The organism is Arthrobacter sp. K410C (genome assembly GCF_059090105.1).
The window spans coordinates 110,300-166,309 of record NZ_JBNHFJ010000008.1; the positions used below are offsets into that span (position 1 = coordinate 110,300).

Below are 56,010 nucleotides of genomic sequence, written 5' to 3' on the forward strand. Positions count from 1 at the left end.
AAGGTGGACGGCGTTGGCCCCTTCAACGTCGAACTGTTTGCGGGAAGCCCTGACGACAACAACGCCAACTTCTTCTGGACTGGCGCCATGGACACCCTGAAGCCGTTCCTTGACGCAGGAACGCTCAAGGTTCCCAGCGGCCAGACCAAATTCGAGCAGGCCGCCATCCTGCGCTGGCAGGCCCCTGTGGCCCAGAAGCGGATGGAGGACATCCTCACTGCGGCCTACAGCTCAGGGCAGAAGCTCGACGGCGTCCTGTCCCCGTACGACGGGCTTTCCATCGGCATCATCTCTGCTCTCACGAGCACCGGTGGGTATTCCGGAGGGAACCTTCCGGTCGTGACCGGCCAGGATGCGGAGAAGGGGTCAGTCAAGTCCATTACCGCCGAGGAACAGTACTCGACGATCTTCAAGGACACCCGGGAGCTTGGCAAGCAGGCCGTCAAGATGGTGGACGCCGTCCTCAAGAACGAGGAACCGGAAACCAACGACACCACCACCTACGACAACAAAGTCAAGGTTGTTCCGGCCTACCTGCTGGAGTCCGTGATCATCACCAAGGACAACTACAAGCAGGAACTGATCGACTCCGGCTACTACACAGAAGCTGACGTCAAGTAGGAGCCGGTGAGGTTGCGGCCGGGCTTTCCCGGCCGCAGCCTCGCAGCCCCTGCATGCAGGAGCCAGGCTTCCGCCAGTCAGCGGGAAATGACCATGAACGTACCCATTCTGCAAATGCGGGGAATCACCAAGACGTTCCCCGGCGTGAAGGCCCTCCAGGACGTGACCCTGGACGTGAACCGCGGTGAGGTGCATGCCATCTGCGGCGAAAACGGCGCAGGTAAGTCCACTTTGATGAAGGTGTTGTCCGGGGTTTACCCGCATAACACGTTCGAGGGGGACATACTGTTCGAGAACGAGCCCTGTGACTTTGCGAGCATCAGCGACAGTGAGAAACGCGGCATTGTCATCATCCATCAGGAACTCGCCCTCAGCCCCTACCTGTCGATCGCCGAGAATATTTTCCTGGGGAACGAACTGTCGACGCGGGGTTGGGTGGACTGGCGCAAGACGAACCTGGAGGCGGCCAAGCTGCTGGCCCGCGTCGGCTTGAATGAAAACCCCGTTACCCCCATCCAGCACATCAGTGTTGGAAAGCAGCAACTCGTCGAGATCGCCAAAGCACTCTCCAAGGAAGTCAAGCTGCTCATCCTCGACGAGCCCACGGCTGCGTTGAACGACGAGGACTCCAATCATCTGCTGGATTTGATCCTGCACCTGAAGGGCCAAGGTGTCACCAGCATCATCATCAGCCACAAACTCAACGAAATCCGGAAGGTGGCCGACGCCGTCACGATCATCCGGGACGGCAAGACGATCGAGACGCTGCGCCTGAACGAAGGGGAGATAACCCAGGAAAGGATCATCCGCGGAATGGTCGGCCGGGACCTGGAAAGCCTCTACCCGGAGCGGACTCCGGTCATTGGTGAGGAGGTCCTGCGCATAGAGGACTGGTCCGTGCAACACCCCCAGGACCATACGCGCACGGTAGTCCAGAACGCGAGCCTGCACGTGCGGAAAGGCGAGGTGGTTGGTTTGGCCGGGCTCATGGGAGCCGGCCGCACGGAACTGGCCATGAGCGTCTTCGGGCGTACCTACGGCCGGGCCGTCTCGGGGAGGGTGCTCAAGTACGGCAAGGAGATCAATACCTCCACGGTTTCCGAGGCCATCCGCCAGGGGCTTGCTTATGCCACGGAGGACCGCAAGCACTACGGGCTGAACCTCATTGAGGACATCAAGCGCAACATCTCCATGGCGAGCCTGGGCAAACTCGCCAACAGGGGCTGGGTGGACAAGAACGAAGAAACGGCTGTGGCCAACCGCTACCGAACGAGCATGAACATCAAGGCTCCCACGGTTGCCGCAGTTACCGGGAAGCTTTCGGGAGGAAACCAGCAGAAGGTCGTCCTCAGCAAATGGATGTTTTCGGACCCCGATGTCCTGATCCTTGATGAACCGACCCGGGGTATTGACGTTGGCGCGAAATTCGAGATCTACACGATCATCGCGAACCTTGCTGCCGAGGGGAAAGCCGTCATCGTCATCTCCTCCGAACTCCCTGAGCTCCTGGGCATTTGCGACAGGATCTACACCATGTCGGCGGGCCGCGTCACCGGTGAGATCCCCATTGCCGAGGCGTCCCAGGAGACGCTAATGCATTACATGACCCAAGAAAAGGAATAGCGACCATGTCCGCCTTACGAGAATCACTCGGCTTCCTGACGAGCCGCCTCCGCCAGGTCGGCATCTTTGTCGCCCTGATCCTGATCGTCCTGCTCTTCCAAATACTCACCGACGGCATCCTGCTCCAGCCGCAAAACGTGACAAACCTTGTCGTCCAGAACAGCTACATCCTGATTCTGGCCATTGGCATGGTGATGGTGATCATCGCCGGCCATATCGACCTCTCTGTCGGGTCCATCGCCGGCTTCATTGGTGCGGTGTCGGGGGTGATGATAGTTCACTGGGGCTGGGCCTGGTGGATCGCCATTCCCGCCTGCCTGCTGGTGGGGGCGTTAGTGGGTGCCTGGCAGGGGTATTGGATTGCCTATGTGGGCATCCCTGCCTTCATAGTCACCCTTGCCGGAATGCTGATCTTCCGCGGCCTGACCTTGATCACGCTGAAAAACCAGCAGATCACACCTTTTCCCGAGGAGCTGCGCGCGTTGGGCGGGGGCTTCCTGCCGGACATCACGGGAGGCAACTCGGTAGTCGAAATACTCACCGTTATCCTGGGGGTGGGCGGCACGGCGGCCATCGTGTTCCAAGCCCTCAAGGAGCGCCGCGTCCGCCGAAAATTCGATCTTGAAAACGAGCCCATGGCGTGGTTCGCCATTAAAACCGCCTTCATCGCGCTGCTCATGCTCATCATCACGTTCCTGCTGGCGAGCTACCGCGGCACTCCGATCGTCCTGATCGTGCTGGCAGCTTTGGTCATCATCTACTCGGCGCTCATGAATAACAGCATCTTTGGCCGGCACATCTACGCAATCGGCGGCAACCTCCACGCGGCAGAACTTTCAGGTATCAAGACCAAAGCCGTCACTTTCCGGCTCTTTGTCAACATGGGTGTCCTGGCAGCCCTTGCAGGCCTGGTCTTCACCGCCCGCCTAAACTCTGCCCAGCCTGCAGGCGGTACAGGCTTCGAGCTGGACTCCATTGCAGCGGCCTTTATTGGCGGTGCTGCTGTGCAGGGCGGCGTGGGCACGGTCGCCGGAGCCATGATCGGCGGACTGATCATGGGCGTGCTGAACAACGGGATGTCGATCCTCGGCCTTGGAACCGACTACCAACAGCTGATCAAGGGACTGGTCCTCCTGGTGGCCGTTGCCTTTGACATCTTCAATAAGAATCGCGTCGGGGGAGGACCTGCCATCTCCAGCCGGTTCAAGCTCCGGAGAACACCGCCAGCCACCGAGCAGAAGACGGCAGTCACCGAGCCGGTCGAGCCTGTGGGGACTGCCCGCGGCCAGTGAAGCCGGGAGCATTGGCTCTTTCCCGGGGACGTTGAGGGCCCGAGGTGCCTTGTCCAAGCGGACCATAGCTGGTGCGGCGATACGTTCACAATGTGTCGCCGCACCAGCTTTTGGTGTTCCATGGGTCCTGCGCAGCCCCAAACTTCTGCAACGATGTATGTCAGATACTTGCGGAACCACATAAAGGAGCCATGATGGCGGTCACCATGAACGACGTTGCGCGGGCGGCGGGGGTGTCGCTCAAGACTGTTTCCAACGTGCTGAATGACTACGAGTTCATTCGTCCTGCCACCAAGCAGCGCGTCCAGGACGCCATCGCGGAACTGGGCTATGAGGCGAACCTGACAGCGCGGAGCCTGCGGTCAGGGAAAACCAAAATGCTGGGCCTTGTCCTGTCCGATCTTTCGGCACCCTATTATGCGGAGCTTGCTTCCCGGTTGATGAAGGCTGCGTCCCGGCGGGGCTACCGGGTGCTGGTGGAACAGTCGGACGCTGTGGGGGACGTGGAACTGAACGCCCTCCAGGGCCCTTTCCGGCAGCTCACCGACGGGCTGCTGTTCACGCCGCTGAAGGTCGACGCCGATGCCATCGCCGCCGGCCTGGGCAAGAAGCCGATGGTGTTGCTGGGCGAACACATCCTGGATCCCCGCTTCGACCTGGTGACCATGAAAAATGAGGAAGCCGCTGCTGCCCTGACCGCCCACCTGCTGTCGGGCGGCCGCCGTCGCGTTGCCGTGCTCGGTGCCCACCCCGGTGAATCCGCTGGCAGTGCAGGGCTGCGGCTCAACGGCTACCGGAAGGCGCTTGGCCAGGCGGGGGTTCCGTTCGATCCCGCGTTGGTTGCCCAGTGCGAGTGGCGGCGGGACAGCGGGGCCGGCGCCGTGGCCGGTCTCCTGGACAAGGGTGTGGAGTTTGACGCCGTTTTCGGCCTGAACGATGTCATGGCCCTGGGCGCCATGCACGAGCTCCTGATCCGCGGCGTCCGGGTTCCCCAGGAGGTGGCCGTGGCAGGCTTCGACGATATCGACGAGGCCCGGTTTGCCTCACCTTCCCTGACCACGGTCTCGCCGGGAATGGAGGAGATCGCAGAGCGCTCGATCGGCCTGCTGGTCGATCGGATCGAGGGGCGGGAAACAACTGGTGAAGGCGTGCACGTGGAAGCCGAATTCCGCCTGCAGGTCCGCCAATCCGCACCCTAGGTTTCGTCCGTCGATCACGGGGTACTTTCCCGGCAGAGTCCAACGAGGGAAAGGCGCCGCATGATTGCACTTCTTGTCATCGATATGCAGAACGCGTTCTTTGAGGCGCCGGAACTGGGCGCGCAGCAGGAGCGGCTGGTCGCTTCGTGCAACACGTTGTTGGAGGCTTTCGAGGCGAGCGGCCACAAGGCACTGCTGGTGGGCACGGAGCACGAGCGGGATAAGTCCACCTGGACGCTCAATATGCTCGACGACGACCAGGGCTTCATTTTCCGCGGCAGCAAGCAGGCGGAAGCTGTTCCTGGGCTTGCAATAGACGGGCTGCCGCAGCTGAACAAAACGCGGGACAGCGCCTTCGTGGGCACCAACTTGCTGTCGCGGCTGCGCAACTGGGGCGCCGACGAGGTGGTGCTGGCCGGGGTGTCCACCCACAACTGCATCGCCCAGACGGGAGCAGACGCCTTCGCCCACAACATCCGCGTCACCTATGCGAAGGACGCGATCGCCTCCGAGGACAACCAGGACGCCGCTGACATGCTGCGGATCCTTTCCACGAGCTACCGCCAGCCGGTCCAGTCCAGCGAAGAGATCCTCGCCCGCCTGAACCGCTGAGTCTCCCCTCCTTTAGGGACGGACGACGGCGTGTCCCGGCAGCCCGCCGTCGTCCCCGTTGGGCAGGGGGTGCCAACCTGGCGGAATTCAGCGGCCTTCGAAGGCGACGCGCTTGTGAGAGCCAGGCATTACAAACCTGAAACGTGGCGGAAACGTCCGCAACCTACTGTGGGTCCCACGCTGCCGCACCAGCGGCCCGTTGAAGGGAACCCTATGCATCTGATGCCGCGTGAGCAGGAAAAGCTTCTGATCGTGGTGGCGGCCGACCTCGCCAGGCGGCGGCAGGCGCGGGGGCTCAAGCTGAACTACCCGGAGGCGGTGGCCATCATCAGCTATGAGCTGATCGAGGGGGCACGGGACGGGCGCAGCGTGGCTGAACTCATGAGCTACGGGACCACCCTTCTCACCCGCGACGACGTGATGGAAGGCGTTCCCGAGATGATCCATGACGTCCAGATCGAGGCGACGTTTCCGGACGGCACCAAGCTCGTTACCGTCCACGACCCGATCCGCTAGGGGCGCCACATGATTCCCGGAGAGTACATCCTGCGGCCCGAGCCGCTGACGGCCAACGCGGGGCGCGAGGCTATCGACGTCGAGGTGACGAATACCGGCGACCGGCCGGTCCAGGTGGGCTCGCACTTCCACTTCGCCGAAGCAAACCCCGCCCTGGCCTTTGACCGGCAGGCAGCCTACGGCCGCCGGCTGGACATCCCGGCCGGAACCGCGGCCCGGTTTGAACCCGGCGACTCGCGCAGCGTGCGGCTGATCGAACTCGCCGGGACCCGCGAAGTGCACGGGCTCAGCAACGCGGTCAACGGAAAGCTCGACGGCGGCACGCACCTTGGAAACCCGGCCTGGCCGGGTGCCGCAGCGGAAGGGGACCAGCAGTGAGCTTCGAGATGCCACGCCGGCAGTACGCCGACCTGTACGGTCCGACGGCGGGCGACGCCATCCGCCTGGCGGACACGGAGCTGTTCCTCGAGATCGAGAAGGACCTCACCGTGTACGGCGAGGAGGTGGTGTTCGGCGGCGGCAAGGTGATCCGGGACGGCATGGGCCAGAACGGCCAGGCGGTCCGCGATGAAGGCGTTCCGGACACCGTCATCACCAACGCCGTGATCCTGGACTACACCGGCATCTACAAAGCGGACGTGGCGCTCAAAGACGGCCACATCTTCAAGATCGGCAAGGCCGGCAACCCCCAGATCACGGACGGCGTGGATATCGTGATCGGTGCCAGTACGGAGATCATCGCCGGGGAACGCAAGATCCTCACCGCCGGGGGAGTGGACACCCACATCCACTTCATCTCCCCGGACCAGGTTGCCACCGCACTCACCAGCGGCGTGACTACCATGATCGGCGGTGGAACCGGCCCGGCCGAAGGAACCAAGGCCACCACCGTTACCCCCGGGAAGTGGCACATCCAGCGGATGCTGCAGGCGGCCGAAGGCTTCCCCATGAACATCGGCTTGCTCGGCAAGGGCCACGCATCCGCCGTCGAACCCCTCGCCGAACAGATCCGCGCCGGTGCCATCGGGCTGAAAGTCCACGAGGACTGGGGTTCCACGCATTCGTCCATCGATACCTCCCTGAAGGTGGCGGACGAGTACGACGTCCAGGTGGCCATCCACACGGACACCCTCAACGAGTGCGGCTTTGTGGAGGACACCATCCGGGCCATCGGCGGCCGCGTCATCCACACCTTCCACACCGAAGGTGCCGGCGGCGGCCACGCACCGGACATCATCAAGATCGCCGGCATGCCCAACGTCCTGCCCGCGTCCACCAACCCCACGCTGCCCTACACGCGCAACACCATCGAAGAGCATTTGGACATGCTGATGGTCTGCCACCACCTCAATCCGGACATTCCCGAGGACGTTGCCTTCGCCGATTCGCGCATCCGGGCCGAGACCATCGCGGCCGAGGACGTCCTGCAGGACCTGGGCATCTTCTCCATCACTTCCTCCGATTCCCAGGCCATGGGACGCGTGGGTGAGGTGGTCACCCGCACCTGGCAGGTGGCGGACAAGATGAAGAAGCAGCGCGGTGTGCTGGAAGACCCAAACGGTACGGCTGACAACGCTGCGGGCGCTCACGGCTCCACGGGCAGCGACAACTTCCGGCTCAAGCGCTACGTGGCCAAGTACACCATCAATCCGGCAATCGCCCAGGGCATCGCAGACGCGGTGGGCTCCGTTGAGGAGGGCAAGTTCGCGGACCTGGTCCTCTGGGACCCGGCATTCTTCGGCGTTAAACCGGAGCTGGTTATCAAGGGCGGGCAGATCGCGTATGCCCTGATGGGCGACGCCAACGCGTCCATCCCCACTCCGCAGCCGCGGACCATGCGGCCCATGTTCGGGGCCTACGGGAAGGCGGTGCAGCAATGCTCCATTACGTTCCTTTCACAGGCGGCCATCGACGCCGGGGTGCCGGAGGAGCTGGGGCTGGAGAAGGTCATCCGTCCCGTGTCCGGGACCCGCACCCTCACCAAGGTCGACCTGAAGTACAACGACGCGACGCCGGACATCCAGGTTGACCCGGAGACCTACCAGGTAAGGGTCGACGGCGAGGACGTCACCTGTGAACCCGCCAACGTCCTGCCCATGGCCCAGCGCTACTTCCTCTTCTAGCCCTTCGGAGAATCACGTGATTATCGACAAAGTCCTCGGCAATCTGCACGAGCTGCCCGAAACGGACCTCGCAGCCTATGCCGGCCTGCACCGGGAGAAGGTGGTGCTGCCCAGCGCCCAGCTGGTCAAGCGCATCCAGCGCGCCACCACGGACCACGGCAAGGAAATCGGCATCCGCCTTCCCACCGGCTCCGGCGACCTCCGCGACGGCGACATCCTGCTTGTTGAAGACTCAAACATGATCGTGGTGTCCGTGCTGCCCACCGACGTCCTGGTCATCGCACCGCGGTCCATCCACGAGATGGGTGTCGTTGCCCACTCGCTTGGCAACCGGCACCTGCAGGCACAGTTCTTTGACTCGGCTTCGGAATATGAGGCCGAGGTCATGGTGTGCGCCTACGACCACACCGTCGAGGACTACCTCAAACACGCCGGAGTGCCCTACTCCCGGCAGGAACGCGTCATGCCCGTACCTTTCCGCCATGCCGAGCACTCGCACTAGGTCTCCCCGCGTTTCCCCGGCTCGGGACGCCGCGAGGGATATGGGGCCGTGCCCGTCCCCAGGCGCTCCCAACCCTCGCAAGCTCGGGTCGGGGCCCTCGCGCCAGTGGGCCCCCCGCGCGGCCCGCCACGCCGCGGCCCCATATCCCTCGCGTCGCTTGCGTTCCTCACCCTGGGTGCGGCTTTCGTGAGCGGCTATCAGCTGGCGCTCGCTCAGCTCACTGACTCTGCGCTTCCTGTTGGGGCTTTTGCCCACTCTTTTGGGTTTGAAACGTACCTCGATCGGGGGCTCGTCTTTGATGAGGCTTCTTTTGGGCGGTGGTTGTCCGTCTTTATTGCGCAGCCGCTGACTTATTCGGATGGGCTTGCCATCCGGTTTCTCTATGAGGGGTGGGAGGTGCCGGAACTTGATGCCCTTTTGTCGGCGTCTTTGTTGCCGCGGCAGGTCCGGGAGGCCAGCACCAAAATGGGGCTCCGGTTGCTGGAGATCGGCGGGGAGGTGTTCCCCTCCGCTGCGCTGGAACTGTACAGGGACCTGGTGACCACTGGCAGGGCCGCCGGACACCAGCCACTGGCGTTCGCCGTCGTCGCACGTTCACTGGGAGTGCCGCAGCAGGAGGCGCTCGCCGCCTACCTTTTCGCCACCGCCACGTCCCTGACGCAAAACGCCGTCCGCGCCATCCCGCTCGGCCAGAACGCCGGGCAGCGGGTGCTGCGGAAGGCGCACGACGACGTCGCTGCCGCCATCGAGCGGGTCGCCCACCTGGCGCCGGACGACTTCGGGGCCGTCATCCCCGGACTGGAAATTTCACAAATGCGGCACGAACGCCAGCGTGCCCGGATGTTCATGAGCTGACTGTGCTTGTGGATGCAAAGGAGGACACCATGACTGAACCCATCAAGATCGGCATCGGCGGGCCCGTGGGCGCCGGCAAAACCCAGCTCGTGGAACGGCTCACCCGGCACATGAGCGGCGAAATCTCCATGGCCGCCATCACCAACGACATCTACACCATTGAGGACGCCAAAATCCTCGCCGCCAACGGCATCCTGCCCATAGACCGCATCATCGGCGTCGAAACCGGCGGCTGTCCGCACACCGCCATCCGCGAAGACACCTCGATGAACACCGCGGCCATCGAGGAACTCAAGGCCCGGCACCCCGACCTGCAGGTGATCTTCGTCGAATCCGGCGGCGACAACCTCTCCGCCACCTTCAGCCCCGAACTCGTCGACTTCTCCATCTACATCATCGACGTGGCCCAAGGCGAGAAAATCCCCCGCAAAGCCGGCCAGGGCATGATCAAGTCCGACCTCTTCATCATCAACAAAACCGACCTCGCCCCCCACGTCGGCGCGGATCTGTCCGTCATGGAACGGGATTCCCGCGAATTCCGTGGCAACAAACCGTTCTGCTTCACCAACCTCAAAACCGACGAAGGGCTCGGCAAGGTCATCCACTGGATCCGGCGCGACGTCCTGATGCTTGACCTGGCATGACGTCCAGCAGTTCCGTCGTCGAATCACCTTGGGCGGCGCCCGCGGATGAAGGGGGCCGTGCCCGTCCCCTGGCGCTCCCAATCCTCGCAAGCTCGGATCGGGGCCCTCGCGCCCGTGGGCCCCTCACGAGTGCCGCCACGCCGCGGCCCCCTTCATCCGCGACCGCTGATCGCCTAGTTCGAGGGCGATTGGAGCTGGGCATCACAGTGCGCGGCGATAGGTCCATCGCTTCCAGCCAGTTCCACGAAGGCGCTCTCAGGGTTTTGCGGCCCCATTATCTGGATGATTCCGGGCAGGTTTGCTATGTCGTGGTGAATCCTGGCGGGGCTTACCTTGGGGCTGATCTTTTCCTGCTTGATGTTGAAGTTGGGGATGGGGCAGACCTCCTTTTGACTACGCAATCCGCGACGAAGGTGTACCGGACTCCGGGGTCCATTGCCGAGCAGCGGATGAACCTGCGGCTTGGGGACGGGGCGCGGCTGGAGCTGATGCCGGACCAGCTCATCGCCTACCGCGAGGCCAGCTACCGGCAACGGACCTGCGTGACTGTCCGTCCGTCGTCGTCGCTGGTGATGGCGGAAGTGGTGACGCCGGGCTGGTCGCCGGACGGGGCGGGCTTCCGGTACGAGGAAATCCGGCTGCGGAACGAGATCCGGATCGAAACGGACGACGGCGCCGAGCTGCTGGTCCTGGACAACCTGCTGATCCGGCCGCCCGCGGGCGACGTGACGGGCCTGGGATTCATGGAGGGCTACAGCCACCTGGGATCGCTGGTGGTGGTGGACGCCCGCGTGGATCAGGCGCTTGCCGACGAACTGAACGAGCTCACAGGCAAACACGACGCCCTGGCTGGGATCTCACTCACCCGCCCTGTCTCTGGGACCACGGGCATGGTGCTGCGTGCCCTGTCCAACAGCACCGGGGAACTGAACCGCCTGCTTGCTGGCTGCACCAACCTCCTGCGGGAACGCTGGCACGGGCAGGGACCGCTCAACCTGAGGAAACACTGATGACGGCTCTGACAACCATCACCGCGCTGTACCGGGAGCGGGAAACGCTGCCGCTGCGGACCCGGATACTGTTCACCTTCGGTGCCGTGGCCGCCCTGCACGCGGCCGCCGTCGTACTCCTGCTCTCCGGAAACGCCGGCGGGGCAGGGACGCAGGCACTCACCTGGGGCCTGATCCTGACCGCCTACCTGGCCGGCGTCAAGCACAGCTACGACTGGGACCACCTCGCGGCCATCGACAACTCGACGCGGAAGTTCGTGGCCCAGGGGCAGGAGCCTGTCAGCGTCGGGTTCGCCTTCAGCCTGGGGCACAGCTCGGTGGTGGCCCTGGCGGGCGTGCTGGTCATCGCGGGGGCGGCAGTGGTGGGTGAATTCATGGCGGACGGGTCCACCGGAAACCTGGTCCTCGGACTGGTGGGCAGCGGGGTGTCCGGCCTGTTCCTGCTGGCGATGGGCCTGTTCAACGGCTCCGCGTTTGCCCGGTCCGCGGAGGCCTACCGCCGGGCACGCACGGGTGCCGCCGTCGATCTCCGCGACCTGGAACCGCGGGGTCTGGTGGCGCGGCTCCTTGCCAAGCCGCTGTCCCGGGTGCGGCGGCCGCGGAACATCTACGTGATAGGTTTCCTGTTCGGGCTCGGCTTCGACACCGCCACCACAATCGGGCTGCTGATGATGACGACGGCGGCATCGCTGGCCGGGGTGCCGGCGTTCACCCTGCTTGCCCTGCCGCTGGCGTTCGCTGCGGCCATGACGCTCTGCGATTCCCTCAACGGCATGGCCATGATGCGCATGTACCGCTCGGCTCTGGACGACCCCCGGCGGCAGCTGGGCTTCAATGCCCTGGTCACGGGCATCTCTGCTTTCTCGGCGCTGTTCATCGCCGTGATCACGCTCGGCGGCTTCCTTGAATTGGCCTTCTCCCTGGAACACCCGGTTACCGGCTGGCTGGGGTCAATCGACCTGGGTGAAGCCGGGCTCTTGCTGGTGGCCCTGCTGCTGGCGGTGTGGGGCGCCGCCGCGCTCAAGGGACGGACGGCCGTCAAAAGTAGTACGGAATGCTGACGGGAGTGTTGGTTGGAGCGCACCGAGGGCGTGGTAACCGCGAAAACGGTGATTATTACGCGAAGAGTTGCTTCTATTGCAACAGCCCTGAGGCGGTCTAACCACGCGGAAATTGGAGGCTTAGATCACATCCTGGCTGCCAGGGAGGCCGATCTGCCGTTGCCTTTCTGGCAGAATACTTACCAACCTCCCCTAGGGGAGTCCGGTGTGACCGCCGGTACTCCTGCCGATCCGTCATCCGGTACATAGACAGGACGAAGATGTTCGAACAGTCCAAAGAACAGCGCTCCGTGCGCCCAAAAACTGCCCGCAGGCTGAGGGCGGAAGACTGCATCGTCGTTGATAAGGGCGATCTGCGGAAGGCACAGGTAGGTGCCGGCGTTGGTAACTTCATCGAGTGGTATGACATCGGCGTCTACGGCTATCTCGCAGTAACCATGACCTCCGTCTTCACGGAGGGTATGGACGAGCGCATGGGGCTGCTTGTCACGCTGCTGGGTTTCGCGGTCTCGTTCATCGTCCGTCCCCTCGGCGGAATGATCCTCGGCCCGCTCGGCGACAGGATCGGCCGCCGCAAGGTGCTCTTTGCCACGATGGCCATCATGGCCGTCGCCACCACCGGAATCGGGCTGCTGCCCACTGCAGGCGAGGTGGGCCTGTGGGTCATCATTCCCCTCTACCTGCTGAAGATGCTCCAAGGGTTCTCCACCGGCGGCGAGTACTCCGGTGCCGCCACGTACATCGCCGAGTTCTCCCCGGACAAGGACCGGGGCATCATGACCTCGCTGTTGAACTCGGGATCCATGCTGGGCTTCGCGGCGGGCGCAAGCATGGTGGCGGTCACCACGGCCGTCACCACGTCCGTCTGGGGCAGTTCCGCCATGCTGGACGGCGGCTGGAGGATCCCGTTCCTGATCGCCCTGCCCCTGGGCATCGTGGCGATCGCCCTCCGTAGCCGCCTGCCCGAATCGCCGAGCTTCGAAGTGGCCCACGTGAAAGCCGGTACCCAGGACGTCGACCCCATTTTCGTCCGGCACAACCTGCCAAACATCATCAAGCACTACTGGCCGCAAATCCTTATCGGCTGTGCCCTGATTGCCGCCGACGGCAGCTCCGGCTACATGCTCACGAGCTACATGCCTACCTACCTGGAAACCCAGGTCGGATCGGATGCCGTGCACACCGCCATCGCCGCGGTAGTCGTGCTGGTCCTCCTGGCCGCCATGATTCCGCTTGTGGCGCGTTTGTCCGACCGCATCGGCCGGCGCCCCATCTATGCCATCGCGACCATCGGCAACCTCGTTCTGCTGGTCCCGGCCTTCGCGCTGATGCAACTGGGGACGCTTTGGTCGATCTACCTGGCCATGTTCCTGGTCGCGCTGCCGTGCGCCTTTTTCCTGGCGCTGACCGCCGCGGTCATGTCCGAGCTGTTCCCCACCGCCTCGAGGTTCGGCTCAGTGGGCGTCACCCACAACCTCTCCATATCCATCTTCGGCGGCACCACGCCCCTGGTCAGCCAGATCCTGGTTGAGACTACGGGCAACCTGTACGCCCCGGCGTTCTATGTGATGTTCTTTTCAGCAGTGGCGCTGGTTGCCCTGCTGAAGATGCGCGAGACGGCAGCACGCCCCCTCCTGGGCTCGGTGCCCGTGGTTACCAGCCATAACGAGGCGGAAAAGCTGGCGGCGGACCAGGACAACGATGAACGGATCGACACCTCCACCATGATGCTGACCCCCGTTCCGGCACTGTCAGAGCCGGCCGCCGTTCGCTAGCGCATCAGGCGGCGATCCTGCCCTTGCTCCTGCGGTGCGGCCGGTGCTTTGCCCGAGTTGCGGCCGGCGTGCGGGCATCAATCAGCACCTGCTCGCCGTCCGCCACGGTGGCGTCCGCTTCAAGGTGGACACCGTGCTCGATCAGCACGCTGGATCCAATGCGTGAGTGGCTGCCAATGTGCACGCGGTTTCCGATGACCGTGCCGCGTCCGATGCGCACGCCATCGCCGATCACCGTCCGGTCGCCGATGGTCGCGTCACGGTCAATCCAGCTGCCGTGCCCGATCCGGCACCCGTGTCCGATCCGTGCGCCGTTCTCGACATAGGTCATGGAGCCGATGCGGGCGCTGTCGCCAACCGTGGCGCCTGGAGCCACCAGGCCGCCACCGTTGACGCGCCGGACGTAACGGGTGACTTTGCCGGCGTCGTCCTCAACTGATTCAAACTTCGCGTTCATGAAATCCCTCAGTACCGTGCGGTAACTTACCGTACAGTCAGTTAACGGTCCGGAACCCAAACAGATTCCCGCGGGACCTGTAAGCGCGCCGGCGCCGGCGCTAATTGCCTGCCGCGTCCGCCTCTGCTTCCGTCAGCAGCAGCGCCGTGCCCTGGAATGCCGGAACTTCCAGGAAGAAGCTGCACAGATCATCCACCTGGCCGATGGCCTCGCCGCTGAACAGGTCCTGCACCGTGGAGCCGGGCACCAGGTGGCTTGACTGGATGCTGCCGGCCACGTCCTGGTCGGAGAAGTTGAGCACTGTGACCTCAAGCGCGCCGCTTCCCAGCCTGATGACCTGGACCAGCAGGCCGCGGTGGGACACATCGGGGACGTCGACAAGTGTGCCCGTGGCGATGCCGTGCTCCTCCCGGACAGTCAGGACACGCTGGAGCCGCCGGGCGAACGAGTTGGAGTCCTGCAGCTGCTCCGGCAGCGCGCCGTACAGGCTGCGTGCCCGCGGCATGCCCGACGACGAAGACTTCGCGTCCGGGCTGGTGCCCATGATGTCGTGGGCGCCCCGGTTGATCCAGCGGGTATCTCCCTGCGCGGTCAGCTCGGCAACGCTCTCCCGGTCAAGGGCGGTGATCCCGGCAATGTCCCAGCCGGACAGCGCAAAGACGCCGGGCTGCAGGGCGTTGTACATCGCCAGCAGGATGTGGGCGTCCCGGACCTTTGCCTCCTGCTCCGGCGTGATCGCCTCCGGATCCCGGATCCCCAGCGCCGCCATGATGAAGCTCACCGTGGTGCAGGCGATGCCGTTGGTGGTGAACACCGCGTTGTACGGGCCGTTCTCCCCGGTCAGGCGCTCGCGCATGGTCTGCTGGACTTTCTCGGCCAGCTCGGCGCCCGTGAGCTCCTCGCCGGCAAGCTCGAACATCTCGTCCCGGTGGCCCGAGGCGAAGTGCATCAGCTCATAGGTGAGTTCGTCATGGTTCTGCAGCGCGTGGACCAGCGACGCTTGGTCCACGCCGATCTCCATGGACAGCCGGAGCGTCAGCCGCAGCAGCTCGGTATCTGCCGTGACCAGCGCGTAGTGGTACGCGGGCCTGGTGATGAAGTCGTAGGACAGGTCAGGGCCGGCTTCGGATGTTGCCTTGATGTCGTCGATGGTCAGGTTCAGCTCCTGGAAGGAGAACCCGCCCACCTTGCGGATCATGGAGCCAATGAGCTGGTTGGCGGCCTCGGACAGCGGGTGTCCCTCGGACCAACCGGGCTGTTCCTCGGCGCTCTTTTCAACGCCCAGGAAACCGTTGGCATCCAGCCGCAGCGCGCCGGTGCCCAAGTCAAGGAGCGAGTGCAGGGCATCGCCGACTACCAGGCGCATCCCGGCGAAGGTGGGGTCCAGCCAGTTGATGGACGGCTGGCCGGCCTTGAAGTAGTGCAGGTAGACCCAGCGGCGGGTCTTGCCCGTGGTGTCCACTACCGGCCGGGTGGCGCTCCAGTTGGTTTCCTTGACCCCGGGCTCGTAGAAGATCACCCGCTGCAGCCGGCCGATGATGTATCCGGCCTTCTGCAGTGCCTGCTCGGATTCCGGGCTGAGGTTGACCGAGTCCTGCCCGTCGGGAACGTCCGGCAGCAGGTGCCAGTCCTCCTCGGGGATGTCCACCATGTGGTAGATCCCGGGGTAGTCCCGGAAGTTCATTTCGGCGAGGCGGAAGTCCGCGCCCTTGCCGGTGTGGCCCGGCACGATGTCGTCAATGATCGTGCCGCCGTGGTCCGAGGCCACCTCGCACATCCGGCGGAATTCCTCCTCCGTCCCAAAGACGGGATCAATGGCCATGCTGATGCGGTCGAAGTGGCCGTCCACGCTGGGCGTCTGGGTCCAGCCGCTGATGCCGCCGGCCAGCTTGACCGGCCCGGTGTGGATGGCCCGGATACCGATCTCGCTGAAGGCGTCCCACATGCTCTTGTCGCCGAGGGCACTGAGGAAAGATTCGCCGGGCCGCGTGATAAAGGACAGCGGATAGGCGGTGAACCACACCGGCGCACGCTCGACGGCGGCACGCGGGTTCGGGTGCGCATAGGAGTTCTGCCACATGCTGGCCTGCCCGGAGAGCTGCCGGGCCAGGGTGTTGGCGTCTCCAAGCATGGCCTGGTTCCGCAGCCACTCCACGTAGGCGGCGTTGCGACCGTCGAACTCGAAGGATGGCCGGGTGGCCAGGTACTGCCTCCGGCGGGCAATCGGCCTAAGCGCCTTGGGCCTGGCAGGGTAGAACTGTTCGTCGTAGGTGATTTCCGGCTCTACTGCCGGTTCGGCCTCGGCCGGAACTGCCTGTTCATCCTCGCCGGCAATGGTGTCCGATTCAAGAAAACCGTCGCTGGCACTGACTTCCCGCATAGATTCCTCCTACAGGTTGTTCCCGTGGTCCCTGGGCATCATTCCAGGTCACCCTGCTCCTGCCAACGTACCCCAGTGGACGTGGAGTATTCGCGCGTATGGAGCCGCCGGCGCCAAAAAAGACGCTGGTACACCAGGCCTGCGCGAGCTAGGAGACGAGGTTTGCGGCGGCCGTGTCCGTGTTGCTCGCGGATGGTGGTTGAGCTCGCGCGCCGGCTCGCCAAAGAGTGGATCGGCTACACCTTCGACCCGGCATCGGCATCCGCCGGCAAGGTCAGGGCAGCCGAGGGTTACGAGGTGTGGATCAGTCCCCGGGAACTGGGCGGGAAACTGCACTACAAGATGGCCGCCGTCCACCTGCCAGTGCCCCTGCCGCGTCCGTAGCCAGCACACATTGAGGGTGTGCTTGCCGCGGGTGCCTTCCTAGACTGGGGTGATGATCACAGTCACCGGAAGCGTGGAAACCAACCTGCCTGCCGAGAAGGCTTTTGCCTTCATGAAGGAGTTCGAAAACACCAGCAAGTGGGACCCCAATACTCCGGTGATGGACAAGCTGACGCCGGGACCGGTGGCGGTGGGCCACCGCTACCACGCGGAGTCCGAGTTCCGCGGGAAGCGGCAGACCCTGGAATACGAGGTCATCGAGCTGACGGACAACCACATCAAGCTCCGCGGCGAGAACAAGAGCGTCACAGCCTTCGACTCCGTGGACGTGAGCCCGTCCGGTTCCGGCTCGATTGTCCAGTACACGGCCGAGTTCAGCATCAAGGGCCCGGCCAAGATCATCCAGCCGCTGCTCAACCCTGCCTTCATGCAGCTCCGCGATCCGGCACTGAACGGGATCCGGGACACCCTCAACGCCCAGGCTGCCGGCTGACCCTGGTTCGCGGCGAAGAACTGCCGGATCTCCTGGCGCGGATCCCGTGCGTGGCAGGCGCCGATTTTCCCGCCCATGGCCGGGCTCCGCCACATGAAGAGATAGGCGAAATTCCGCCCCGTTGACCCCTGCCGCGCCGAGTCCTCCCGGGCAATGCGGGCCGAGTCCTCCGGGGTGCGGAACCGTTCGGCGGTGCCGCTCTGCAGGATGACACGGCGGAAGAGGCCTTCCGACGCCGGCATGCCCAGCCGTGTGCAGTCCAGCACCCCTGGCCAGGAAACAGCGGGAACCCGGGGACGGAACCGCTCCGGTGTCTTCGCGTAAGGAACGCCAAGGAAGCGGTGGATTGCCGTGCCGTTTACCGCCAGGGCGGTGCCGCCTGAGGTGCCGCTGCGGCCGGTGGCGAGTTCATGATTGACACGTTACGGCGTCCGCCCGGGTAGGGTGGAACGTACCGTCTGGCAGTGGGCGGCCATGATGCTGTGGCCTAACTGTGTCCGGAAGGGAGCCGTGCAATGAACAGCGACGTTTATGACTGTACCTTTTTCGCCGATGTTGCAGTGCGCCTGCAGGACCTGATGCTGGGAAACCAGCCTGTACCCCAAATGCTCGAAAACCTGGCAGGGTATGCGGCACAGAGGCTTGGCGCGCCGGGCGTCGAACTTGCGTGCAACATCACCCTGGCCCGCCCCAAGAAGCCGGTGGCGAGGGCAGCCAGCAGTTCCCTGGCCCGGCTAATGAACCAGCTGGAAGGCGCTTACGCCGACAGTCCCGGTGCCACGGCGGCGCGGCTTTCCCAAACGGTGGTGGTTCCGGACCTGCGGCAGGAGGACCGCTGGCCGGAATATGTCCTCGCCGGCCGCAGGCAGGGCGTCCTCTCTGTCGTCAGCATCCCGCTGCTCCTCGACGGTGACGACCATGGACTCCTCACCATCTACTCCTCGCAGCCCGAGGACCCGGGCTCTGGCAGCGCGGCATCTGCTGAGGCCTTTGTTGCGCAGGTCTCGAGGGGGCTGAGGCTTGCCTTGCGGATGGCAAGGCTCCAGGACACCAAGGACGGCCTGAGCGCGGCGATGCAGACACGGACAGTCATAGACCTTGCCACCGGAGCCATCATGGCGCAGAACCGCTGCGGCCAGGCGGCCGCGTTCAAGGTGCTGCGGGAGGCGTCTAACACCCGGAACATCAAGTTGCGGGAGATTGCCTCCGGCGTGATCTCGTCCGTGGCCGGGGGTTCGGACACCTTCACCTATTTCGATGAATAGGGATCCTGCGGCTTGGCATCCAACTGTTCCAGCGGCGAGTCGCTGAACGGCGCCCGCACCTCAAGGCCCGCACCGGCGCAGTGCTCGTTCACAGCCTGGGACAGTGCGTCCCGTTCCTTCTCCGCGAGCGCCGCCGCGCCTGCAGCGTAGTCCCGGATCGTCTGTTCCGAGGCCTCGCCGCCCAGGGCCACGTAGTCCAGCCACAGTTCGCCCAGGTCCAGGCTGTGCCTCTTGATCACAGCGCCGGTCAGGGCCTGCTGGTCCAGCTCATCCATCGTCCCTCCTGCACTTGCGATGGTTTTCCTGACAGGACTTCGTAGCGGGACGGGTTGGGGATGGCTGCAGGTTTGTGAATTTTTCTAACGCGTCATCCTGACCCCGGAGCACGGGGCCGCCGCCCTCGTGATGGAGAATCTGTCCATGACCAATGACGCTCCACGCCCCGTCTACTTCCTCTCGGACAGCACGGGCATCACTGCGGAAACGCTCGGGAACACCCTGCTGACGCAGTTTCCGGGCAGCAACTTCGACCGGATCACCGTCCCCTTTATCACCACGGCCGAGCAGGCGAAGGCCGTGGTGACGACCATTGACAGCGTTGCCGACGCAGGCCTGCGGCCGCTCGTTTTCTCGACGGCGGTCAGCAGCGAGATCCGCTCCATCCTGGAGACGTGCAAAGCCGCGGTGGTGGACCTGATCGGAGCCCACGTCCCGCAACTGGAGGCTGCCCTAGGCACCCCGGCGAGCGGGGAACCCGGGCGCGCGCACGGACTGGGCAATGCCGCCCGCTACCAGTCGCGGATGGCCGCCGTCGAATATGCCATGGAACACGACGACGGGCAGAGCCTGCGTGCCCTCGAAAAGGCCCAGGTGATCCTTGTTGCCCCCTCCCGCTGCGGCAAGACCCCCACCACTATGTACCTGGCCCTGCAGCACGGTATCTTCGCCGCGAACTTTCCGCTGGTGGACGAGGACTTTGAACGGGAAGGCCTGCCCAAGCCGCTAAGGCCGTTTGTGTCGAAGTGTTTCGGCCTGTCTTCCAACCCGTTGCGCCTGAGCCAGATCCGCACCGAGCGGCGCAGTGGCTCGCCCTACGCTTCGCTGCGGCAGTGCGGCTATGAACTGCGCAGCGCCGAGCAACTGTACATGGCGCACAGGATTCCGTTCCTGAATTCGGCCACAGTATCGGTGGAGGAGATGGCGGCAACCATCCTGCAACGGATGAACCTCAAGCACTAGGAAGGGCCGTGCCTCCCGCCATGTGGTGCAAATCATATGGAAAGAGCCGCCAAGACCTGTCACGGTGGACAGGATTTGCGCCCATAAGGCAGCAAAAGCCACACGGCGACGGGTACACCACTGCCATTAACTGCGAAGGAGCAGCGACATGACACAAGACATCCTCTGGTTCTCAGAGCTCGGACTGAAGGACCTCGACCGGGTGGGCGGAAAGAACGCCTCCCTCGGGGAACTGGTCCAGAACCTGAGTTCAGCCGGGGTCCAGGTCCCGGACGGGTTTGCCACCACCGCGGACGCCTACCGCACCTTCCTTGCGGACTCCGGCCTGGACCAGACGATCGCCGACCGGCTGGTTGGGCTGGACACCGACGACGTCACCGCCCTGGCCGCGGCCGGCCACGACATCCGGAAGCTGATCCGCCAGACGCCCTTCCTCCCCGGTTTCGAAGCGCAGGTCCGGGACTTCTACCAGCAGCTGGTGGACAAGCACGGCGGCTCCGACGACCTGTCCTGGGCCGTCCGTTCCAGCGCCACCGCCGAGGACCTTCCGGACGCGTCCTTTGCCGGCCAGCAGGAAACTTTCCTGAACGTCCGCGGCATCGAGAACATCCTGGTGGCCATCAAGGACGTGTTCGCCTCGCTCTACAACGACAGGGCCATCGCCTACCGCGTCCACCACAAGTTCGAGCACGCCGATGTGGCGCTCTCGGCCGGCATCCAGCGCATGGTTCGCTCCGACGTCGGGGCCTCCGGCGTCATGTTCACCATGGATACGGAATCCGGCTTCCGCGACGCCGTCTTCGTCACGTCCTCCTACGGCCTCGGTGAGGCTGTGGTCCAGGGCGCCGTCAACCCCGACGAGTTCTACGTCTTCAAGCCCGCGCTGGAAGCCGGCCGGCCCGCGATCCTGAAGCGGGGCCTGGGCGAAAAGGCCCTCCAGATGACCTACACCACCAGCCGCGAGGTGGGCCGCACGGTGGACTTCGTGCCGGTTGAGGAATCCCTGCGGAACCGGTTCAGCCTCAATGACGACGACGTGGAGCAGCTCGCCCGTTATGCCGTCGCCATCGAGAAGCACTACGGCCGCCCCATGGACATCGAATGGGGCAAGGACGGCGTGGACGGCGGGCTGTACATTTTGCAGGCCCGACCGGAGACCGTGCAGTCCCGCCGCGCCGCCGGCAGCCTCAGCCGCTTCCGCCTCAACGGGACCAGCCGCGTGCTGGCCGAGGGACGCGCCATCGGCCAGCGCATCGGCGCCGGCAACGTCCGCATCCTCACCGGCATTGAGCAGATGGCCGGGTTCAAGACCGGCGACGTGCTGGTGGCGGACATGACCGATCCCGACTGGGAACCGATCATGAAGCGTGCCGCAGCGATCGTGACCAACCGCGGCGGACGCACGTGCCACGCGGCCATCATCGCCCGCGAACTGGGCATCCCTGCGGTGGTGGGCACCGGGAACGCCACGGAAATCCTCGCCGACGTCCCGGCCGTCACCGTGTCCTGTGCGGACGGCGAAACCGGCGTGATCTACGAGGGGATCCTCGACTTCACCGCCGAGGAAACCGAGATTGCGGAACTGCCGGAGGCCCCGGTCAAGGTCATGATGAACGTGGGCACGCCGGAGCAGGCGTTCACGTTCGCGCAGCTGCCCAACCAGGGTGTGGGCCTGGCTCGGCTGGAGTTCATCATCAACCGCCAGATCGGCGTCCACCCCAAGGCGCTGCTGAACCTGGACGAGCAGCCGGCGGACATCAAGGCCGAAATCAGCGAGCGGATCGCCGCGTACGGCAGCCCCCGCGACTACTACATCAAGCGCCTGGCGGAGGGCGTGTCCATCATCGCCGCGGCCTTCGCCCCGGAGCCGGTCATCGTGCGCATGTCCGACTTCAAGTCCAACGAGTACGCCAACCTCATCGGCGGCCCGGCCTACGAGCCGCACGAAGAGAACCCGATGATCGGTTTCCGTGGCGCCTCCCGGTACCTGGACCCGTCATTCCGCGACTGCTTCGACCTGGAGTGCGAGGCCCTGGCCTACGTCCGCAATGAGATGGGGCTGACCAACGTCAAGCTCATGATCCCGTTCGTGCGGACCCTGGACGAGGCCAGCGGCGTCATCGAGCTGCTCGCTGAAAACGGGCTCAAGCGCGGCGAGAACGGCCTGGAAGTGATCATGATGTGCGAGCTGCCGTCCAACGCCCTGCTCGCCGACGAGTTCCTGGACTACTTCGACGGGTTCTCCATCGGATCCAATGACATGACCCAGCTGACCCTGGGCCTGGACCGAGACTCCGGGATCGTGTCCCGCGGCTTCGATGAGCGGGACCCCGCCGTCAAGAAGCTCCTCAGCATGGCCATCAGCGCCTGCAACGCCCGCGGCAAGTACGTGGGCATCTGCGGCCAAGGACCCAGCGATCACGCGGATTTTGCCGAGTGGCTGGTGGGGGAGGGCATCAGCTCTGTCTCCCTGAACCCGGACACCGTGGTGGACACCTGGCTCCGGCTGACAGGAACGACGGCGGCCGAGCTCACCGCAGTGGGCTAACCCGAACTCAAAGGAAGAGTGATCCGCTCGCCGGCGGGCTGACCGGGACCGCAAGGTCCTGGCCAGCCCGTTGCTGTCGGCGGCTGGCAGGACCACGGCCGGCCCCGATGGTTGAACCCAAACCTGGCCGGCCTCCGACCCCTTTTACCCCTCGCACTCCTTGCAGTACTTCTTGCCGTCCTTTTCCCGTGCCAGCTGGCTGCGGTGGTGGACAAGGAAGCAGGACATGCAGGTGAATTCGTCCTGCTGCACAGGGACCACCTGGATCAGCAGCTCCTCGTTGGACAGGTCGGCGCCCGGGAGCTCAAAGCTGTCCGCGAGGTCCGACTCGTCAACGTCGGGGGCAGCCTCCCGCCGTCCCGGCTTCTCAGTCTTCAGCTCCTCCAGGGCGACGTTCGGTTCTTCTTCCGGAGTCACCCGCGGAGCGTCGTAGTCAACTGCCATTGATGCGTTCTCCTGTACGGCTTCTATTGCCCGATTGTTCTGAACAGAGCGGAAACCCTGGCCGGCCCGCAGTTATTCCCGGCCGGGAAATTCCCGGTACGCCATTATGCGGGCAATGCGCACTTCCCGCCACAGGCTCAAGGAGGGACGGGGAACTTCTTTCGACGGTTGCTCAGGCCCATCCCGCCAACCGCGAGCACTCCGCCCAAAGCCGGCGCCGGGCTTCCGGGTCCGAACCCATTCCCGGGGTGGGCAGTTCTTTCCGCTGTGCCCAGAGCTTGCCGGACACTGCGGCTGCCTCCGTTGCCGTCGCCAGCCATAGGGGCGTGTCCGCAGCCTGCTCCGCCGTCTTCCCGAACCTGTTGGTGACCCACCGGAACGGCCCACCCACGTCCTGCAGCAGCCCGGTGTTCCTAACCAGTCCGGGGTGCACCGCGTTGGCCACCACGCCCGTGCCGCGCAGGCGCTCCGCGAGCTCCTGGGTGAGGAGGACACGGGCCAGCATGCTGGGCGGCGTGGAGCGCAGGTAGCTGTATCTGCCTTTGGCGGTCTGCAGGTCATCAAAGGTGAGCTGCGTATTGCCGTACCTGGAGGCCACGTTCACGATCCGCGCCGATCCTGCCACGGCCGCGGCCTTTTTCAGGGGTTCCAGGAGGAGGTTGCTGAACAGGAAGTAGGACATGACGTTGGTGGCAAACGTCAGCTCAAGCCCCTCCGCTGTTACATGGCGTTCCTTCCTGAAGACGCCGGCCGCGTTCACCAGCACATCGAGCTGCCCGTAACGGGCCCGGACCTGGTCCGCCGCCGCCTGGACCGACGATTGCAGGGACACGTCACAGGCAAGGGGCTCCAGCCTGGCCGCCGGGACACGCGCCCGGATATCCGCCACAGCCTCTTCCGCGCGGGCGTAGTTCCGGCCAATCACGACGACGGCGGCGCCTTCCCGGGCGAGGCCCGCGGCAACCGCTTTGGCCAAGCCTCCCGTTGCTCCCGTGACCAGTGCAATCCGGCCATCCATAGATGCCACGGCTACCGCCTCCTGACGCTTCCTACCCCAATCCCAGCACGGATCGCCGGGCGAGGCCATAGCGGGTAAAGGGTCGCATCCGCCTGCGCGCTGCGGTGGTAGGTAGACTGGTCTACCTACCACCGCTTCGAGGAGTGTCCGTGCCTGCACCGCGTGTTTCCGTTCCGCCCCGGCGCCCCGCGCGCCAGCTGCTGCTGGACGCCGCCGCCCGGTTGTTCTATGCCAAAGGGGTGGCCGCCACGGGCATTGACACCATCACCTCGGAAGCGGGGGTGGCGAAGAAAAGCCTCTACAACAACTTCGCCTCCAAGGCCGACCTGGTGGCGGCGTACCTGGAAGCCCGGCACGCGGAATGGCTGGAGCTGTACCGCAGCCGGCTGGAAAACGCCGGGAATCCCCGGGAACGGGTCCTGGCCATCTTCGATGCCTACCTCGACCATGCCAATGCAGCCTATGAGCACGGGTTCCGGGGCTGCGGGCTCCTGAATGCCGCCGCGGAACTCCCGGCCGGGGACGCAGGCCGGGAGGCGGTGCGGCGGCACAAGGAACAGGTCGAGCAACTGCTGGAGGCGCATGTACTCGAGCTGCTGCCCGGAGAGGACGAGCGCGCCGCAGGGCTGGCGCGCCACCTCTCCTTCCTCCTGGAGGGGTCCATGGCGAGGGCGGGGCTCGAAGGCGGGGATGCCCGGCTCAGGGATGCGAGGCTCATTGCTGCCCGGATGCTGGAGGACCTGTGACGGCAAAAGTCGGGTACGCCGACGCACCACTGTGGGGAGCCCTGTTCGTAGCGGCCGCTTCAATCCTCTGGGGCACCACCGGAACCGCCGCCACCTTCGCGCCGTCCGTCAGCCCGCTCGCCATCGGTGCCGTGGCCATGGGGATCGGCGGCCTGCTGCAGGCGCTGTATGCCGCCCGATCCATTGCGGCCCAGCGGGGCGGGCTGGTGCAAAGGTGGCAGCTGGTGCTCGTGGCCGCAGCAGCAGTTGCCGTCTATCCCCTTGCCTTCTACAGTTCCATGCGTCTGGCCGGCGTAGCCATCGGAACTGTCGTTTCCATCGGCTCGGCCCCGGTGGCTGCAGCCCTGGTGGAGCGGTTCGCGGACCGCAAGCCGCTGACCCGGCGGTGGATTGCCGGTGCGCTACTGGGAATGGGCGGCGCGGCCCTGTTGTCCTTCGAAGGCCACGGGCCTGCAGGCCCCGGACCCGGCCTGGAAGGCGCAGCTTCCGGAGCGCCGGCGGCAGGCATCCTCCTGGGCCTGGTAGCAGGCGGCACCTATGCCTTGTATTCCTGGGCCGCGCACCGGCTGATCGGCGGCGGGATCTCCTCCAGGGCGGCAATGGGAGCGGTGTTCGGGCTGGGAGGAGTGCTGCTGATGCCGGTACTGGCCCTGACGGGCGCCCCGCTGCTGCAATCGTGGACCACCTTCTCCGTGGGGGCCTACATGGCGCTGGTTCCGATGTTCGCCGGTTACGTCCTGTTCGGCTGGGGATTGGCCCGGCTTCACGCCAGCACCGCCACCAGCATTTCCCTGCTGGAGACAGTGGTGGCCGCCGTCCTGGCCGTGCTGGTGGTGGGAGAGCGGCTACCGGCACTCGGCTGGCTTGGCGCCGCCGTCGTCCTGGCGAGCCTGTTCATCTTGACGCCGCGCAACCCTCGGCACCAAAGGGAACCCGCCCTAGCCGGTGGGCTGTTCCCGCCGCCGGCCCCTGCCTGGGAAGGGCCGGTCCAGGAACACGAAGGCCCCCGCGCCCAGCAGCAAAAGGCCGAGGACGACGGCGGCGGCCGCCTGGCTGCCGATTCCCACCAGGAGGAGGACAAGGCCGGGCAGGCACGCGACTGAGCCGGCGAAGAGCCTGGCCGGGACGCGGCGGGCGGGATAGCCGGAGAGCAGTTCCATGGCCAGGTGGGGATCGTCAGCGATCAGCCGCAATTCCAGCTCGTGAAGCAGCCTCCGCTCCTCTTCGGACATTGGCATTGCATGCCCCTGGATTCCATGAGACGCGGGTATCGGTACTGACCGTAGGAGCCTTGTCTCACTTAGTCAAGACCTGCCCGGCCGCGTGGCGCTAGGGTGAAGGCATGGCTTTGGGGGAGAACAGCAGTGGCCGGTCCGGCGGACGGAACTGGCGGAGGTTTATGGTGCCGCTGGTCGCGGTGGCCAGCGGCGTGACCGGGACGTTGTTAGTGCGGGCCCCGCGGCAGGACGTGGGCTGGTTTGCCTACGCCCCGCTGGCGAACGAGCCCTTTTCGTCGAACAACCTGGTTTTCATGGACGGCACGGCCAGGCTTGGCTATGCACTGATCCTGGCCGGACTGCTCCTTCTGGCGTTCTGGGCAGGCTACCGGTTCGCCCTGCGCCGCTCCCGGCGGCAAAGGTAGGCGCCGGGACGAAGCCGGCTATCGCCGTCGTAATTCCGCAAACTCGATGGACGGGACAATGGCGCCCGCGTCCCGCTCCACGAAATTGGTGCCGGGCGGGACGATGTCATCGATGGCGTCCAGCACGTCTTCACCCAGCCGGATGCCCGCCGCACGCAGGTAGGCGTACAGGTGCTCCTCGTTGCGCGGGCCAATAATCACGCTGCTGATGGCCGGATGGGCCAGGGCAAAGCCGACGGCGAGGTCCACCAGCGGGAGCTCCAGCTTGTCGGCCAGCCGGGCCAGGGCGTCCGCCGCGAGCAGCTTCCGCTCACTGGCGGGGCCGGAGATGTCGTACCTCCCGGGCAGGGAGTGCACGCGGGTGGCCGGCCGGCCGGATTCCAGGACGAAGCTGCCGGACAGCCAGCCGCCAGCCAGCGGTCCATAGGCAAGGACACCCAGCCCGTACTGCTGCGCGATGGGCAGCACGTCCCGCTCGTTGCCGCGGACCAGCATCGAGTACGGCACCTGGTTCCCCAGCGGCGGGATCAGATGGTTGGTGGTGGCCAGCCACTGCGCCTCCACCAGTTGCGCGGGCGTGAAGACGGAGGTGCCGTAGTAGAGGATCTTGCCCTGCCGGATCAGGTCATTAAGGGTGGTGATGGTTTCCAGGACGTCGGTGTTGTAGTCGGGCCGGTGCGCCTGGTAGAGGTCAATGCGATCCGTCTGCAGCCGGCGCAGGCTGCCTTCCACTGCCTGGGTGATCCAACGGCGGGAGTTGCCGGAGTGGGCGGGGTTGGCGCTCATCTGCCCATGGAACTTGGTGGCGAGGAAAACATCGTCGCGGCGTCCGCGCAGGGCCCGGCCCACCACCTGCTCGGACTCGCCCTGGGAATAGACGTCGGCGGTGTCGATGGCCGTGATACCTGCGTCCAATGCGGCGTGGATGATCCGGATGCTTTCCTCGGCGCCGGTGGGAGCCCCCGATGGCCCGCCGGTCCCTTCACCGAAGTTCATGGTGCCCAGTGTGAGCGCGCTGACGGGGGTTCCCGACCGCCCGAAAACCCGCACTTCGCTGAGGCTCATCCCCGGTCTCCTCCCGTTGCCTTGTTTGCCCTTGGCCCGTCACGAGGCTACCCAGATCCGCCGGCTGCCTGAAGAGTCCTGCCTTAGTCCTTCGCTTTTCGACGCACGAAGTAACGCAGGGGGCCGGATGACGTTTTGTGGCGCGCACCAGCCCGCGATCTCGCTTGCCTTGAGGGCTGGCCACCCCCAGCAAAGCCGAGCAGTTCGTGAAGCTGTGCGACTTGATTTATCGGCAGCACCAATGTGAGCGGCGTCCTCACGGAGCTATCAACGGTGGTGGCCGCGACGCTGAGTGCGTCTGCCGGCACGAACGGCTGCCACAGCGTGCTGGTGCGTCCGCTCGCCCCGGACAAAAACCAGAGCGCCGCATTGAACCTCCTTGCCGACCAGCCCGGCGCAATACGCACTTCGAGCCGTAGGGCCGGGATGCGGGACGTGTGACACCGACTGCATTTCGCCTCTGCCCCGCCCTGCAATAATCTGAACCAACGGTTGTGTACGGGGGTGCGAACGCCCGGTACAACAGGCAGCACTGTAAGTTCGATCCCTTCACACCAGACGAGGCGGACACGCATGACGGCTTCAGACCAGCAGCACGCACCACGGCCAGCGACGCCGGCCGATCCACCGGGCCTCGCTCCGGCTGCCGGGGAATCTGCTGCCGGCAGGTCCGCTACAAGTGAACGCGTGGACCCCCATCTGCTCCAGCAGTTGGCCGATGCCCACGGGGTGGGAACCTCATTCCAGGGCTGGGACGGGCTGCCGCACTCGGTGGCCGAGGGAACACTCATCAAGGTTCTTGCTGCCTTGGGCGTCGAAGCCCACACCAACCAGCACATCCAGGAGGCCCTGGCGGACGCGGAACTGGCGCCGTGGCGGCGGATGCTGCCACCCGCCGTCGTAGTCCAGCAGGGCGAGCCGGCGCAGGTCCAGGTGCATGTGCGGGAAGGAGCGGCTGCCAGCCTGTCCATCACGCTGGAAGGCGGGGCCGGGACGCGGGAGGCGGAGCAGCAGGACGTCCGGGTGGAGCCCCGGGACGTGGACGGAGTGTCGGTGGGCCGGGCAACCTTCGCGCTCCCGCACGACCTGCCGCTGGGCTGGCACACGCTCGTGGCCGAATCTGAAGGCACCACCGCAGCCACCACGCTGGTGGTGGCCCCTGCCCGGCTGGAGACGGCAAAGGAACTGGAGAAGCGCCGCGGCTGGGGCCTGGCAACTCAGCTGTATTCCGTCCGGTCCAAGCGGTCTTGGGGGATCGGCGACTTCTCGGATTTGGCCGACCTTGCCGCGCTGAGCGGTGCCCGCGGCGCCGATTACGTGCTGGTCAACCCGCTGCACGCGGCGGAGCCGGTTCCGCCGGTGCAGCCTTCGCCCTACTCGCCGTCCACCCGGCGGTTCTTCAACCCGCTGTACATCCGCATCGAGGCCGTTCCGGAGCTGGCCTACCTGAAGCCGCGCAGACGTGCCCAGCTGGAAAAACTGCATGAGGAAGTGGCCGGACTCAACAAGGACGGTGAACGGCTGGACCGGAACTCCGTCTACGCCGCCAAGCTGCAAGCACTGGAACTGCTGTACCACACCCGCCGATCGCCGGCCCGGCAGGCAGCGTTCGACGAGTTTTGCCGGATTTCCGGCAGCGGACTCGACGATTTCGCCCTCTGGTCCGCCATCCGCGAGGACCTTGCCCCGGACGACCCGCTCTGGAAGGACCCAACCACCGCCCTGGGCTCGCCGGAAGCGGAAGCCCTCCGGGAGAAGCTGGCTGACCGCATCGGGTTCCACCGCTGGCTGCAGTGGATCTGCGACGAGCAGCTGGAGAATGCCCAGCAGGCCGCGCTGAGGGCAGGCATGCGGCTGGGCGTGGTCCACGACCTGGCCGTCGGAGTGGACCACAGCAGTGCCGACGCCTGGACTCTCCGGAACGTGCTGGCGCCTGCAACCAGCGTGGGCGCGCCACCGGACATGTACAACCAGCAGGGCCAGGATTGGGGCCAGCCGCCATGGCACCCCGTCAGACTTGCCGAAGCCGGCTACCAGCCCTTCCGCAACATGCTCGCCACCGTGCTGCGGCACGCCGGCGGCATCCGCGTGGACCACATCCTCGGCCTGTTCCGGCTCTGGTGGATCCCGGTGGGCAACGCGCCCGGCGACGGCGCCTACGTCCGCTACGACCACGAGGCACTGATCGGCATCCTCGCCCTTGAAGCGCACCGCGCCGGCGCCGTGGTGATCGGCGAGGACCTCGGCACCTTCGAACCCTGGGTGCGGGACTACCTGGCCGCGCGCGGCATCATGGGCACGTCCATCCTTTGGTTTGAGTACGACGGCGACTTGCCCCTTGCGCCGGAAAAGTACCGTACGCAGGCACTTGCCAGCGTGAATACCCACGACCTTCCGCCCACCGCCGGCTACCTTTCCGGCGACCATGTGGCCCTGCGGAGCAGGCTGGGCCTGCTGGAACGCTCCGAAGCCGAAGAACGGGCCGAGCACAACGCGTCCCTGGAAAAGATGCTCGCAATGCTGCGGGAACGGGGCTACCTTCCGGAGGGCGCGGCCGCCGGTTCCGGTGGCACTGTGGCAGGATCATCCGGTTCCGAGGAGCGCACCATCGAGGCGCTGCACCTGCTGCTCACGCAGACTCCGTCCGTCCTGCTGGGCGTGGCTCTTGTGGACGCGGTAGGGGAGCGGCGCGTGCAGAACCAACCCGGAACTACCGAGGCACTCTACCCGAACTGGCAGGTTCCGCTGGGCGGGCCGGACGGCAGTCCTGTTTTCCTTGATGATCTCCCCGCGAACGCGCGGTTCAACAGCCTGCTCGCGGCGGTGGAGGAGGCTCTGCACGGCTGAACAACCCTGAGGAGGGCGCCATGAATCCCCACCCGTTCCCCGACCGCGCAAGCACGGCCAGGGACCCCGACGGTCGTGGGCCCACGCTGGTGGTTGGCGGCACAGGCTTCCTGGGGAGCCAAGTGGCCACTGAGCTGCTGAGGCGGGGGAAACAGGTGCGCGCACTGGTCCGGCCAGGTTCGGATGCGTCCAGGCTGGAGGCAGCCGGCGCTGACATAGCCCGGGGCGACATGATGGACCCGGACTCGCTTGACCGGGCCATGGCCGGCGTGGATGCAGTGGTGACCTCGGCCGCCGGCTACACCAGGCATTCCAAGGGGGATACGCCCGATATCGACACGAGAGGCAACTCCAACCTCGCCGGGGCCGCACGCCGCGCGGGTGTCCGCCGGTTCGTCCTCACCAGTATCCTCACCTGCGACCAGACTCCGGAGGTCCCGCACTTCTGGCACAAGAAGCTCATGGAGGACAGGCTCGAGCAGCTTGGTGTTCCCTTCGTCGCGTTGCGGCCCGGCGCCTTCCTGGACCAGGTCACCCGGTTCGGCGGGGACCCGATCGCCAAGGGCAAGCTCATGTGGATGGGCTCGCCCCGCATCCCCACCACGTTCGTGCTGACCCCGGACCTCGCCGGCTACCTGGCAGAAGCCGTGGACGCTCCCGGCATTGACGGGCAGCGGATCGACATCGGCTGGGACCGTCCGCTCGGCATGCAGGACGTCGCAGAGATCGCGGGGCGGCTGGCAGGCAAACCCATCAAGGTCCGCTCCGTCCCCATGCCGGTCCTGAAGGCGGCGGGATTGGTAGTGGGCCGCTTCAATCCCATGGTGAAGGACCTCGCGGCCATGATCGCCTGGTTCCAGACCGGGCGCTATGTCGCCGACACCAAGCGGCAGGCTGAGGTCTTCGGGCCGCCACCAGCAGCCGAAGACGGCGTCCGCCGGCTCATCGGCATCCTGGGGCACCCCGTCAAGGGCGGACCGGGAACGGGAAGGGCCCCTCGCCCGTCCCAAACTTGGGAACAAGGCAAGGGGCCCTCCTGACTGACGGGCCGCTAACCCGCCGTGATCACGTGGTTGAAGTGGTCATAGCGGAAGGTGACCGGGCCGCCGTCGTGCTCAAAGGCGATGTTGGCCCCAGGGGAGGCGCCGCCCGCCCCGTAGCTGATGTCCCAGGAACGGTTCAGCGCCGCCTTGAACTCGTAGCTTCCGGCGGGCAGGTCCGGAACGCTTAGCTTCCACACCAGGTCTGCCGGGTCCAGCACCAGCTGGGCCTGGTCACAGGCCGGGTCCCAGTCGGCAGCACAGCCAAGCTCGCTGTTCATGCTGCCGGCAGCGGCCACTGCTCCGGGCTGCTGGGAGGCGTAGACCGCGCTGAGGACGTGGGTCCCGTTGTCGTAGCGGAACGTCACCGGCCCGCCGGGATGGTTCAGAACGAGGTTCGGGCCGTTGAACTGGCCGCCGTCACCGTAGTTTTCATCCCAGCCGCCGTTCAACGCCGCCTTGTACTCGTACTTGCCCGCCGGCAAATCCACCGTCAGGCGCCAGATGTTGTCTGCCGGGTCCAGGGTCATCATGGCCTGGCTGCAGGAAGGCTGCCATGCTTCGGCGCAGCCCATCGCCTGGTTCAGCGAGCCGGCAACGGTGACTGAGTCGGGCTGCGGGGCCTCGCCCACAGTGACTGTGCGCACCTCGCTGGCGACAGTGAAGCCGGGGCCGCTCATCGAAGCGCGGTACTTCACCTCGGTGCCGTCCGCCAGGCTGGAGACATCGTCCGTAACGGAGTACACCGGCGAAGAATCATCAGACCCGACGGCCGTCCACTCGCCGCCCGCCACGCTGCGCTCAAACGAGACAGTGTGGCTGGCTTTCTCAGGATCGGCTGTGGCGCTGAGTTCCACCATGCCCTTGACGCTGCTGCCTTCTTCGGGTTTCTGCAGCGTGAGAACGGGTGCCGGGACGCTGGCCGAGAGCGCCTGGCTGGTGGCGGTGTGGCCGCCATTGTCCAGGACGGTGGCGCGGTACTCCACCGCGGTGCCGGCCTCCAAGGCCGCGACGTCATGGAATACCTGGTAGGGAGCAGTGTCATCAGTGCCGATCGGTTCCCAATTGCCGCCCGCTGTCTTCGCTTCGAAGGTGACCTCGTAGAACGAGGAACCGTCGACGTCGGCCGTCACGTTAAGGCGGCCATTGTCACCGGGTGCCGCCGCAGGTTCCTGAAGCACGACGGCGGGCGCGGCCTTCGAGTGCGGGATGCGGCCCGAGGACTGGTAGACCACGGCGGACAACGGCGGGACGGTGACGGTAAGCTTCCCGTCCTCCGACGTCCTGGCTTCGGCTGCCGCATCGCCGTAGATGCGGGTGTAGTTGCGCTTGGCGATATAGGTAGGAACTTCGGCAGTTTGCGGCTGCTCACTGTTGTTCAGCGCCACCACGTATTCCCGCTGGTCTTCAACGTCTGTGCGGGAGAAGGCGTAGATTCCTGCGCCCTCGGACGCGTGGCGGTGCTGGTGAGCGCCGTCGCGGAGGGCGGGGTGCTCTTTGGTCAGTGCCGCCAGTTCGCTGATCTTCGCGTACAGCGGGTGTCCGGTGTTGAAGTTGTCCTCCGCATGGGTGGCATCAGTGCCCAGCAGGTCATCGTCCAGGTATTCCGGCACCTTGCTCGCGAACAGGGTCTGCCGCGCGTCCTGGTCTCCGCCGGGGCCGGTGAAGCCCTGCTCGTCGCCGTAGTAGATCACGGGGTTGCCGCGGGAGAAGTACATCAGCTCGTGGGCAAGCCGGTCGCGGGCGACCTGCTCGGCGTCGCCCGAGCCCGGGTTGTCGGCGGCGATGAAGCTGCCAATGCGGCCCATATCGTGATTCCCCAGGAATGTGGGCAGTTGATAGACGTTGGAGTCGGCGTCCGTGTACCAGTCATCGCCCGCAAAGAACGTCGCCAGGTTCCGGGTGTCCTGGCTCTTGGAGGCGAAGTTGCGGGCTGCGTCCTGGAACGGGAAGTCCAGTACGGCCTGCATCTGGTTCCGGGTGGTGAATTGCGAGGTGTAGCTCTTGGTGGTGTCGAAGACCTCGCCGAACATGAAGAATTCTTCCTTGCCCTGTTTCTTCGCGTAGGTGAGGACGTCCGGGCCGAATTCCTGCCAAAACTCGTTGTTTACGTGCTTCATGGTGTCGATCCGGAAACCGTCCACGCCGAAGTCGCCGATCCACGTTTTGTAGATGTCCTTCATGCCCTCCACCACCGTGGGATGCTCCGTGAAGAGATCATCAAGGCCGAAGAAGTCTCCGTAGTAGGCGTCCTCACCCACGAAGGTGGTGTCGCCGCGGTTGTGGTACAGGGTGGGGTCGTTCAGCCAGGCCGGAACCTTCAGGTCCTTTTCGTCCTCGTCCAGGACGGGCACGTAGGGGAAGGAGGTGGCGGCGTCCAGGTCCGGGAAGTCGCCTGTGCCGGCGTAGTCGCGGTCATCGAATTCCTGGCCGTCCGCCGTCGTGTAAGGGACTGCATCCTTGGAGACGTAGCCCTTGCGCGCACCTTCCTGGTAGCCGATGACGTCCGCAGTGTGGTTGGTGATGATGTCGAAGTAGACCTTCATGCCGCGGGCGTGGGCAGCGTCGATGAGGGCCTTGAGCTCGTCGTTGGTGCCGAGGTGGGGATCGATCTGGGTGAAGTCGGTAATCCAGTAGCCGTGGTAGCCCGCGGACTTGTCTTCGGGCTGGACGGCCTTGTTCTTAAAGCTGGGGGTGAGCCAGATGGACGTGGTGCCGAGTCCCTGGATGTAGTCGATCTTGTTGAGGAGCCCGGCCAGGTCGCCGCCGTTGTAGAACCCCTTCCTGGCCGGATCGAAGCCCGAGACCATGGGATCGGGGCCAAGCCCGCCCTGGTCGTTGGCGGTGCTGCCGTTGCTGAAGCGGTCGGCCATGACGAAATAGAAGTTCTCGTCGGTGACCGGGGCCCGGAGCGAGTGGAGGGCTGATGACGCTCCCGGGTTCTTTGGGCCCTCTTTGGTGCCGGGTGCGGCGGCTGCGGGAAGGATTGCTGCGGATACGGTAATGGCTGCTGCAACCAGTCCCGCCGCCGAGCGGAAGCCCGCCGTCCGGACGGTGGACGGAACCGTTCCTGTTCGTGGTGATCGTTTCTGCCTGGTGGTTCTGGCGCGCGACAAGGCGCTGTTGGGGGTGCGGGATGTCAAGGGGTGAGACCTTCCTGGTGTAGCGGCGCTGCTGTACAGGTTTGCCGGAGGCAGGGCGTGCTGCATGATGCAGGTTCACAAGGCAGCATCATCCTGTGAATCACGTCACAACTGTAAGCGCTTGCACCAAATAACTCCAGCGTTTGGGTAATGCCCGTTGCGGGCCCCGGGAGCTGTGGCTAAAGGTCTCAGCCAGCTAGGATGAGGGCTGTGGGTGAGGGCGTCCGGACGTCATGGAGCAGGGGGCCCGGCAGCCCGGTGACAGGATCCAGGGCGAACGTGGCCACGTTGTCCGACCGTTCATGGGCCACGTGGAGCCAGTTGTCCCTCACCAGGTGGTGCCGCGGCCAGTCGCCGCCGCTCCCCATGTCGTGGACCGGCAGGAGTTCCGTTCCGCTGCCGGCGACCTCCAAAGTGCTGATGATGTTGGTGCCGCGGACACCTACATAGGCGTAGCCGCCGTCCTTTCCCAGGCAGATCTCGGCCGCGGAGTCCCCGGACTGGCTGCCGCCGGATGTAGCCGGTCCGCGGAACACCAGTTCAAAGGTCCCGGCTTCAGGCCGGACGATAAAGACCTCAACGGAGTATTCAGAGACGACGAAGACGTTGCCGCTGGCATGCTGCACCAAGTGGCGGGGACCGCTGCCGAACGCCAGTGCCACCTCATGGTCGGCAACAAGCCCTGTCCCCGGGACGTAGTTCCAGACACGGAGGGTGTCATGGCCAAGGTCGGTGGTCATGATGCGGCCGTCCTGGAGCATCAGGCTGGCGTGCGCCCGGCTTGGCCGGGGCTGGCCCGGGGACAGGCTCGCATGCGGGTCCGCCGATGGCGGGGCCGCAAACCGCCCGGTCATGCCGCCGTCGGAATCCAGTTCATACAGGAGGACCTGGCCGTCACCCCAGCAGGCAGCGGTAACGAAGCGGCCCCGGCGGTCGACGGCCACATGGCAGGTGGCCTCACCGGCGGGCTGCGGCGGGCCGAGCGGCTCCAGGCCAAAAGCGCCGGTCCGGCGGTACGCCTGGACCATCTTGCGCTGCTCAGCCACCGCGTAGACGACCGGAAGGGTCGGGTGCACGGCAATGAACGACGGCGACTGCGCCTGCACGGCCGTGCCCAGCCACTCCAGGCTGCCGTCCTCATGGGCGCGGAGGGCGCCGATGCCCTCGGCCCGGCCGTCTCCGTCCGGTGTGTAGGTGCCGGTCCAGATGATGGTGTCGCTAGTGGCGGAGGTCATGCTTCCATCCTGCCAAGAATTTTGCTTCCCTCCATGGCGACCCGGCCTCAGCTAGCATGGAATTTCCAGTCTCGGCAGGAGGAGGTGGGTCCGATCAACGTGTTACCTGTTTCGGGTTCATCCTGGTGCTGCTGTCCGGGCCGTTTGGCCTGACTTGTGCGTGCAGGGTGACCACCGGCACACCGAAAGGCGTTCCCATGCCACCTGCTGAATGGTTTCCCGCTCCTCCTGAATCACCTCCCGCTTCCCTGACTCTTGCTGGAATTGTCGCCGCCTTGCGGGGCGCCGGCTGCGTTTTTGCTGAGGAGGAGGCCCGGCTCCTTGTGGCCGAATCCTCCAGCCCTAAGGAACTGGCCCGCAGGGTGGAGCGGCGCTGCGCCGGCATCCCGCTTGAATATGTCCTGGGCTGGACCGGGTTCTCCGGCCGGCGGATCGAAGTAGGACCAGGCGTTTTTGTGCCCCGCCGCCGGACCGAGTTGCTTGTCCAAGTGGCGTTGGAACTGCTTGCCGTCGCCGGCCATCCTCCGTCCAGCACCGCTGCATCCAGTGTCGTGGTCGATCTCTGTTGCGGGTCCGGGGCGGTAGGTGCCGCCCTGCTGGCTGTATACCCAAACCTGGAACTCCACGCCGCGGATCTCGATCCCGCTGCAGTGGAATGCGCCCGGCGGAACGTCGGGCCGCTGGGCGGCCAGGTGCACGAGGGAGACCTGTTTGATGCCCTTCCCGTTTCGCTCCGCGACCGCGTGCACGTGCTTGCAGCGAATGCCCCATACGTGCCCAGCGATGCCATCAGGACCATGCCTCCGGAGGCCCGGCTTCACGAACCCCGCCTTTCCCTCGACGGCGGGGAGGATGGGCTGGACATCCACCGCCTTGTGGCTGCCTCCGCTCCCGGATGGCTTGGTCACGGAGGGCATCTGATCATCGAGACCAGCGAGCAGCAGGCAGCAGGAACGGCATCAATCGTTGCGGCGGCTGGCCTTGCTGCCAGGACCGTTCGATCGGAAGAACTGGACGGCACCGTAGTTATCGGGACCAAAACCAATTAGCACCGCCCTGACATGACACCGTTGCGAACCTGGCCGCGCAACAGGGGACCGGTTCGCTAAGTGGGCAGGCGGGGCGAAGTGGACAGGCAGGGGAGGGGCGCACCCGGGCAGAGGGACGGACCGGAGGGACCGGATCATTCCCGGGGGTAGGGGAGCGGTGGGGGGTTGAAGTAGTGGTTTTGCAGGGGCTTTTGTTTGGGGTCGATGTGGGGCGGAGGAATGAAGGTTGGGGTGCCGTGCGGGGTGGCGATTCTCCATTGTTCTTGGTGAATGAGGTGGTGGTGGTAGCTGCAGAGCAGGACTTCGTTGTTGGTTGTGGTTTCGCCGCCGTGTGACCAATAGGTGATGTGGTGGGCTTCGCACCAGGGCGCGGGGATGGTGCAGTTGGGGAAGGCGCAGCCTTGGTCGCGGGCCGTGAGGGCCAGGCGCTGGGCGGGGGTGAAGAGACGTGTTTTGCGTCCGAGGTGCAGGATTTCGCCGTGGGTGCCCAGGACTGCCGGGATGATGTCGGCGTCGCAGGCTATTTTGCGCAGGGTGGTCCCGGCGGCGGGTCCGGCAAAGGCGAAGTTTCCGGTTCCGCGGCGGTCGGGCGTCGCCTGCTCACCGGTGCCCGTGCTGGCGGGGAAGAGGTCCCGGTAGTTGATGGTGGCGATGATCTGGGGGCGGTTGCCGCCTGTGATGGGCAGCTGGTTTGTGGTCAGGCCTGCTTTGACGGCGGAGACAAGCCCGTCGAGCTGTTGTTGGGGGCGCGTGCGCCGGTCCAGGTTGAAGTCAGGGTCCACGGTGGCATCCAGGTTGTCTGCCGGGACGTGAGGCTGGCTGCTGCCCGTGAGGTTTTCCGTTGGCTGCCCGGTGCTGATGCCGCTGCTGGTGCTGGTGTTGGGGGTGGTGGTGCGGGGGTTGGTGGCCGTGTTCATGACGGTGGCGAGGTATTCGTATTGGTCGGTGGTGGCGAATATTTCGAGGTGATGCAGGCCGTGGCGGGGTTTGCGGATGAATGCGCCCTGGGTGTGGCGAAGGGCTTCTTCTGTGGGCTCGGTACCGTCGGCGTCGATGGTGTCGGCCCAGCGGTGGGCCAGCCGGGCGAGGAAGTCGGGGTCGGCGGTCCTGGCGGCGGTGGCGAGATGCTGTTCGATGTGCTCGAGGGTTTCCGGCGTGGTGTGGTGCTGAAGCCGGTCGAGGGTGGCGGTGATGATGGTCGCGGTGTGTGAGGATACTGCCGGTGCTGCAGCTTCGCTGCCTGTGGGAGCGAGGGCGGCGGCGAGGTGGATGCGCAACGGCGGGACGGGTTGTCCCGTGAGGCTGCTGGCTGGCAGGACCTGGTGGGCGAGGGCAAGGCGGCGGCGGGCCTCGCGAATGGGGATGCGGAGCCTGAGCCTGAGGAACTCGGCGGTGTTCCGGCAGCCATCGTCGGCCGGGGACGTGGACGTCACCGGCGGATCCTGTTGCCCTGTGGCGGGTGCGGGCCAGTTGGCATCCGTTTCATTCACTGTCTCGACGCCGTTAGCGTCCCAGCCGGTGATCCAGCCTCGGCCCGGCCGGTACGTTGTTGCCGTGCTGGCGCGGGCCCTGCTGGTTCGGGCGACGGCGGCGATCGCTTGGGTGCGGGTGCGGTCCACGGCACCGGCGGACTGGATTTGCAATGACTCCACACGCCGGGAAAGTTCTTCAATGTGGGCCGCGTAATGGGCCGCCTCTGCATAGTCCGCGGCTGTCAGGCACTCGGGTGCCGCGGCAGCCGCCGCCGCGAGCAGTGCACCGATCGCGGCCAGCCCCAGCGGATCCTCAGCCGGGAGGGCAACCGAATCACTGTCTGCCGCACCCATGAGTGCCGCGCCGGTCTCTGCCGCGCTTGAGTCCGAGTGGTCAGCGGGAGCCTGGGCAGGGTTAGGCGTACCGGCTCCAGGCGTAACGGCTCTAGTCGCATCAGCTTCAACCGGATCAGTGGGACTCGGGCGGGCGGGAAGGTGACTCAGCCGCCCGGGCCGAGCGCCGGCGTCGTGCGTATCAAACGGGCGGCGGCCCCGCGGCACAACCCGCGGAAGAGTACCGGCAGTGCTGCCGAACTCTGCAAGCTGCTCCCCAATGGCCTCCATGGGACAACTCTGCCAAAGACCACCGACAAAATAGCCAGCCCGAAAGGCTATGTGGAAAACCCACTAAAAAGGGGTCGCCTGGCGTTCGCAATGGCGGTGGGAAGCCAAGAAATCATGGTGGGCGAGACGGTCCGTGGCGTCATTGCACTGGCTAGCTAATGCGCGGACGATGGAGCCATGGGCAGAAACCGCGGCCGACTGGGCGGGCGATCGAAGGTCATCTTGGCGGTTCTGGCAGCCGGGGCTCTGGTGGTGGGGCTTGTCGTGTTCAAGCCGTGGCTGCTTTTCGTGGACGTGCGGGTGGACGAGCAACTTCCGTTTGTGGCCAGCCAGACCACCGCGCCACTGCCTCCGCCCTCCGGCGTTCCGGGCGGGGATGCCACTCAATCCCAGGCTCCTCCGGCGGCGCCTGCCGGGCCACGGCAACTGGCCGTGGGCACGCTCATCAGTCACGAACACACCACTACAGGCACTGTCCGGATCGTTGAACAGCCCGACGGCAAGAGGCTGCTGGCCCTGGAGAACCTGGACACGTCGAACGGCCCGGATGTCCACGTCTGGCTAAGCGCTGCCAAAGTGGTGGAGGGCACAGCCGGCTGGTTTACGGCAGGTTCCGCCGAGTACTACGACCTGGGCCTGATCAAGGGAAATCAAGGCAACCAGGTCTACGACATTCCTGCTGACGTTGATCTTGCGCGGTACAAGTCAGTGGACCTCTGGTGCGTGCAGTTCAGCGTTTCCTTCGGCGCCGCTGACCTGGTCAACTGACGCCCTGAAAGCCTGACTGCCAAGGCCCGGCACGCTGCATCATAAAAGCTGCCGGCCGCCGCGTCCCCCAAGGATCGCGACGGCCGGCATGGCGCTTCAGTTGTAGCACAGGGAAGTCAATGTCCCCTTGTCAAGCGTGCTTCCCGCGTCATGATCTGACGCACAGTACTTCAGGCCTTCGAACCACCCTCATCGGACGTGGTTCCCAGGTTCGTTGTTTCCGGGTGGGTGCTGTGCGCGGGGATGTGGTCCTCGCCGAGGTCGCCCGCATCGTTCAGGGTTCCGGACGTTCCCGCTGCACCTGTTGCCCCTGCTGCGCTAGGGTTTCCCGTCGCGCCCAGGTTGCCCGACGTTCCGGTGGTGCCGGAAGAAGTTCCGGCCCCCGTGGTTCCATAGCCGCCCGGGGTGGCGGAGCCTGTGGTGCCAGCGCCTGTTCCGGTGCCGGGTGTGGACGTGGAAGTGCCGGCGTCGGACGTTGCAGGCTTGCCGTCGCCCGAGGACCCGGAGGCACCGTCACGATGCATTGCAGAGCCAAGCACGGTACCCGCCCGGCGTGCCGCCTCGGTCAGCTGGTCAGCCACTTCCGGTGCCTTTTCTTTGATGGCATCCGTGGCAACGTGAACCTTGTCCTGGACAGGCTTGCTGTCCCAGATTCCTGCGGCGCGTGCCTTGAGTTTGTCGTACGCAGCGCGCCCGGACCGGGATCCAAGGACGTACCCGGTGGCAATTCCAATACCCAAAAGAAGCTTGTTTTTCACGATGAACTCCTGCTCCGTGAGAAGGTTTTCTATTCCGGTCGGCCGGAAGGCCCATGGCCGGGAATATGAAAACCGGCCCGGGGGATTGTGTCCCCGGGCCGGTTTCCTGGCTTGCGGGCTAGGTTAGCCGCGCACGCTGCGCTTGGTGATCATGCCGTAGACAAGCAGCACGATAAGAGCGCCGCCGATGGCCAGCAGCCACGTCTGCAGCGAGAAGAACTCCTGCAGCCCGGTGCCGAAGACCATGCCGCCGATCCAGCCGCCGAGGAGTGCTCCTACGACGCCCAGAACCAGGGTGATGAGCCAGCCGCCACCCTGTCGGCCCGGAAGGATCGCCTTAGCGATCGCACCAGCAATAAGTCCGAGAATCAGAAATGCAATAAATCCCATTTTTCGTTCCTCTTCCTAAGTAAAGGAGGCCTCCGGATCCCGGAAGCACTTCATCCTTCTGACTCAATAGTAATCATGCTTACTATCTGTTTGCCAACCCCGGAAGAGAGAAAAAGTGCATTTCAGGGCTGTTTTAGTGCCCTGTGACGTCTGAATCGTTGCCAGCCCCGGGCCCCTCGTCCAGGATGGCCAATTCCGCTAGATCCTGCGGATCAAGGGCGAAATCGAAGATGTCCAGATTCTCCCTCATCCGGTCCGGATTCGCTGTTTTCGGAATCGTTACCAGTCCGTGTTGAATGTGCCACCGCAGCACCAGTTGGCCGGGCGTTTTGCCATGCTTTTCGGCCAACTGGGTGAGGATGGGCGCGTCCAGCAGGGCCGCCCCGGACCCGCCCAGCGGGCTGTAGGATTCGGTGACAATTCCGTGCTTCTGGTGGAACTCTCGCTCAGCGGTCCGGGTCACCGTCGGCGTCAGCTGGATCTGGTTGACGGCAGGAACCACGTCAGTTTCTGCCATCAACCGCTCCAAATGGGCAGGCTTGAAATTGGACACTCCAATGGAGCGCACCTTTCCTTCCGCCCGGAGCCGCTCAAACGTCTTCCACGTGGAGATGTACTCATCCCGGGCCGGCAGCGGCCAGTGGATCAGCAGGAGGTCCACGTAGTCCAGTCCCAACCGCTTCAGCGACCCCTCCAGCCCTTCCACCGCCCTGTCGTTCCCCTGGAACTGGCCGTCGAGCTTGGTGGTGATGAATAGCTCGCTCCGGTCCACGCCGGAGGCACGGATGCCGTTCCCCACCCCTTGCTCGTTGCCGTATTTCACGGCCGTATCGATGTGCCGGTACCCGGCTTCCACGGCCTGGACGACGGCGGCAGCGGCCTGATCGTCGTCCAGCGGCCAAGTGCCAAGACCTACCTGCGGGATGGAGTAGCCGTCATTGAGTTTGATGAGCGGTGCAAGTGTCATGAGAACAGTCTCTCCCGTCGGGTGCCGTCCTAGCTCTCAAAGGCCCGGAGAATATTCCCTGCGTTGTAGTTCAGCACGGTCCGGGCGGTGTCTGAAACCTTGTCCGGGCCCTTCTGCTGGGCAAGGAAGTCCACGAACCGCTCAAGCGTCCGCGCAGCCTTCTCCGGGTCGCCGTCCTCAACGGCCTTCGCTGCCTGCCGCACGTTTTCCGTGAGCTGGCTTGCCACCGGGCCGGCGACATCCTTCGACTCCGTCAAGTCCTCCAGTGCGTGCTGCAGCGCCGTCACACTGCCCGGAAGCCAGGCGGCGCGCAGCGGCACATCACCAAACTCCATGTCGGAGGCGAGGTAGAAGTCGGTGTAGGAGGGCTGGTTGTACGTGGTGTTCTGCCGGGCAACCTCTGCACGGTACTGCGGATCGTGCATCAGCGTGTACAGCTTGTGGTTGGTCACTTCGGTGCTGATGTACATCCTCAGGGCGGTGCTGTCCGCGGTCCGGACGAGCATCTCCTCCCGCCAGTCACCCACCACGTCCGCCACCAGGCTGGGTGTTCCCTTGGTGCCGTTGTTGGTGCGCGTTCCCTCCGCGGTCAGCAGCCGGCCGCGCTTCCAGTCATCAATGCTGGGGGTCTGGTCGCCGGAGCCGTTGATGATCTGCGTGGTCATGTCCGCTGCCCACTTGATGCTCATGTTGGTGCCGGGCTGGGACGTGGAGAGCTTGTCGCCGTTGGCGGACTGCATGCCGATGGCCCAGTTCTCGATGCCGGGCACGGCGGGGTCCACGTCGCCGATCATGCCCCGGCCGGTGTCCTTGCCGGAGTAGGCTCCGAACAGCACCTCGCCGGTGCCGGCATCCCGCATGGCGTAGCCGTAGGGTGCCCAGGTGCCGCCCTCGTGCACGGTGAAGATTTCCTTGCCGGGCCGGTGGGGGTCGATGTCCGTCACGTGCATGGCGTCGCCGTGGCCCAGCCGCGCCTCTTCGCCTGGCGTTGCGCTGCCCTGCGGCATGGTGTCGAACGAGCTGTACAGGACCGAGCCGTCGTCGTCGATCGTCGCGGAACCGTAGACGATCTCCTGCTTGCCGTCGCCGTCCACGTCCGAGGCGCTCAGCGAGTGGAAGCCCTGCGTGGTGAGCTTGCCGTACTGGGGGTCGGTGCCGTCGCGGCCGTGCGGGGAGTCATTGAACGGGTTGGTCATGGGCGCCCAGCCCGAGTCGAGGTTCCAGACCGGGGAGAGGTTGGTGCCGTCCCAGGTGTAGGTGGCCAGGGTGGTACGGGTGTAGTAGCCGCGGGCGAAGACCGCTGCGGGCTTCTGCCCGTCCAGGTAAGCGACGCCGGCCAGGAACCGGTCCACGCGGTTGCCCGGCTCGATACGGGCCATGGCGTAGTCGCCCCACATCAGGCCGTCGTCGTGCCGGCCCGGCTCGTAGGCCACCGTCTTCAGCTCCTTGCCGGTTGCGCCCTCGAAAACGGTGAGGTATTCCGGGCCGGAGAGGATGAAGCCCTCGAAGGCCCGCAGGTTGTTACGTCCGCTGCGGGAGGGTGCGTAAACGTCCATGAAGTAGTCGGCCAACGCCTTGGCATCGGATGTGGACAGCGGGTACTGGTACTTCGGCGCGATGCCGAAGGCTTCCTCGAGGGTGGCGGGCCAGTTGCCGGCCTTCACCTCTGGGTGCTCGCGCCAGCCCTGGAACATCTCCACCACGTGGTGGTAGTAGTCCGCGGCGCTCATCCGGTAGTCGTCCGTGTTGGCGTAGCCTGCTTCGATGTCCGACTGCAGGAGGGTGATGAACTGCTGGGACGCGACGCTGCCGTCCGCGTTGTAGTTGGCGCTCTTTGTCCCCGGCGCCGTCTTCATCATCATCTCTGCGCGGCCGTCGCCGTCGAAGTCGTTGACGAGCAGCTGCGTGTAGTGCGCGCCAGAGCGGATGTTGACGCCCAGGTCGATCCGGTGCAGGAGGGTGCCGTCCGCCTTGTAGGTGTCCACGTAGGTGTTGCCGGTGTAACCCACCTGCGAGACGTCTTTGGAGTTGTTGGGGTCCCACTTCACGATGAACTCGTATTGGCCGTCGCCGTCAACGTCGGCCACCGATGCGTCGTTGGCGGAGTAAGTGTAGGCCTGTCCCGCCGGGGTCACGCCGTCGGCCGGCTTCTTCAGCGGAATGTCCTTGAAGGTTCCGCCCCAGGAGGTGGCGGTGGCGCTTTCGTCCAGTTCAACGCCCTCGACGACGGCGCGCACCTGGTACTTCGAGGCGGCGGTCCCGGAGGTGTCCAGGTAGTTGGTGCTGTCCGTGACCGTGGCCAGCTTCTGGCCGTCCCGGTACACGTTGAAGTCGGTGCCGGTGACGCCCGTGTCGGAGGAACCGGTGGCTTCGTGGCCCAGCAGCCGCCAGCTGAGGAAGACGCCCTCGGACGTGCCCGCGGCCACCAGTCCGCGATCCAGGTGGTCCAACTGGACGGCTGGGTTGCCGGACTTGGGGGAGGGGACGACGGCGGAGGCCGGGGCTGCGAGGCAGCCGAATGTCAGGGCCACGCCGAGGGCGCCGACGGACAGCAGGCGCAGGCTTGTCTTGGTGGGATTCATCGGTGAATCCTTTCATTTTTGGATCGGGAAAACGCTTCCCCAGTAACCTAGGGTAGGGGGTGTGGGTAAAACAAGCCTTGAAATCGCGTCCGAAGCACGCTATTTAGAACGTTGTAGAGAAGGAGTGGGCCGCCCCCTCACTGAATAGGTGCGAGGGGCCGCCCGATGTTCCTGGTGTTTGGAGCCTGGCGCCTGGGGCGAGGGCTACTCACGGCTACGCGCCGCTGCGCGCCCAGGCCGTGAGCTTGTCCGTGAGCTCCATGTAGGCCTGGTCCACCACCTGCAGTTCCGGGTGGGAGTCATGCCATTGCACGATCTCCCGGGCGCCGTCGGCGAAGGGAATCGTGGCCGTGTAGTCCGGGACGAGGGCCTTGATTTTGGTGTTGTCAAAGATGACTGAGTGGGAGCGGTCGCCCAGCAGGTTGGCGCCGATCTCGGGGTTGTGTGTGGCGATGGTCTCCGATGCCACGTGGACAAGTTCCGGCTCCGCGAGGCCCGCGGCCCTGGCGAAAAGCTGGTAGATCTGGTTCCAGGGCAGGTACTCGTCGGACGTGATGGTGTAGCTCTCACCCACCGCCTGGGGCAGGCCGAGAAGGCCGACGAAGGCCTGGGCGAAGTCCCGGCTGTGGGTCAGTGTCCAGAGCGAGGTGCCGTCTCCGTGCACCATGACGGGCAGGCCGGCGCGCATCCGGTGGATGTCCGTCCAGCCGCCCACCATGGCGATTTTGGTCCGGTCGTAGGTGTGGGAAGGACGGACCACTGTCAGTGGAAAATCGTCGTCCCGGTAGGCGCGGAACAGCAGTTCTTCGCAGGCGATCTTGTCCCGGGAGTACTGCCAGAAGGGGTTTTTCAGCGGCGTGGACTCAAGGATCGGCAGCCGGGTAGGTGGTTTCTGGTACGCGGACGCGGAGCTGATGAAGACGTACTGCCCGGTCCTGCCCCGGAACAGGTCCAGGCCCGCCTGCGCCTGCTCCGGGGTGTAGGTGATGAAGTCGGCAATGGCGTCGAACTCCCGCCCGCCCAGCACCTCCCGGACGGCCTGTTGGTCCCGGATGTCCGCGTGCAGGATCTCCGCCCCCTCCGGAACCGGCCTGGTGGTGCGGCCCCGGTTGAGGATGGTGAGCCGGTGGCCCAGCCCGACGGCGCGTTCCGCTGCCGCCGTGCTGATCACCCCGGTGCCGCCGATGAACAGGATGCTCCGCGGCGCCGCCGGCCCGGCTTCAGGATGTGGGATCACCACGCGTAATCCTCCGGGGCTGTCCGATGGCCCGGGAAGATGGCATCCAGTTGCTTCAGGGCGTCGGCATCCAGGGTGACGTCAAGAGCCCGGATGGCGGCATCCAGCTGCTCCTGGGTGCGCGGGCCCACGATCGGGGCCGTCACAGCCGGCTGGTGGAGGAGCCATGCCAGGGCGACGTCGCCGGGCTCGTGGCCCAGCTCATCCGCAAAGTCCTCGTATTGCCGGATCTGGTCTTCGTGCTTCTTCAGGGTTTCGGCCGCACGTCCCTCGGTGCGCCGGACGCCGTCGCGCTCCTTCTTCAGCACCCCGCCCAGGAGCCCGCCTTGGAGGGGTGACCACGGGATAAGCCCCAGCCCGTACTCCTGTGCGGCGGGGATGACCTCCAGCTCCACCTGCCGCATGAACAGGTTGTAGATGGATTGCTCGCTGACCAGGCCGGTGTAGTTCCGGCGCCGCGCGGCCTCCTGCGCTTGGGCAATATGCCAGCCGGCGAAGTTGCTGCTGCCGGAATAGAGGATCTTGCCCTGCTGGACTGCCACTTCAATGGCCTGCCAAATTTCGTCCCAGGGGGTATCCCGGTCGATGTGGTGGAACTGGTAGACGTCGATGTAATCCGTCTGCAGCCGCTTGAGGCTCGCGTCCAGGGCGCGGCGGATATTGAGGGCGGACAGCCTGGACTCATTCGGCCGGTCCGTCATAGTGCCGTAGAGCTTGGTGGCCAGCACCGTGTGTTCGCGGCGCTCGCCGCCCTTGGCGAACCAGCGCCCGATAATCTCCTCGGTCCAGCCGCGGTGCCCCGCGCCGCCGTAGACGTTGGCGGTGTCGAAGAAGTTGATGCCGTTCTCATGGGCGGAGTCCATGATGCTGTGAGCATCGGATTCCTCCGTTTGCGGCCCGAAGTTCATGGTGCCAAGGCAGAGGCGGGAGACCTTGAGGCCGGACCGGCCCAGGTGGGTGTATTCCATGGAAAGTCCTTTCAGCGTTTGAGCGACTCTGTTGCGGCGGTTGGGCCTGCCACAACTCGGCTAGAGCTGGGTGAAGGATGCGACGGCGGGATCGGAACCCTGGCGGGCGCCCGACTCGAGGGCGCTGATGGCGGAGAGTTCGTCGTTGGAGAGCGTGAGGGACGAGGCGGCGAAGTTTTCCCGGATGCGTCCGGGATCCACCGACTTGGGGATCACGATGTTGCCGGCCGCCAGGTGCCAGGCGAGCACCACCTGGGCGGTGGTCGCGTTGTGGGCGTTGGCGATGGAGGTGACGGCGTTTCCGTTGAGGTCCGCGCCCCGTCCCAACGGACTGTACGCCTCCACCTCGATCCCCAGGCTCCGGCACTTCCCGGCGAGCTCTGCCTGTTGGTAGCTGGGGTGCAGCTCAATTTGGTTGACGGCGGGGACGGTTTCGGCTGAGTCGAGCAGGGTGTCCAGGTGCTCCGAAAGGAAATTGGAGACGCCGATGGCCCGGATCTCGTTGTTCTCGTAGAGCCGCTCCATCTCCTTCCAGGCCTGGACGTAGAGGCCCTGGGAGGGGACAGGCCAGTGGATGAGGTAGAGGTCGATGTAGTCCAGGTCCAGCGCCTTGCGGCTGTTCTGGAAGGCCTCCTGGGCACGGCCCTGCTCGCCGTTGCGCAGCTTGGTGGTGATAAAGATGTCCTCGCGGGCGATGCCGGTGGCCGCAATGGCAGCGCTGACGCCCGCCTCGTTCTGGTAGGCGGCGGCAGTGTCGATATGGCGGTAGCCGGCCTCCAGTGCGTCCTCGATGGTCCGCTGCGTGTCTTCCGGCGGGACTTGGAATACGCCGAAGCCAAGCTGGGGGATGGTGACGCCGTTGTTCAGTGTCAGCTCTGACATTGGTGCTCCTTGCAGGTGCTGGTGCGAATGCTGGAAAGGGATGCCGTTTGCTCGACCAGAGAAAGCGGTTTCCGCTGGCTCTGGTCTGAGCCTATGCATTTTTTGCCCTCAAGTCAGCAGCTAAGGATGATCCTCTTTTTCCTAGGACTGCCAGTCCTACCTTTCGTTGTAGAAGGCGCGGGGAACGCCGGGCACAATGGTCACCATGGGTCAAAGCGCCGAATTCGGAAAATTCCTCAAAGCCATGCGGTCACGGTTGAGTCCGGAAGTGGCCGGAGCCGGTTCCACTCCAGGGGCGCGAAGGGTTCCCGGGCTACGGCGTGAGGAAGTGGCGCGATTGGCCGGAGTCAGCACTGACTATTACGTCCGGCTGGAGCAGGGCCGCAACATCCACCCCTCACGGACGGTCCTCGACGCCGTTTCCCGGGCGCTGCGGCTGGACAGCAGTGAACACGAGCACATGCTGGATCTGCTGGAGAACTGTGCCGCAACACCCCGGACGTCCGGGTCCGCTGTGCAGGGCGTCCGGCCGGCGCTCCGGCACCTCCTCGAGGCTTTGGGGGACGTACCCGCCATGGTCCTGGGGCGGCGCAGCGACGTCCTGGCCGGGAACCGGATGGCATTCCTGCTCTTCACTGATTTCCCAGCCCTTCCGGCCGCCGAGCGCAACCTCACCCGCTGGCTAATCCTTGATCCCGCGGCCCGGGAACTGTTCCGGGATTGGAAGACGGTGGCGGCGGAGGCAACGGGAGCGCTCCGGCTGGACGTGGGGCGGCACCCCAACGATCCCCAGGCCAGCCAGCTGGTGGGCGAGCTCGCCGTGCACAGCGAGCATTTCCGGCACTGGTGGGCGGGACACCGGGTGGCGACGAGGGCGGCGGGAACCGTCCGGCTCCACCACCCGGCCGTGGGGGACCTGGAACTGAACTTTGAAAACCTCGCCCTGCCCGACGACCCCGACCAGACGCTGAGGGTCTATTCCGCCCGGCCCGGCTCGCCGGCGTCGGACTCGCTTGCCCTGCTGGGCAGCCTCGGTGCGCCCGGAGCGGGGCCGCAGCGGGAGGAAAGTGACGCCGTCGCGGCACCACGCGAGACGGGCGAAGGGTAGGGCCGTCGGACGGCTGTACGTTTGTCCAGAGCAGGGCGGCAATTCTGGCCAGCCGCCCATTGGTGGGGTGGGGTGCTGTTCCTAGGCTGGAGGAACAAGCTCTTCGCCCACCAAGGATGGTCTCAAAGATGAAACGCATCGCCCTGCTGAAGGAACGCCAGGCAGGTAACGCCGGCAACGCCTCGTCCACCGCCACCGGCTCGCACTGCCCGGTATCCGGATTGTGGAGCCCCGACCACGATCCCCACACCGTGCTTTCCTTCTTCGAAGGGCATGTGTTCCCGGCGTTCGACGGCGTCCCGACGGTGTGGCGGCGGCGTCCTTCGGACATCGCCTCCGCCAACTAGGGCCACCTTAAACGCGGACTGGCCCGCAGCTGGCGACTAAACCCATTGGTTTAGGTACGCCGCTGCGGGCCAGTCGCGGGGATTTAGTGTTCCTCGAGGCGGAAGCCGATCTTCATGGTGACCTGCCAGTCCGCGATCTTGCCTTCCTCCAGGTGCCCGCGGATCTCCTTCACCTCGAACCAGTCAAGGTTCCGCAGCGACTGGGAGGCCTTGGCGATCCCGTTCCGGACGGCGTCGTCCACACCCTGATCCGACGTGCCGACAATTTCAGAAATGCTGTACGTGTGGTTGGACAACTTCGCTCCTCGTGATCATCGTTGCTCCCGGTTGCGGGCCGTCCTTGAAGACTAGTAGGACTTCCGGAGCCTTGACCAGCCCTTATCCGCACGTGCGGTCAGGGGCCATCACTGTGAAGCTGACGCAAGAGTTCCTTCCGGATACGGACTTCCGGCCTTCAACACATTGGCCCTGTGCAAGCTACGTGCTGCCCAGCACCAGGGTTTTCAAGTCGTCCAGCGTCTGCTGCCGGGACGGCCAGGGAGTTCGCCGCAGGCTAGGATCGAGCAATGATCGCGGCCTCCCTCCTTTTCGCCTTCCTGGCGGCGGCGCTCCACGTCTTCATCTTCACGATGGAGTCGCTGACGTGGACCCGGCCGGCCACGTGGAAGCGTTTCGGCGTGGCATCACAGGCCGACGCCGAGACCACCAGGCCGCTTGCCTTCAACCAGGGTTTCTACAACCTGTTCCTGGCTGCCGGGACTCTCATCGGCATAGCCTGCGTTGCGCTGGGGTCCGAAGGCTCGGCGCAGTCCGTGGCGGGCTGGACCCTGATTTTCGCCGGCTGCAGCTCCATGCTGCTGGCTGCCCTGGTCCTGGTCTCGACCGGCCGGAAGTACCTTCGGGCCGCCGCGACCCAGGGGACCTTGCCGTTGGTCGCCGTCGTCCTCGGCCTGTTCGGACTGTTGGCCTAGCCCGGGGCCCGGCCCGTCACACCCCAAGCCCATTCGCACCTTCAACACCAACCGCAACAGGAGCAGAATGGTGCTGTGACCAGCGTCAGGATTCCGCGGGCCCGGTAATGGGCGGCACAATGAGGCACGCTAGGGGTTTCCGGCCGGTTGCGGCGGAGGGCCGCGACGCCGTCATCGACCTTGTGCGCTTCGTCTGCCTGGTCCTGGTGGTGGTGGGCCACTGCATGATGATGAGCCCTGTCCTGCATGCCGACGGCACGGTGACCACGCAAAACACGGTCGCCGAGCAGGACTGGTTTGTTCCGGTCATCTGGATCTTCATGGTCATGCCGCTGTTTTTCGTCACCGGCGGCATCACCGGCCTGCAGTCCTGGCGGCGGCTCAGCAAGGGCGGTGGAACGGCGTCCCAGTTTGTCCGGGCGAGGCTCCTGCGCCTGGTACGCCCCGCCACCGCGCTGCTGGCGGTGATGTTCGGAGGCCTGGGCGCGGCAGGGCTGCTGGGTGTGCATCCGCAGGTGCTCCAGCTGATGGCGACCGGCGCAGGGATGCCCCTGTGGTTCCTGGCCGCCTACCTTGCGGCCCAGCTGAACATCCCGCTCCTGGCCGCCCTGCACCGCCGCGCCCCCTGGCTCACTTTCGGAGCGCTGGTTGCGCTGGTGATAGCGGTTGACTGCCTCCGCGGGACGCTTCCCGGTCTGGCGCACGCCAATCTGGTGTTCCTGTGGTGCGCCGTACAGCAGGTGGGGTTCCTTCTGGCCGACGGCCACTGGTCCAGGATGTCGCGTTCCGGGCTGCTTGCCCTTGCCGTGGGGGCCAACCTGGTCCTCGGTGCCGTGACGGGTGTGGGACTGTATCCGGGCAATATGCTGGTCAACCTCAACCCGCCCAACCTCTGCCTGCTCCTGCTGGGCATCTCGCAGGCGGCCCTCCTTGAGCTGGCGCGGCCGGTGCTGGTCCCGGTGTGCTCGGTGCGGTGGGTCAGCAGGCTCATGACGGCCGCGGGAAGCCGCTCCCTCACGGTGTATCTGTGGCACCTTCCCCTGCTGGTCGGAATGTCAGGGCTGCTGCTCCTCACTCCGTTGCCCAAACCCGCTTCAAGCACGGCGGAGTGGTGGTGGGCAAGGCCCCTGGTCCTCTTGGCGCTGATCCTCCTGCTGGGAGCCGCCGTGCTGGCCTTTGGCCGCCTGGAGGAACGTCCGACGACGGTTCCCGGCACCCGCTGCCGGCCCGCCCGGGTGGCGGTCGCCGTCGTCGTGGTCTTCCTTCCAGTCGGGGCCGTGGCCTTCAGCGGCCTCTCGCTGGGGCTGCTGGGTTCTGGCGCAGCCTGCTTCGCCGCTGCCCTAATGCTGTTGCTCTGGCATTGCCAGCGGGGTGAAGTAGTGCCAGTGTCGAACCATGACCGAGAACACGATGTCCACCGAGGATAGGTTCACCCCCGACGTCACCCTGCGGCGCAACGATGGGCAGCACCGCTACGAGCTGCTGGTGGGGGGCAAACTGGCCGTGCAGTCGTTCTTCCGGGACCTGCCCGGACACATCGATTTCACCCACACCGAAACCAGTTCTGACTTCGAGGGACGTGGCCTGGGCAAGGTGCTGGCCCACTTTGCCCTGGACGACGTCGTGGCTACGGGCAAACGCATCATTCCGCACTGCCCGTTCATTTCCGGCTACCTGCGCAAGCACGAGGGCTACGAACAGTTTGTTGACTGGCCGGAGGGGTAGCCGCATGGCTTCATCCTGAAGAGCCCCACCGCCCACGCCGTTATGGTTCCACTGCACCGGGTACTTGACCGGTAGAAAAGGCCGTAAAAGCAAGGCGGAAGGACACCATGGCTCATCCGGAAGCATTGTTCGATGTTGCAGTCATAGGAGGGGGACCGGCCGGGTTGAGCGCGGGCGTTGCCCTCGCCAGGGCCTTGCGCTCTGTGGTGGTGATCGACGCCGGCGAACAGCGGAACCTGAGGGCAGCCGGGGTGCACGGTTTCCTGAGCCGTGAAGGCATGAGCCCGCAGGACCTGGTGTCTGCGGGCCGGGACGAGCTGGCACGGTTCGGCGGGACCGCCCGCCGGGGATTCGTAGTGTCGGCACGCCGCCAGGGCGGAAATTTTGTCCTCTCGCTCCGGGAAGGCGCAACCCTGACTGCCCGCCGGCTCCTGATCGCCTCCGGGATCACTGACGAGTTGCCTGAAATTCCCGGGCTGGCAGAACGCTGGGGGCGGGATGTCCTGTACTGCCCCTACTGCCACGGCTGGGAGATCCGGGATCAGCGGATTGGCGTCCTGGCGGCGGACTCCAATTCTGTCCCGGAGGCGCTGACCTTCCGGCAATGGAGCCAGGACGTAACCCTCTTCCTGAACGGCGCGCTTACGCTCAGCCCTGATGAGCAGGAACAGTTGCGTGCCCGTTCCGTCCGGGTAGTTGACGGCGTAGTAAGTGGACTGGATGTCCAGGCAGACAAACTGGCCGGGCTGACTCTTGACGACGGGAGGGTACGGCCGCTGGACGTGCTGGCTGTCAGTCCGGCAGCCGTAAGCAAGGCGAACATGCTCCAGCGCCTGGGGCTGGAACCCTGCGGTCTGGACGAGGGGGAAGGCAGCCGCCTGCAGGCGGACGACTCAGGACTGACCTCCTGTCCCGGAGTGTGGGCTGCCGGCAATGCCACGGACGTTTCAGCGCAGGTGATGACGGCGGCGGCTGCCGGGTTACGTGCCGCTTCTGCCATCAATGCTGACCTGGTGCTGGCGGATACGCGGCAAGCCGTGGCGGCGGCGCGGGCCTACAGCCACTAAAGACGGGCGCGGCTCCAGCCGCGGTGCTTAGCTGGCGAGGGCCTGCGGGGTGACCACGAGGCTGGAGGCAGGGTCATCCATCGTGAAACCACAGGCGCAGCGGTAGCTCACTACCGTGTCACTGCCGGCGGCCATGCCGACCGGAACGATACCGGTCCCGTCCACATGGACGGGCTGGTGGACGGGAAGCTCGGCGGGATCGATCCGCTGCATGGGCATGCGGCAGTGCATGCGCGAGTTGAGTGTGACCAGCAGCCCCATATCCAGCGTCTGGGTCGTTTCAGCGGGAGATGCTTCTCCCGCTGGGCGTTCCCCAAACGCCGTCAACTGATCTTCGGTAGCGGTGGCCATCATGTTCATCCTTGGGCTTCTTCACGAGGCCGCCAGCGTGGGCAGCCCCGCCGCGAACTGCTTGCGGAGGTTCATTTACAACCATTACCTAAGCATGCTTACTAATAAACGGGCAAATCCGTTGTGGTCCGCGACACAGCGCCAGGAGGTCGCTTTCCGGCCACCGCGTCGTTCACGAGCTGCTTCCTACGCCCGCTTGCGCTGCCACTGCAGCGCATGCCAGAGCAGCAGGCTGATGAGTGCTGCAATCCCGGCGAAGACCGCATAGGGCGTAAAGGTAAACACCAGGAACTGCGCCGGCATCCCGCCGCTGCCAGGGCCCACGAAGGTGTCCGCGTTGGCGAAAATCCATGTTCCGCCGCCTATGAGCACGGCAGTGAGGAGCCAGAGGGCGGCAATGAAGGGGTTGAAGGCAAGCATGCTGCTGCCCTCCGGGTGCCGGGCCGCCTGTTCGTTGTCCTCAGGAATGGGATTCCCGTCCCGGTCCACTTCCCGAAACCCGATCGCGTGCGCCGGTACCTGTTCCATTGTTCCCCCAGATCGAAACGCAGCGTTCAGTGCTGCTGGTAAGTCCACCATAGCTGTGTCTGCGCTGTGGCCGCCTCCTGGCTCCGGGTGGGGCATTGTGCTTCAACTCCTGCGCCACGCGCCAGTCAATGACGGCTGGGAGGTCTCAAAAAGCCCGGGATTTCGCGACGCGAGCGAAATAGAGCACAAAAGTTTGATTAAAAGGGTTACCTAAGTAAGGCTTACCTCTGTAATTCCCCAGCTCCTGACCGAAGGAAGACGAGTGTCGCTGATGCCCCGCCTTGACGAGTTACCCGTGGATGACCACCGCAGCAGCGGTGTGGACACAAAACCCGAGCCGCCGGGGCAGGACTTCGGCTCCCGGGTGGAGCTCGCCCTGGGGGCAACCAACCATCTGTTCAATGCACGGAACTCGCCGCGCTACGTGGCGCAGGTACTGCAGGGCGTCACCGCGGTGGCCACCAAGCTGGAGCGCACCACCACGCCGTTCACCGGCGTCGGGCCTTCGGAAATGAAGGCCCGCGTGGGCGCCGTGGATCTGGATGCCCCACTGCCGGACACCGCGGCCGCGCTCCAGGAACTCGAATCCGTCTACCTCCGGGACGCCATCTACTTCCACGACGCCAAGTACGCCGCCCACCTCAACTGCCCAGTGGTGATTCCCGCTTTGGTGGGCGAGGCCATCCTGTCCGCGGTGAACTCTTCACTGGACACGTGGGACCAGAGCGCGGGCGCCACCATGATCGAACGCCGCCTTATCGACTGGACAGCGGAGCGACTGCACCTGGGCGACAACGCGGACGGCATCTTCACCTCCGGGGGCAGCCAGTCCAACCTCCAGGCGCTGCTGATCGCGCGGAACCACGCCGTGGCGGGGCTCCGGCAGGATCCCGCCCGCAGCGGCCTCCGCCTCCCTGCCCTGCTGGATACCCTGCGGATCTTCACCTCGGCGGACAGTCACTTCAGCATCCAGAAGTCGGCCTCCATGCTGGGCCTCGGCTTCGACGCCGTCATCAGCATCCCCTGCACCCCGGACCACAGGATAGACCCTGCGGCCCTCGCCGAGGCCATGGCGGAAGCAAGCCGCGCGGGCCTGACCGCCATGGCGGTAGTAGCCACCGCAGGGACTACGGACTTCGGCGCCGTGGACCCGCTCGCAGACCTCGCCGCCCTCGCCAAGGCCTACGGGGCCTGGTTCCACATCGACGCCGCGTACGGCGGCGGACTCATGGTGTCCGGGCGCTACCGGCACCGGCTGGACGGCACCCGCCTCGCGGATTCTGTCACCGTGGACTTCCACAAGACCTTCTTCCAGCCGGTCAGCTCCAGCGCCCTCCTGGTCCGCGAGTCCGCCATGCTGCGCCACATCACCTACTACGCCGACTATCTGAACCCGGAGAGCGCTGCCCTGGCCGACATCCCCAACCAGGTGGACAAGAGCATCCAAACCACCCGCCGGTTCGACGCGCTCAAGCTGTGGCTCACCCTGCGGATCATGGGTGCGGACGCCGTCGGGGCATTGTTCGACGAGGCGATCGACCTCGCCGCCCGAGTGGGCTCCCTCCTCGAGGCCGACGACGACTTCGAGCTCGCTGCAGCGCCGCAGCTCAGCACCCTGGTGTTCCGCTACCGCCCGGTGCTGGGCAGCGGGGAACGCCTGTCCGAGGACGCCGCCGACGCCATCAACCCCGCCATCCGCGCCGCCGTGTTCGCATCCGGCCAGGCAGTGGTTGCCGGCACCAAAGTGGGGGGCCGGCACTACCTGAAATTCACCCTCCTCAACGCCGAGGCAACGCTCGAGGACATCGCCGAGATCATCGGCCTCCTCCGCACCACCGGCGCCGGACTGCTGCAGAGCGAGGTATCCGCATGAGCACCCAGGACAACCACAGGATCTACGACTTTGCCGCCATCGGCGTCGGGCCCTTCAACCTGGGCCTCGCCGCCCTCACCGAGCCCGTGGAAGGGGTGGAGGGCATCTTCCTGGAGCAGCGCGAGTCCTTTGACTGGCACCCCGGGATGATGCTGGAGCCCGCCCACCTCCAAGTACCCTTCATGGCGGACCTCGTCACCCTGGCGGACCCCACCTCGCCCTATTCGTTCCTGAACTTCCTGAAGCAGACGGGCCGGCTGTACCGCTTCTACATCCGGGAAAACTTCTACCCCCTGCGCGCCGAGTACAACCAGTACTGCCAGTGGGTGGCGGGCCAACTGGCTTCCGTCCGTTTTGGCACGGTTGTGCTGGATACGGAGTACGACGGCGGCCTGTACCGCCTGGCCGTCTCCGGTCCCGGTGGGCCTGAGGTGCTTTACGCCCGGCGGCTGGTGCTGGGAACCGGCACCTCCCCTTACGTGCCGGAAGCCGGTGCCGGCATCGTTGCCGGCGCGACGGACGGGAGCGGGGGAGTGGCCTTCCACAATGCCGACTACCTGGCCC

General features: G+C 65.4%; 52 protein-coding genes and 2 pseudogenes (2 of these 54 only partly in view). 34 read left to right on the forward strand and 20 right to left on the reverse strand.

Annotated features, from left to right (window positions below):
• From chvE to AC5RU7_RS13255, 14 genes are all read left to right on the forward strand, one after another.
• Positions 1–621, forward strand: the 3' portion of a protein-coding gene (gene chvE, locus AC5RU7_RS13190; protein ID WP_494052604.1) for a multiple monosaccharide ABC transporter substrate-binding protein. The gene continues 504 nt to the left of window position 1, outside the view; the window shows 621 of its 1,125 coding nt (coding positions 505–1,125); its start codon lies off the left edge, out of view; it ends in the stop codon at positions 619–621.
• 93 nt (positions 622–714) lie between these two features.
• On the forward strand, positions 715–2,244 hold the full coding sequence (gene mmsA / locus AC5RU7_RS13195; protein ID WP_494052605.1) for a multiple monosaccharide ABC transporter ATP-binding protein: 1,530 nt from the start codon (positions 715–717) through the stop codon (positions 2,242–2,244).
• Between the two features lie 5 nt (positions 2,245–2,249).
• A complete protein-coding gene (mmsB, locus tag AC5RU7_RS13200) occupies positions 2,250–3,536 on the forward strand; it encodes a multiple monosaccharide ABC transporter permease (RefSeq protein ID WP_494011806.1) in 1,287 nt (428 codons plus the stop codon).
• A 194-nt stretch (positions 3,537–3,730) separates the two neighbouring features.
• Positions 3,731–4,735 carry a LacI family DNA-binding transcriptional regulator gene (locus AC5RU7_RS13205; protein ID WP_494052606.1) on the forward strand — a complete coding sequence of 335 codons (1,005 nt, stop codon included), beginning with the start codon at positions 3,731–3,733 and terminating at the stop codon, positions 4,733–4,735.
• A gap of 60 nt (positions 4,736–4,795) precedes the next feature.
• Entirely contained in the window at positions 4,796–5,347 is a 552-nt protein-coding gene (locus AC5RU7_RS13210; protein ID WP_494011805.1) for a cysteine hydrolase family protein, read from the forward strand.
• Between the two features lie 213 nt (positions 5,348–5,560).
• Positions 5,561–5,863 carry an urease subunit gamma gene (locus AC5RU7_RS13215; protein WP_494052607.1) on the forward strand — a complete coding sequence of 101 codons (303 nt, stop codon included), beginning with the start codon at positions 5,561–5,563 and terminating at the stop codon, positions 5,861–5,863.
• 9 nt (positions 5,864–5,872) lie between these two features.
• Positions 5,873–6,241: an urease subunit beta gene (locus AC5RU7_RS13220; RefSeq protein WP_494052608.1), complete on the forward strand. Its 369-nt coding sequence runs from the start codon at positions 5,873–5,875 to the stop codon at positions 6,239–6,241.
• Complete coding sequence (gene ureC / locus AC5RU7_RS13225; protein WP_494052609.1) at positions 6,238–7,986, forward strand: urease subunit alpha; 1,749 nt, start codon at positions 6,238–6,240, stop codon at positions 7,984–7,986. Before AC5RU7_RS13220 ends, ureC begins: the two co-directional genes overlap by 4 nt.
• Positions 7,987–8,002: 16 nt before the next feature.
• Positions 8,003–8,488, forward strand: coding sequence for an urease accessory protein UreE (gene ureE / locus AC5RU7_RS13230; RefSeq protein WP_494011801.1), 486 nt, complete (start codon positions 8,003–8,005; stop codon positions 8,486–8,488).
• 186 nt (positions 8,489–8,674) lie between these two features.
• Positions 8,675–9,343: an urease accessory protein UreF gene (locus AC5RU7_RS13235; RefSeq protein WP_494052610.1), complete on the forward strand. Its 669-nt coding sequence runs from the start codon at positions 8,675–8,677 to the stop codon at positions 9,341–9,343.
• Between the two features lie 29 nt (positions 9,344–9,372).
• Positions 9,373–9,987 (forward strand): urease accessory protein UreG, encoded by a 615-nt coding sequence (ureG, locus tag AC5RU7_RS13240; RefSeq protein ID WP_494052611.1) that lies wholly within the window; start codon positions 9,373–9,375, stop codon positions 9,985–9,987.
• Positions 9,984–10,997: an urease accessory protein UreD gene (locus AC5RU7_RS13245; RefSeq protein ID WP_494052612.1), complete on the forward strand. Its 1,014-nt coding sequence runs from the start codon at positions 9,984–9,986 to the stop codon at positions 10,995–10,997. The genes ureG and AC5RU7_RS13245 overlap by 4 nt, the downstream gene beginning before the upstream one ends.
• Complete coding sequence (locus AC5RU7_RS13250; protein WP_494052613.1) at positions 10,997–12,058, forward strand: HoxN/HupN/NixA family nickel/cobalt transporter; 1,062 nt, start codon at positions 10,997–10,999, stop codon at positions 12,056–12,058. The genes AC5RU7_RS13245 and AC5RU7_RS13250 overlap by 1 nt, the downstream gene beginning before the upstream one ends.
• A gap of 260 nt (positions 12,059–12,318) precedes the next feature.
• On the forward strand, positions 12,319–13,833 hold the full coding sequence (locus AC5RU7_RS13255; protein ID WP_494052614.1) for an MFS transporter: 1,515 nt from the start codon (positions 12,319–12,321) through the stop codon (positions 13,831–13,833).
• 4 nt (positions 13,834–13,837) lie between these two features.
• Here AC5RU7_RS13255 and AC5RU7_RS13260 read toward each other — a convergent pair whose 3' ends face one another.
• Both AC5RU7_RS13260 and treS read right to left on the reverse strand, forming a co-directional pair.
• Positions 13,838–14,290 (reverse strand): DapH/DapD/GlmU-related protein, encoded by a 453-nt coding sequence (locus AC5RU7_RS13260; protein ID WP_494052615.1) that lies wholly within the window; start codon positions 14,288–14,290, stop codon positions 13,838–13,840.
• 100 nt (positions 14,291–14,390) lie between these two features.
• On the reverse strand, positions 14,391–16,670 hold the full coding sequence (gene treS / locus AC5RU7_RS13265; protein WP_494052616.1) for a maltose alpha-D-glucosyltransferase: 2,280 nt from the start codon (positions 16,668–16,670) through the stop codon (positions 14,391–14,393).
• A gap of 198 nt (positions 16,671–16,868) precedes the next feature.
• Here treS and AC5RU7_RS13270 point away from each other — a divergent pair.
• From AC5RU7_RS13270 to AC5RU7_RS13280, 3 genes and pseudogenes are all read left to right on the forward strand, one after another.
• Positions 16,869–17,054 (forward strand): annotated as a pseudogene (locus AC5RU7_RS13270) (hypothetical protein); the annotation flags it as partial.
• Between the two features lie 52 nt (positions 17,055–17,106).
• On the forward strand, positions 17,107–17,547 hold the full coding sequence (locus AC5RU7_RS13275) for an SRPBCC family protein (protein WP_494052617.1): 441 nt from the start codon (positions 17,107–17,109) through the stop codon (positions 17,545–17,547).
• A gap of 515 nt (positions 17,548–18,062) precedes the next feature.
• Positions 18,063–18,812 (forward strand): ANTAR domain-containing protein, encoded by a 750-nt coding sequence (locus tag AC5RU7_RS13280; RefSeq protein ID WP_494052618.1) that lies wholly within the window; start codon positions 18,063–18,065, stop codon positions 18,810–18,812.
• Here AC5RU7_RS13280 and AC5RU7_RS13285 read toward each other — a convergent pair.
• Positions 18,797–19,087: a hypothetical protein gene (locus AC5RU7_RS13285; RefSeq protein ID WP_494052619.1), complete on the reverse strand. Its 291-nt coding sequence runs from the start codon at positions 19,085–19,087 to the stop codon at positions 18,797–18,799. The genes AC5RU7_RS13280 and AC5RU7_RS13285 overlap by 16 nt on opposite strands.
• Positions 19,088–19,232: 145 nt before the next feature.
• On the opposite strand from AC5RU7_RS13285, the gene AC5RU7_RS13290 reads away from it, so the two are divergent.
• Complete coding sequence (locus tag AC5RU7_RS13290) at positions 19,233–20,051, forward strand: pyruvate, water dikinase regulatory protein (protein WP_494011783.1); 819 nt, start codon at positions 19,233–19,235, stop codon at positions 20,049–20,051.
• Between the two features lie 148 nt (positions 20,052–20,199).
• The gene (ppsA, locus tag AC5RU7_RS13295; protein ID WP_494052620.1) at positions 20,200–22,599 is read left to right on the forward strand and encodes a phosphoenolpyruvate synthase; all 2,400 of its coding nucleotides are present in this window, start codon (positions 20,200–20,202) and stop codon (positions 22,597–22,599) included.
• Between the two features lie 144 nt (positions 22,600–22,743).
• Here ppsA and AC5RU7_RS13300 read toward each other — a convergent pair whose 3' ends face one another.
• Both AC5RU7_RS13300 and AC5RU7_RS13305 read right to left on the reverse strand, forming a co-directional pair.
• Positions 22,744–23,043, reverse strand: a complete 300-nt coding sequence (locus tag AC5RU7_RS13300; RefSeq protein ID WP_494011781.1) for a DUF4193 domain-containing protein — start codon at positions 23,041–23,043, stop codon at positions 22,744–22,746.
• A gap of 172 nt (positions 23,044–23,215) precedes the next feature.
• Positions 23,216–24,061, reverse strand: coding sequence for an SDR family NAD(P)-dependent oxidoreductase (locus AC5RU7_RS13305; protein ID WP_494052665.1), 846 nt, complete (start codon positions 24,059–24,061; stop codon positions 23,216–23,218).
• A 149-nt stretch (positions 24,062–24,210) separates the two neighbouring features.
• Here AC5RU7_RS13305 and AC5RU7_RS13310 point away from each other — a divergent pair, with 149 nt between their 5' ends.
• Together AC5RU7_RS13310 and AC5RU7_RS13315 are read left to right on the forward strand one after the other, a co-directional pair.
• Entirely contained in the window at positions 24,211–24,807 is a 597-nt protein-coding gene (locus AC5RU7_RS13310; RefSeq protein WP_494052621.1) for a TetR/AcrR family transcriptional regulator, read from the forward strand.
• Complete coding sequence (locus AC5RU7_RS13315; RefSeq protein ID WP_494052622.1) at positions 24,804–25,910, forward strand: DMT family transporter; 1,107 nt, start codon at positions 24,804–24,806, stop codon at positions 25,908–25,910. Before AC5RU7_RS13310 ends, AC5RU7_RS13315 begins: the two co-directional genes overlap by 4 nt.
• On the opposite strand, the pseudogene AC5RU7_RS13320 reads toward AC5RU7_RS13315, so the two are convergent.
• Positions 25,866–26,045 (reverse strand): annotated as a pseudogene (locus AC5RU7_RS13320) (DUF3040 domain-containing protein); the annotation flags it as partial. The gene AC5RU7_RS13315 and the pseudogene AC5RU7_RS13320 overlap by 45 nt on opposite strands.
• 104 nt (positions 26,046–26,149) lie before the next feature.
• On the opposite strand from AC5RU7_RS13320, the gene AC5RU7_RS13325 reads away from it, so the two are divergent.
• A complete protein-coding gene (locus AC5RU7_RS13325; protein ID WP_494052623.1) occupies positions 26,150–26,449 on the forward strand; it encodes a hypothetical protein in 300 nt (99 codons plus the stop codon).
• Positions 26,450–26,467: 18 nt separating this feature from the next.
• Here the strand turns inward: AC5RU7_RS13325 and AC5RU7_RS13330 are convergent, their stop codons facing one another.
• On the reverse strand, positions 26,468–27,514 hold the full coding sequence (locus tag AC5RU7_RS13330) for an aldo/keto reductase (RefSeq protein ID WP_494052624.1): 1,047 nt from the start codon (positions 27,512–27,514) through the stop codon (positions 26,468–26,470).
• A 573-nt stretch (positions 27,515–28,087) separates the two neighbouring features.
• On the opposite strand from AC5RU7_RS13330, the gene malQ reads away from it, so the two are divergent.
• Positions 28,088–30,361, forward strand: coding sequence for a 4-alpha-glucanotransferase (malQ, locus tag AC5RU7_RS13335; protein WP_494052625.1), 2,274 nt, complete (start codon positions 28,088–28,090; stop codon positions 30,359–30,361).
• A gap of 20 nt (positions 30,362–30,381) precedes the next feature.
• The gene (locus tag AC5RU7_RS13340) at positions 30,382–31,401 is read left to right on the forward strand and encodes an SDR family oxidoreductase (protein ID WP_494052626.1); all 1,020 of its coding nucleotides are present in this window, start codon (positions 30,382–30,384) and stop codon (positions 31,399–31,401) included.
• 11 nt (positions 31,402–31,412) lie between these two features.
• Here the strand turns inward: AC5RU7_RS13340 and AC5RU7_RS13345 are convergent, their stop codons facing one another.
• Positions 31,413–34,544 (reverse strand): alpha-amylase family glycosyl hydrolase, encoded by a 3,132-nt coding sequence (locus AC5RU7_RS13345; RefSeq protein WP_494052627.1) that lies wholly within the window; start codon positions 34,542–34,544, stop codon positions 31,413–31,415.
• Positions 34,545–34,732: 188 nt separating this feature from the next.
• The gene (locus AC5RU7_RS13350) at positions 34,733–35,779 is read right to left on the reverse strand and encodes a lactonase family protein (RefSeq protein ID WP_494052628.1); all 1,047 of its coding nucleotides are present in this window, start codon (positions 35,777–35,779) and stop codon (positions 34,733–34,735) included.
• 197 nt (positions 35,780–35,976) lie between these two features.
• Here AC5RU7_RS13350 and AC5RU7_RS13355 point away from each other — a divergent pair, with 197 nt between their 5' ends.
• Positions 35,977–36,828: a putative protein N(5)-glutamine methyltransferase gene (locus tag AC5RU7_RS13355; RefSeq protein ID WP_494052629.1), complete on the forward strand. Its 852-nt coding sequence runs from the start codon at positions 35,977–35,979 to the stop codon at positions 36,826–36,828.
• A 134-nt stretch (positions 36,829–36,962) separates the two neighbouring features.
• Here AC5RU7_RS13355 and AC5RU7_RS13360 read toward each other — a convergent pair whose 3' ends face one another.
• Positions 36,963–38,924 (reverse strand): HNH endonuclease signature motif containing protein, encoded by a 1,962-nt coding sequence (locus AC5RU7_RS13360; protein ID WP_494052630.1) that lies wholly within the window; start codon positions 38,922–38,924, stop codon positions 36,963–36,965.
• Positions 38,925–39,101: 177 nt separating this feature from the next.
• On the opposite strand from AC5RU7_RS13360, the gene AC5RU7_RS13365 reads away from it, so the two are divergent.
• Entirely contained in the window at positions 39,102–39,692 is a 591-nt protein-coding gene (locus AC5RU7_RS13365; RefSeq protein ID WP_494052631.1) for a DM13 domain-containing protein, read from the forward strand.
• A 170-nt stretch (positions 39,693–39,862) separates the two neighbouring features.
• Here the strand turns inward: AC5RU7_RS13365 and AC5RU7_RS13370 are convergent, their stop codons facing one another.
• The 7 genes from AC5RU7_RS13370 to AC5RU7_RS13400 form a co-directional block, all read right to left on the reverse strand.
• Entirely contained in the window at positions 39,863–40,450 is a 588-nt protein-coding gene (locus tag AC5RU7_RS13370) for a hypothetical protein (protein WP_494052632.1), read from the reverse strand.
• Between the two features lie 123 nt (positions 40,451–40,573).
• Positions 40,574–40,840: a GlsB/YeaQ/YmgE family stress response membrane protein gene (locus AC5RU7_RS13375; protein WP_494011769.1), complete on the reverse strand. Its 267-nt coding sequence runs from the start codon at positions 40,838–40,840 to the stop codon at positions 40,574–40,576.
• Between the two features lie 133 nt (positions 40,841–40,973).
• Positions 40,974–41,807, reverse strand: coding sequence for an aldo/keto reductase (locus AC5RU7_RS13380; RefSeq protein ID WP_494052633.1), 834 nt, complete (start codon positions 41,805–41,807; stop codon positions 40,974–40,976).
• 29 nt (positions 41,808–41,836) lie between these two features.
• Entirely contained in the window at positions 41,837–44,389 is a 2,553-nt protein-coding gene (locus AC5RU7_RS13385; RefSeq protein ID WP_494052634.1) for a rhamnogalacturonan lyase, read from the reverse strand.
• 214 nt (positions 44,390–44,603) lie between these two features.
• Complete coding sequence (locus tag AC5RU7_RS13390) at positions 44,604–45,626, reverse strand: SDR family oxidoreductase (RefSeq protein ID WP_494052666.1); 1,023 nt, start codon at positions 45,624–45,626, stop codon at positions 44,604–44,606.
• Complete coding sequence (locus tag AC5RU7_RS13395) at positions 45,623–46,594, reverse strand: aldo/keto reductase (RefSeq protein ID WP_494052635.1); 972 nt, start codon at positions 46,592–46,594, stop codon at positions 45,623–45,625. The genes AC5RU7_RS13390 and AC5RU7_RS13395 overlap by 4 nt, the downstream gene beginning before the upstream one ends.
• 60 nt (positions 46,595–46,654) lie before the next feature.
• Positions 46,655–47,476 carry an aldo/keto reductase gene (locus AC5RU7_RS13400; RefSeq protein WP_494052636.1) on the reverse strand — a complete coding sequence of 274 codons (822 nt, stop codon included), beginning with the start codon at positions 47,474–47,476 and terminating at the stop codon, positions 46,655–46,657.
• Positions 47,477–47,681: 205 nt separating this feature from the next.
• Here AC5RU7_RS13400 and AC5RU7_RS13405 point away from each other — a divergent pair, with 205 nt between their 5' ends.
• Together AC5RU7_RS13405 and AC5RU7_RS13410 are read left to right on the forward strand one after the other, a co-directional pair.
• Entirely contained in the window at positions 47,682–48,584 is a 903-nt protein-coding gene (locus AC5RU7_RS13405) for a helix-turn-helix domain-containing protein (protein WP_494052637.1), read from the forward strand.
• Between the two features lie 128 nt (positions 48,585–48,712).
• A complete protein-coding gene (locus tag AC5RU7_RS13410; protein ID WP_494052638.1) occupies positions 48,713–48,931 on the forward strand; it encodes a hypothetical protein in 219 nt (72 codons plus the stop codon).
• An 83-nt stretch (positions 48,932–49,014) separates the two neighbouring features.
• Here AC5RU7_RS13410 and AC5RU7_RS13415 read toward each other — a convergent pair whose 3' ends face one another.
• Entirely contained in the window at positions 49,015–49,227 is a 213-nt protein-coding gene (locus tag AC5RU7_RS13415; protein ID WP_494052639.1) for a dodecin, read from the reverse strand.
• Between the two features lie 270 nt (positions 49,228–49,497).
• Between AC5RU7_RS13415 and AC5RU7_RS13420 the strand changes: the two genes are divergently transcribed.
• The 4 genes from AC5RU7_RS13420 (at position 49,498) to AC5RU7_RS13435 (ending at position 52,694) form a co-directional block, all read left to right on the forward strand.
• A complete protein-coding gene (locus AC5RU7_RS13420; RefSeq protein ID WP_494052640.1) occupies positions 49,498–49,902 on the forward strand; it encodes a DUF1304 domain-containing protein in 405 nt (134 codons plus the stop codon).
• 119 nt (positions 49,903–50,021) lie between these two features.
• Positions 50,022–51,329, forward strand: a complete 1,308-nt coding sequence (locus AC5RU7_RS13425) for an acyltransferase family protein (protein ID WP_494052641.1) — start codon at positions 50,022–50,024, stop codon at positions 51,327–51,329.
• A complete protein-coding gene (locus AC5RU7_RS13430) occupies positions 51,298–51,627 on the forward strand; it encodes a GNAT family N-acetyltransferase (RefSeq protein WP_494052642.1) in 330 nt (109 codons plus the stop codon). Before AC5RU7_RS13425 ends, AC5RU7_RS13430 begins: the two co-directional genes overlap by 32 nt.
• A gap of 107 nt (positions 51,628–51,734) precedes the next feature.
• The gene (locus AC5RU7_RS13435; RefSeq protein ID WP_494052643.1) at positions 51,735–52,694 is read left to right on the forward strand and encodes an NAD(P)/FAD-dependent oxidoreductase; all 960 of its coding nucleotides are present in this window, start codon (positions 51,735–51,737) and stop codon (positions 52,692–52,694) included.
• A 27-nt stretch (positions 52,695–52,721) separates the two neighbouring features.
• Here the strand turns inward: AC5RU7_RS13435 and AC5RU7_RS13440 are convergent, their stop codons facing one another.
• On the reverse strand, positions 52,722–53,048 hold the full coding sequence (locus AC5RU7_RS13440) for a hypothetical protein (RefSeq protein WP_494052644.1): 327 nt from the start codon (positions 53,046–53,048) through the stop codon (positions 52,722–52,724).
• A 183-nt stretch (positions 53,049–53,231) separates the two neighbouring features.
• On the reverse strand, positions 53,232–53,573 hold the full coding sequence (locus AC5RU7_RS13445) for a hypothetical protein (RefSeq protein ID WP_494052645.1): 342 nt from the start codon (positions 53,571–53,573) through the stop codon (positions 53,232–53,234).
• Between the two features lie 271 nt (positions 53,574–53,844).
• On the opposite strand from AC5RU7_RS13445, the gene AC5RU7_RS13450 reads away from it, so the two are divergent.
• Both AC5RU7_RS13450 and AC5RU7_RS13455 read left to right on the forward strand, forming a co-directional pair.
• The gene (locus tag AC5RU7_RS13450) at positions 53,845–55,446 is read left to right on the forward strand and encodes a pyridoxal phosphate-dependent decarboxylase family protein (protein WP_494052667.1); all 1,602 of its coding nucleotides are present in this window, start codon (positions 53,845–53,847) and stop codon (positions 55,444–55,446) included.
• Positions 55,443–56,010 carry the start of a lysine N(6)-hydroxylase/L-ornithine N(5)-oxygenase family protein gene (locus tag AC5RU7_RS13455; RefSeq protein WP_494052646.1) on the forward strand. It continues 800 nt past the right edge of the window, so the window shows 568 of its 1,368 coding nt (coding positions 1–568); the start codon lies at positions 55,443–55,445; the stop codon falls past the right edge of the window. The genes AC5RU7_RS13450 and AC5RU7_RS13455 overlap by 4 nt, the downstream gene beginning before the upstream one ends.

Bases quoted from the DNA above. Each gene is read 5' to 3' on its own strand.
- AC5RU7_RS13340 (WP_494052626.1), top strand. From the start codon at position 30,382: ATGAATCCCCACCCGTTCCCCGACCGCGCAAGCACGGCCAGGGACCCC.
- treS (WP_494052616.1), bottom strand. From the start codon at position 16,670: ATGCGGGAAGTCAGTGCCAGCGACGGTTTTCTTGAATCGGACACCATT.
- AC5RU7_RS13420 (WP_494052640.1), top strand. From the start codon at position 49,498: ATGATCGCGGCCTCCCTCCTTTTCGCCTTCCTGGCGGCGGCGCTCCAC.
- AC5RU7_RS13365 (WP_494052631.1), top strand. From the start codon at position 39,102: ATGGGCAGAAACCGCGGCCGACTGGGCGGGCGATCGAAGGTCATCTTG.
- AC5RU7_RS13425 (WP_494052641.1), top strand. From the start codon at position 50,022: ATGAGGCACGCTAGGGGTTTCCGGCCGGTTGCGGCGGAGGGCCGCGAC.
- AC5RU7_RS13215 (WP_494052607.1), top strand. From the start codon at position 5,561: ATGCATCTGATGCCGCGTGAGCAGGAAAAGCTTCTGATCGTGGTGGCG.
- AC5RU7_RS13410 (WP_494052638.1), top strand. From the start codon at position 48,713: ATGAAACGCATCGCCCTGCTGAAGGAACGCCAGGCAGGTAACGCCGGC.
- AC5RU7_RS13330 (WP_494052624.1), bottom strand. From the start codon at position 27,514: ATGAGCCTCAGCGAAGTGCGGGTTTTCGGGCGGTCGGGAACCCCCGTC.
- AC5RU7_RS13385 (WP_494052634.1), bottom strand. From the start codon at position 44,389: ATGAATCCCACCAAGACAAGCCTGCGCCTGCTGTCCGTCGGCGCCCTC.
- AC5RU7_RS13375 (WP_494011769.1), bottom strand. From the start codon at position 40,840: ATGGGATTTATTGCATTTCTGATTCTCGGACTTATTGCTGGTGCGATC.
- AC5RU7_RS13280 (WP_494052618.1), top strand. From the start codon at position 18,063: ATGAACAGCGACGTTTATGACTGTACCTTTTTCGCCGATGTTGCAGTG.
- AC5RU7_RS13445 (WP_494052645.1), bottom strand. From the start codon at position 53,573: ATGGAACAGGTACCGGCGCACGCGATCGGGTTTCGGGAAGTGGACCGG.
- AC5RU7_RS13305 (WP_494052665.1), bottom strand. From the start codon at position 24,061: ATGGATGGCCGGATTGCACTGGTCACGGGAGCAACGGGAGGCTTGGCC.
- AC5RU7_RS13360 (WP_494052630.1), bottom strand. From the start codon at position 38,924: ATGGAGGCCATTGGGGAGCAGCTTGCAGAGTTCGGCAGCACTGCCGGT.
- mmsB (WP_494011806.1), top strand. From the start codon at position 2,250: ATGTCCGCCTTACGAGAATCACTCGGCTTCCTGACGAGCCGCCTCCGC.
- AC5RU7_RS13210 (WP_494011805.1), top strand. From the start codon at position 4,796: ATGATTGCACTTCTTGTCATCGATATGCAGAACGCGTTCTTTGAGGCG.
- mmsA (WP_494052605.1), top strand. From the start codon at position 715: ATGAACGTACCCATTCTGCAAATGCGGGGAATCACCAAGACGTTCCCC.
- AC5RU7_RS13395 (WP_494052635.1), bottom strand. From the start codon at position 46,594: ATGGAATACACCCACCTGGGCCGGTCCGGCCTCAAGGTCTCCCGCCTC.
- AC5RU7_RS13285 (WP_494052619.1), bottom strand. From the start codon at position 19,087: ATGGATGAGCTGGACCAGCAGGCCCTGACCGGCGCTGTGATCAAGAGG.
- ppsA (WP_494052620.1), top strand. From the start codon at position 20,200: ATGACACAAGACATCCTCTGGTTCTCAGAGCTCGGACTGAAGGACCTC.
- AC5RU7_RS13380 (WP_494052633.1), bottom strand. From the start codon at position 41,807: ATGACACTTGCACCGCTCATCAAACTCAATGACGGCTACTCCATCCCG.
- ureG (WP_494052611.1), top strand. From the start codon at position 9,373: ATGACTGAACCCATCAAGATCGGCATCGGCGGGCCCGTGGGCGCCGGC.
- AC5RU7_RS13355 (WP_494052629.1), top strand. From the start codon at position 35,977: ATGCCACCTGCTGAATGGTTTCCCGCTCCTCCTGAATCACCTCCCGCT.
- AC5RU7_RS13440 (WP_494052644.1), bottom strand. From the start codon at position 53,048: ATGATGGCCACCGCTACCGAAGATCAGTTGACGGCGTTTGGGGAACGC.
- AC5RU7_RS13255 (WP_494052614.1), top strand. From the start codon at position 12,319: ATGTTCGAACAGTCCAAAGAACAGCGCTCCGTGCGCCCAAAAACTGCC.
- AC5RU7_RS13300 (WP_494011781.1), bottom strand. From the start codon at position 23,043: ATGGCAGTTGACTACGACGCTCCGCGGGTGACTCCGGAAGAAGAACCG.
- AC5RU7_RS13275 (WP_494052617.1), top strand. From the start codon at position 17,107: ATGATCACAGTCACCGGAAGCGTGGAAACCAACCTGCCTGCCGAGAAG.
- AC5RU7_RS13350 (WP_494052628.1), bottom strand. From the start codon at position 35,779: ATGACCTCCGCCACTAGCGACACCATCATCTGGACCGGCACCTACACA.
- AC5RU7_RS13325 (WP_494052623.1), top strand. From the start codon at position 26,150: ATGGCTTTGGGGGAGAACAGCAGTGGCCGGTCCGGCGGACGGAACTGG.
- AC5RU7_RS13205 (WP_494052606.1), top strand. From the start codon at position 3,731: ATGGCGGTCACCATGAACGACGTTGCGCGGGCGGCGGGGGTGTCGCTC.
- AC5RU7_RS13450 (WP_494052667.1), top strand. From the start codon at position 53,845: ATGCCCCGCCTTGACGAGTTACCCGTGGATGACCACCGCAGCAGCGGT.
- AC5RU7_RS13245 (WP_494052612.1), top strand. From the start codon at position 9,984: ATGACGTCCAGCAGTTCCGTCGTCGAATCACCTTGGGCGGCGCCCGCG.
- AC5RU7_RS13290 (WP_494011783.1), top strand. From the start codon at position 19,233: ATGACCAATGACGCTCCACGCCCCGTCTACTTCCTCTCGGACAGCACG.
- AC5RU7_RS13435 (WP_494052643.1), top strand. From the start codon at position 51,735: ATGGCTCATCCGGAAGCATTGTTCGATGTTGCAGTCATAGGAGGGGGA.
- AC5RU7_RS13260 (WP_494052615.1), bottom strand. From the start codon at position 14,290: ATGAACGCGAAGTTTGAATCAGTTGAGGACGACGCCGGCAAAGTCACC.
- malQ (WP_494052625.1), top strand. From the start codon at position 28,088: ATGACGGCTTCAGACCAGCAGCACGCACCACGGCCAGCGACGCCGGCC.
- AC5RU7_RS13220 (WP_494052608.1), top strand. From the start codon at position 5,873: ATGATTCCCGGAGAGTACATCCTGCGGCCCGAGCCGCTGACGGCCAAC.
- AC5RU7_RS13405 (WP_494052637.1), top strand. From the start codon at position 47,682: ATGGGTCAAAGCGCCGAATTCGGAAAATTCCTCAAAGCCATGCGGTCA.
- AC5RU7_RS13400 (WP_494052636.1), bottom strand. From the start codon at position 47,476: ATGTCAGAGCTGACACTGAACAACGGCGTCACCATCCCCCAGCTTGGC.
- AC5RU7_RS13430 (WP_494052642.1), top strand. From the start codon at position 51,298: ATGACCGAGAACACGATGTCCACCGAGGATAGGTTCACCCCCGACGTC.
- AC5RU7_RS13250 (WP_494052613.1), top strand. From the start codon at position 10,997: ATGACGGCTCTGACAACCATCACCGCGCTGTACCGGGAGCGGGAAACG.